24 protein-coding genes and 8 pseudogenes are annotated in these 43,976 nt (G+C 37.7%); 19 read left to right on the top strand and 13 right to left on the bottom strand.

What is annotated here, in order from left to right; translation table 11 throughout:
• The 5 genes and pseudogenes from PR833_RS17625 to PR833_RS17605 form a co-directional block, all read right to left on the bottom strand.
• A partial coding sequence (locus PR833_RS17625) for a TIGR03759 family integrating conjugative element protein (protein ID WP_272526385.1) occupies window positions 1–580 on the bottom strand: 580 nt, incomplete at its 3' end.
• A gap of 13 nt (window positions 581–593) precedes the next feature.
• On the bottom strand, window positions 594–1,334 hold the full coding sequence (locus tag PR833_RS17620) for a hypothetical protein (RefSeq protein ID WP_000149725.1): 741 nt from the start codon (window positions 1,332–1,334) through the stop codon (window positions 594–596).
• Complete coding sequence (pilL2, locus tag PR833_RS17615; RefSeq protein WP_004239720.1) at window positions 1,331–1,993, bottom strand: PFGI-1 class ICE element type IV pilus protein PilL2; 663 nt, start codon at window positions 1,991–1,993, stop codon at window positions 1,331–1,333. Before pilL2 ends, PR833_RS17620 begins: the two co-directional genes overlap by 4 nt.
• Window positions 1,994–2,164: 171 nt before the next feature.
• Window positions 2,165–2,602, bottom strand: a pseudogene (tnpA, locus tag PR833_RS17610) (IS200/IS605 family transposase).
• Window positions 2,603–2,759: 157 nt separating this feature from the next.
• Entirely contained in the window at window positions 2,760–4,748 is a 1,989-nt protein-coding gene (locus PR833_RS17605; RefSeq protein ID WP_000428182.1) for a TonB-dependent receptor, read from the bottom strand.
• 172 nt (window positions 4,749–4,920) lie between these two features.
• On the opposite strand from PR833_RS17605, the gene PR833_RS17600 reads away from it, so the two are divergent.
• The 16 genes and pseudogenes from PR833_RS17600 to PR833_RS17525 all read left to right on the top strand — a co-directional run.
• Complete coding sequence (locus PR833_RS17600; protein ID WP_001351065.1) at window positions 4,921–6,234, top strand: MFS transporter; 1,314 nt, start codon at window positions 4,921–4,923, stop codon at window positions 6,232–6,234.
• A 31-nt stretch (window positions 6,235–6,265) separates the two neighbouring features.
• The gene (locus tag PR833_RS17595; protein ID WP_000371013.1) at window positions 6,266–7,003 is read left to right on the top strand and encodes a class I SAM-dependent methyltransferase; all 738 of its coding nucleotides are present in this window, start codon (window positions 6,266–6,268) and stop codon (window positions 7,001–7,003) included.
• Window positions 7,004–7,023: 20 nt separating this feature from the next.
• Window positions 7,024–13,128 (top strand): non-ribosomal peptide synthetase, encoded by a 6,105-nt coding sequence (locus PR833_RS17590; RefSeq protein ID WP_272526384.1) that lies wholly within the window; start codon window positions 7,024–7,026, stop codon window positions 13,126–13,128.
• A 12-nt stretch (window positions 13,129–13,140) separates the two neighbouring features.
• On the top strand, window positions 13,141–22,356 hold the full coding sequence (locus PR833_RS17585) for a type I polyketide synthase (RefSeq protein ID WP_017827831.1): 9,216 nt from the start codon (window positions 13,141–13,143) through the stop codon (window positions 22,354–22,356).
• Window positions 22,356–23,444, top strand: coding sequence for a Gfo/Idh/MocA family oxidoreductase (locus tag PR833_RS17580; RefSeq protein WP_000801189.1), 1,089 nt, complete (start codon window positions 22,356–22,358; stop codon window positions 23,442–23,444). Before PR833_RS17585 ends, PR833_RS17580 begins: the two co-directional genes overlap by 1 nt.
• Complete coding sequence (locus PR833_RS17575; protein WP_004239723.1) at window positions 23,444–24,217, top strand: thioesterase II family protein; 774 nt, start codon at window positions 23,444–23,446, stop codon at window positions 24,215–24,217. Before PR833_RS17580 ends, PR833_RS17575 begins: the two co-directional genes overlap by 1 nt.
• A gap of 18 nt (window positions 24,218–24,235) precedes the next feature.
• Window positions 24,236–26,002: an ABC transporter ATP-binding protein gene (locus PR833_RS17570; RefSeq protein WP_001044024.1), complete on the top strand. Its 1,767-nt coding sequence runs from the start codon at window positions 24,236–24,238 to the stop codon at window positions 26,000–26,002.
• Window positions 25,995–27,722: an ABC transporter ATP-binding protein gene (locus PR833_RS17565; protein WP_000588838.1), complete on the top strand. Its 1,728-nt coding sequence runs from the start codon at window positions 25,995–25,997 to the stop codon at window positions 27,720–27,722. Before PR833_RS17570 ends, PR833_RS17565 begins: the two co-directional genes overlap by 8 nt.
• 12 nt (window positions 27,723–27,734) lie before the next feature.
• Entirely contained in the window at window positions 27,735–28,484 is a 750-nt protein-coding gene (locus tag PR833_RS17560) for a 4'-phosphopantetheinyl transferase family protein (RefSeq protein ID WP_000071884.1), read from the top strand.
• A 169-nt stretch (window positions 28,485–28,653) separates the two neighbouring features.
• A complete protein-coding gene (locus PR833_RS20355) occupies window positions 28,654–28,797 on the top strand; it encodes a hypothetical protein (RefSeq protein ID WP_000482925.1) in 144 nt (47 codons plus the stop codon).
• A gap of 908 nt (window positions 28,798–29,705) precedes the next feature.
• On the top strand, window positions 29,706–29,894 hold the full coding sequence (locus tag PR833_RS17550) for an AlpA family transcriptional regulator (protein ID WP_000200567.1): 189 nt from the start codon (window positions 29,706–29,708) through the stop codon (window positions 29,892–29,894).
• Between the two features lie 24 nt (window positions 29,895–29,918).
• A pseudogene (locus PR833_RS17545) lies at window positions 29,919–30,032 on the top strand (DUF2857 domain-containing protein); the annotation flags it as partial.
• Between the two features lie 20 nt (window positions 30,033–30,052).
• Window positions 30,053–31,005 (top strand): annotated as a pseudogene (locus tag PR833_RS17540) (IS3 family transposase); the annotation flags it as partial.
• Window positions 31,006–31,215: 210 nt separating this feature from the next.
• On the top strand, window positions 31,216–32,280 hold the full coding sequence (locus PR833_RS17535; protein ID WP_004239726.1) for an IS110 family transposase: 1,065 nt from the start codon (window positions 31,216–31,218) through the stop codon (window positions 32,278–32,280).
• 12 nt (window positions 32,281–32,292) lie between these two features.
• Window positions 32,293–32,508 (top strand): annotated as a pseudogene (locus PR833_RS17530) (integrase core domain-containing protein); the annotation flags it as partial.
• Window positions 32,509–32,520: 12 nt separating this feature from the next.
• Window positions 32,521–32,676, top strand: a pseudogene (locus PR833_RS17525) (ClbS/DfsB family four-helix bundle protein); the annotation flags it as partial.
• A gap of 352 nt (window positions 32,677–33,028) precedes the next feature.
• On the opposite strand, the pseudogene PR833_RS17520 reads toward PR833_RS17525, so the two are convergent.
• The 3 genes and pseudogenes from PR833_RS17520 to PR833_RS17510 form a co-directional block, all read right to left on the bottom strand.
• A pseudogene (locus tag PR833_RS17520) lies at window positions 33,029–33,950 on the bottom strand (ArdC family protein).
• 447 nt (window positions 33,951–34,397) lie between these two features.
• Entirely contained in the window at window positions 34,398–36,767 is a 2,370-nt protein-coding gene (locus tag PR833_RS17515; protein ID WP_004239729.1) for a TonB-dependent receptor plug domain-containing protein, read from the bottom strand.
• A gap of 10 nt (window positions 36,768–36,777) precedes the next feature.
• On the bottom strand, window positions 36,778–38,859 hold the full coding sequence (locus PR833_RS17510; protein ID WP_001351060.1) for a TonB-dependent receptor: 2,082 nt from the start codon (window positions 38,857–38,859) through the stop codon (window positions 36,778–36,780).
• A 378-nt stretch (window positions 38,860–39,237) separates the two neighbouring features.
• Here PR833_RS17510 and PR833_RS17505 point away from each other — a divergent pair.
• A pseudogene (locus tag PR833_RS17505) lies at window positions 39,238–39,513 on the top strand (DDE-type integrase/transposase/recombinase); the annotation flags it as partial.
• Between the two features lie 664 nt (window positions 39,514–40,177).
• Here the strand turns inward: PR833_RS17505 and PR833_RS17500 are convergent.
• The 4 genes and pseudogenes from PR833_RS17500 to PR833_RS17485 all read right to left on the bottom strand — a co-directional run.
• Window positions 40,178–40,381 (bottom strand): annotated as a pseudogene (locus PR833_RS17500) (DUF417 family protein); the annotation flags it as partial.
• Entirely contained in the window at window positions 40,320–40,523 is a 204-nt protein-coding gene (locus PR833_RS17495; protein WP_223302955.1) for a FimD/PapC N-terminal domain-containing protein, read from the bottom strand. The pseudogene PR833_RS17500 and the gene PR833_RS17495, both read right to left, overlap by 62 nt.
• A 98-nt stretch (window positions 40,524–40,621) precedes the next feature.
• Window positions 40,622–41,191 carry a fimbria/pilus periplasmic chaperone gene (locus PR833_RS17490; protein ID WP_272526386.1) on the bottom strand — a complete coding sequence of 190 codons (570 nt, stop codon included), beginning with the start codon at window positions 41,189–41,191 and terminating at the stop codon, window positions 40,622–40,624.
• A gap of 228 nt (window positions 41,192–41,419) precedes the next feature.
• Window positions 41,420–41,830 (bottom strand): fimbrial protein, encoded by a 411-nt coding sequence (locus PR833_RS17485; RefSeq protein ID WP_000669584.1) that lies wholly within the window; start codon window positions 41,828–41,830, stop codon window positions 41,420–41,422.
• 824 nt (window positions 41,831–42,654) lie between these two features.
• Between PR833_RS17485 and speFL the strand changes: the two genes are divergently transcribed.
• Window positions 42,655–42,732, top strand: a complete 78-nt coding sequence (gene speFL, locus PR833_RS20470) for a leader peptide SpeFL (protein WP_223310125.1) — start codon at window positions 42,655–42,657, stop codon at window positions 42,730–42,732.
• Window positions 42,733–43,046: 314 nt separating this feature from the next.
• Window positions 43,047–43,358: an Orn/Lys/Arg decarboxylase N-terminal domain-containing protein gene (locus PR833_RS17480; protein WP_004239731.1), complete on the top strand. Its 312-nt coding sequence runs from the start codon at window positions 43,047–43,049 to the stop codon at window positions 43,356–43,358.
• Window positions 43,359–43,372: 14 nt separating this feature from the next.
• On the opposite strand, the gene PR833_RS17475 is transcribed toward PR833_RS17480, so the two are convergent.
• A complete protein-coding gene (locus PR833_RS17475; RefSeq protein ID WP_004239732.1) occupies window positions 43,373–43,705 on the bottom strand; it encodes an exported protein in 333 nt (110 codons plus the stop codon).
• Window positions 43,706–43,976: the final 271 nt, after the last annotated feature.

Raw genomic sequence — 43,976 nt, 5'->3', positions numbered from 1 at the left:
AAGCCCTCAGGCGGTTATCATCCCCCTTTGTCCCCAGCACATAAATATCAAACGGCTGTTTGCCGGCCAGCAGAGTAGCCAGACGGGCATCACACGCGCTACAATTTTCCGCCTGCACAAACAGTGCCTGCCGGCGCTGCGCTGTTCCCTGTTCCATCCTGCCGAATGTTCCCAGACTGACCGGTAATACCTGACCATAGAGCCGCTTCCAGGCAGCATCTACTTCCCGCTGAAACGCCAGCTCTTTTTCTGCCCTGGCAAATTCCTGCTGTACCCACTTTTCAGCCAGCCGGCGGCGCTCTTCGTCTGACCGGGCCTCAATACCCAATGTCGTCAGGGGATCCAGTCCGGGAGACTGAATACCGCGCCGCCCTTTCATCAGCGCCTCAAAACGGGCATACTCCTCCGCACTCAGTCCCCATTCCTGCGCCTCATACTGCAATGACTGTGTCTGACTCTCAGCCGATTTCCCCGCCTCAATCTGAACCGGTCGGGTTGCCCCGGAAACAGACTGTGCAGCTGTCAGCGGTGCGGACATCAGACACCCACCCAGTAAAACCACGCATCTTATGTTTTTCATCACGGCATTCCTTTTATGGCAGGCGCAACGTCACTGTGCGCCCCTGATAACGTAATGTCACACGATCAGTCTGAATGTCGGTCATTTCCCAGCCCTGATAACGTCCGCCTACCGGCAGTAACTGTACCTGCCCCAGCTGACGAATATCCGCAGGAGCCAGTGCGGCAAGAAGACGACCGCCCCGCTGTTCAATCGCGGTTAACTGAAACGGCACGGTCCGGGATGGACGGACAGAAGCCCCGAGACGGGAAGTTTCCGGCGTGGCGGGTTTTGCCCTGACAACCGGGGGATTGACCGTTTTTTGTTCCGGCTGACGCTGTTCCTGCAACTGATGTAACGCCAGTGCCCACTGTGCCTGGCGGGTTTCCAGTTGTGCCAGCCGTTTTTCCAGCCCGTCAGACAGTACGGCGATCTGTTCATCCGGTTTGCCGGCCACCGCCAGCTGTGCTGTCACCGTTCTGAGGGTGTCGCGCTGTGATGCCACATCCTGTTTTAGCGTCGTCAGCCCCTGACGGAGCACGTCCAGTTGCGCATTCATCCGGTCATCCGTGACAGAGTCAGCCATCTTCATCTCAATCGCCTGTAATCGTTGTCCGAGTTGTGACAGAGCCTCTGAGTGTGAACTGATAACATTACTGTGGATAAACAGCGGGATACCGGCCACCAGAGCACAGGCGACCACGCCCGTCACAATCACCCCCCGGTAAATTTTTTTATGTAATGGGGTTACGGACAATTCTTCAGAATGAGTCATTTCAGCCACCCTCCGCGATGAACCTTATTCACATCGGTATGACCAGTGGAAGTGTTAAGCACCGGTGGCACCGGTAATGGCGTACTGCCCGCAGAAAGTGGGGTGACCACAGAGACGGATGAAGCGCCGCTCATTCCTGCATCCGGCGCAGATGGCGTGTATTCCGGACGAAGTCGGTAACACACTTCCCGTTGCACATCATCCACCCACAACTGCCAGGCCGGACCGACAAGGATCTGTAACGCCACATTCAGGCGGATCGATCCCATCTGATAATGAACAGCGGGTAACGGCAGACGATAAAGGTGGTTCGCCTGTCCATCGGACGTGCACAGACGATATCCGGAATCACGCAGGGCATAATGTAGCGCATCCCCGACTGTCGGGGAGACGGAAGCAGGAATACGCAGATGAACAATTTGTTCCAGCGGGTAACGCTGTGCCTGTGAAGGCGAAATATCAACCAGCCGGTAACGGTCATAACGCACCACTTCCGGGGCTGACGGATAAATATCTGGGAGCAGCGGCTGAGCATAACCGACGTTGAGCGGAATCGCGATGTCTGCCGCCGCTTCCGTAGGCTGGGCTGGCTTGTCTGCACAGCCCCCCAACAACAGTGAGGTCAGGGCAAGACATATCGGGAGAGTTTTCATACGCATTTTCTGTCCTGAGTTAACAAAATAAAGTCACAGGCACACTGTGCGCAGAAAAGCAAGCGCTCTCAATAGGAAATTAGTTTTCCGAAAAAAAAGAAAACGGCGGGTGTAAAATACCGCCTCTAAAAGAGGTGGTTTTAAATTGGGCCCCCTATAAGGGGGCTATATTCTTTATTAATCCCCCAACAATTCCATTTGTTGGTCGAGCTCTTGATCAACTTTATCCTGATGCCTTACATAACGCCTAATGATGACTTCATTAACCCCCACCGTATCAGCAAAATATCCCCTAGCCCAAAAATGATTACCCCAAAGTTTCTTACGTATATGTGGAAATCGATTATATAACCTTATCGTACTACGTCCTTTCAGGACTCCCATTAGTGTTGATATTGATAGTTTAGGTGGGATCATTACAACTAAATAAGCATGGTCTGGCTGAACATTTAGCACCAATACTTCACAGTCTTTCATAATGCAGAGAATATAAATTATTCTATAAAGCTCTTTTCCTACTTTATCTTTCAATATATTATAACGATATTTAGGAGTCCAAACTAGATGATATTTGCAACGTCAATACACATGTGATGAACTTCTGTATAAACCCATGTTATTTCCTCTTTACTTGTGGTGAGTAAGAGGTAGTTTTTTAACATGGGTTTCCTTCAGGCTATAGCCTCACAGGGTCAATCATCACCTGCTTAGGTGGTGGTTTAAGGCTGACAATAAAAACCCGCTTTTTGGCACAGGCGGATTTTACTATACCCTAAAAGTTAATACTTCCCTGAACCCCGATCTCTCTCGGATTACCTAGCTGTGCTTTATTACCAAATGCATACGTTCGATATAAAGCATCACCAATATTTTTCGCATAGATACTAAGTTCATATTGCTTTGTAGGGTGCCATGATATTGATGCATCAACAACAGTATAATGCCCTTGTTCTAAATTATTTTGCTCATTAAAGTAAAATGGTCCATTAAATCTGACTGCAATCCGAGAAGACCACTTTTGCTCCTTGCCATATAAGCCCTCCCATGAAATTAATGAACTATAACTAGGAGTATAAGCAGGTCTTTTATTTTTATGTTCTCCACTGGTAAACTCTGATTGATTGAACATGCCACCCAGTGAAATACTATGATTAGGGGTAAGCTTTGATTTCCAAAGATATTCTATCCCTCGACTTCTTGAATCTCCCATATTAGATAATGCCTGATAACCAATAACACCTACATATCCTTGAACATCTTTACTATCTATTTGATATAAAGTAATTTCGGCCATATGGTTATCATTAACACTGTGCCATTTCCAACCTAATTCCATTTCCGTGGCAATTTCCGATTTATAAGAAGTCAGAGCTAGTTTATCAACCCCTTCTTTGTTAAAACCACCAGGTTTAAAACCGCGGCCAACTCCAAACCATATACGATTCTGCTCATTTGGAAGCCAGGCGATACTTGCTCGTGGAATAAAGGCATTAAAAACTGCATTATTATTATAATTAGACTCACCTTTTCCTTTTTCTAAAATAATCATTCGAGTTTTTGCTTTTTCGTGAGAAAAACGAGCCCCTGCACCTAACTCCCAATTGTCATTTATCCTGTATGCACCATCAAAATATCCAGAGTAATTATAAATATCATTATCAGATTTTTTTCCTCCCATTCCGACTTTCCCTACAGATAAATTATCATGTCTATAACCCATCTTTTGAAATGATACCCCTATAATTCCACTTAGATCCCCCCCCTCATAATTAGCTCTTGCTTCTGAATACAAAATATCCTGAGAATCATCTTGTAACGTTCCGTCCATAAACAATCTATCTATATCCATATTTTGATAAGAAAGTATCGTTTTAAACTTCCATTCATCATTAAAATCATAACCTGTATTCCAGGAAATATTTTTTAATTTACGTTTAAGATTAGGTGTTTCATATAACCATTCAGTATCAATTTTTGAACGTGAAAGAGGTGAAAAAGGAACAAAATATTCCTCATGAGAATGGTAATTTTCTCCACCTACTTTTAAATTAGACTCAAATAATGTATCAGGGGAAATATAATTAGCAGACAACCATCCAGCTTTTATATCTCTGCTATCAACATTTTTTTTATCCCATGCTGGATTGTTCAAAGAACCATTATTTCTATCGAGACTAACATTCCCCTGAAAAGCCCAGCCGTTTTCCATGTAGCCAGTGCTTCCTCCTGTATTGATTCTTTCCCCTTGACCAAAATATTGCCCCCCTAACCATGCTTCAGCGTGACTACTGGGTTTTTTGGTAATAACACTGATAATCCCTCCCAATGTGCCACGCCCATAAATAACTCCTTGTGGGCCTTTAAGTAGCTCAACTTGCTCAACCCCTTGAAGAGATTGAGCATACGATTGAGAAAGCTGGGGAGCACCATCAACAAACAGTCCCAAACTTGGAGAAAAGAAATCGGCCGAAGATTGGCCCCGAAGAGTCATATTGTTATAAATACGCGAACTTCGGTTTGCAGATAACAACTCAGGAAAAACTGCGCTCAAATCATCAGTTTGATTAACTAAAGATTTTTTTAACTGTTCATCAGTTTGAACATTCACATTACCAATTACATCAAAACTACTTTGAATGCGCTTAGTTGCAGTAACAGTTATTGTATTATCATGCTGTTCTGTGGCAGCTACAGAGCTTACTGTTACCATTGTAGCCGCTACAAAAGATATAGATTTAAATAAAGTTCCTTTATTTTCCATATAAACCCCAAAATGTGCAATGGCACTTTACGCCGAAATGTTAATGCGAATTAATATCATTTGCATTGTTATTATTATTTGAGGTTGATCACATTTTGAGCATGAAAATTATATATACTTATGAAAGTGTGCTGAGTAACAGAAAACATGAATATTAAGGTGGGTTAATAGAGTGCAAACCAATGACAAAAAACAAAAGGATCATTGCTGCTATAAATCAATCTGTTATGAGTTATCAGCCAACAGAAGGATCATTATGGCTATAGGTGGGGTTTATATCACCCAAACCCTTATATCAATGATTATCATGCAATCTGTACCAACCTTACTAAGAAGTGAAGGATTTTCTCTCTCTTTAATTGGATTGACTTCACTTTTTATGCTTCCTTGGACACTTAAATTTTTATGGTCTCCATTTATTGAACGCCTGAGATTACCTTTTGGAAAAAAATTTCGCCGTTCACGTAACTTGATTCTTATTGGTCAATCATTGGTTGCTCTTTTAGTTTTTTTACTTATTCTAATAAACCCTAACGATAATATAAGCAAACTGAATAATCTTTGGATTTTTGGAATATTTATCCTATGTGCATTCTTAACATCGACTATTGACATTGCATGTGATGGCATGGCGGTAGAACAGATTAAGGCAAGTAATAGAGGGTGGGGAAATATTGCCCAAGTTGGCGGAGGAGAAATAGGAGCATTATTAGGCACTAGTGGTTTTTTATTAATTTCCAGTTATTTTAGCTTAAATACTGCATTTGCTATATCAGCTCTAACCATCATATTACTTACAATTCCAACACTCTACTTTAAAGAATCAGATAGACTAACCACATCTGAAACTTACCATATACCTAAATTATCATATGCATTTAATCGAAAAGAGGTAAGAATTGGTATTTTATTAGTAGTTTTATTAGAAGGAGGTAACAGAATCACAGATATGATTACCGGACCTCTATTAATAGATATAAATATTACATTAAATAATATTGCACTATTAATAGGAAGCTTCAATTTTTGTGCAAGCCTATTTGGAACACTTTTAGGTGGTATATTAATAAAAGTATTTGGCATATGGAAATCAATTTTCATTACCTATGGTTTACAAGGTTTAATTTTTACTTTCATATCCATGGCTATAGGAATAAAATATATCCCACATGAAATACTTTTTTTACTTATAGGGTTCAAATATATTCTTTTTTCTGCAGGACTAGTTTCTTTTTACACTGGTTTAATGAGCTTATCTTCATTGAAACAAGCTGGTATTGATTTCACTATTTTCCAATGTACAAATGCTTTTACAGCAATCATTGCTACTCTATTAGGCACTTGGACAGCGGAGAACTGGTCTTATCATTTTGTTTTTGCAATATCATCTATTTATACTTTTATCGCAGTACTAATTTCCATTAAATTAATAAAAAAACGCCTTAAACTAAATATTTCATCAAACAATTTTGAGCAATATGTATAATTAGTAGGAAATTGAATAAGGTAATTACAGAATGGATAACTATGAAGATTATTATACTCAGTCTGCTGAAATGTATGATATTTTAAGCGAACCTCATTGGGAAACTCGTAAAGATACATTTATAAAATCCTTGAAGTTTATGGGAGTAAAAACAGGCAACTGGTTAAATATAGGTTCCGGCACTGGCCAAGAATTAAGTATAATTGCGCAAATGTTTCCAGACATACATATTTTTGCAATTGAACCGTCTGCATCTATGCGTATTGGCCTAATGACAAGAATTATGATGTTACCTGAAATACAACACCAAGTAACTGTGATTGCTGATACATTTCAAAATACCATTCTACCAAAATCATTTTCTGCCGCTATTATATGTGGCTGTATAGGATATTTTAATCAGAATGATAGAAAAATATTATGGAATAAGCTTGCAAATGGGCTAGAAAAAAAAGGTGCTATTTTGGTAGATACAATGCCGTTTAATACGCCTTGTAACATTTCTAAGATACTATTAAATAGTAAAAAAATAGGGAACCATATCTATGAAATTTATTTAAGTGGCAAACCTATAGATCAAGAGGCTATTCGTTGGAATATGAATTTTAAAATCATAGAAGACGATAAAGTCATACGAAATTTTAATATAGAAAGAGATTGGTATACTTTTGGAATTGAACAAGTAATTAAGGAGGCATCAAGAGAAGGATTGGTCCATGAAAACATTAGCTCAAGTACTGTACCAATGGCAATCCTCCGCCATAAATAACTCATAATTAAGGTATAGAAATGAAAATATTAAGTGATATTAATAACATAAAAGAATTATGTTCCAAGCAAATAAACATTGACAAAAATAAATTTTCAGATAAGGACAATCTGATAAAATTAGGTCTTGATTCAATTGGATTTATGCAATGTTTATATATTTTCCAAAAAAATGGTTATGCTATAACATTAAAAGATTTGTATTTAAATCCAACAATAAAAGGATGGTATAAAATATTAAAAAAATCAGATATAAATAAAAAAGAAAGAAAAGATAATATATATACACATAAAACAATAAAAAATGCTGGTGAGTTTTCACTTACACCTATACAACATGCCTATTTTGTCGGCCGTTTGAATAAACAAACTCTTGGTGGTGTTGCTTGCCAAATTTATCAAGAATTTGATGGCACCCCTAAATTTACTCCGGAAAGTCTAGAGAAAGCATTAGTATTATTATCAAAACGTCATCCCATGTTGAATATAGTATTTCACCAACAGGGTACACAATTTTGGTCTCCTAACCCAAATAGAAAATATGTTACATATCATGATTTTAGTAAATTACCAAAAGATGAGTATGAGAAAAAACTTTTACAATTACGGGAAAAATTAAGCCATCAGGTACTAAATGTTGAAAGCGGTCAGTTAATTGATTTTCACATGATATCGCTACCTAACAACAGATATCGTTTATGTACTAATATTGATATGTTGATTGCAGATGGTACAAGTTATTCATTACTCTTTACTGAACTTTGTTTATTATTGAGCGGAGAAATACTGCCTCAGTTAGATGAGCACTATGACTTTTACCATTATTTACAAGATAAAAAACAGTATGAAAACAAAGAATCAGCATATCAATATTGGAAAAATAAAATCCCAAACCTACCAGACTCTCCTCTTCTGCCATTATATATGGATCCAGAAAAAATAAATAAAATAAAAATTAAACGCCTTAGCTGGACATTTAGCTCAAAAGAATGGAAAAACTTTAGTAATTTGGCTAAAGAAAATAATATTACACCTTCCATTGCATTAGCAACCTGTTTCTCATCTGTACTTGCAAGATGGACTGGCCAAAATAGCTTATTACTCAACTTTACATTATTTGATAGAAAGCCATTAGCCCCTGCAGTTAATAATATTATAGCTGATTTTACTAATGTCATTCTTTTAGAAATGAAAACAGACAATCGACCATTAATTTCATTATCTAAAGACAATCAAAATACATTTATTGAAGCTTGGCAACATTCTGATTATTCTGGTATTGATATCATTAGAGACCTTCGTAAAAATGGCACCCATCCTTATGGGTGTCCTGTTGTCTTTACTAGCCATATTAATCAACCACTTATTGATAAAAATATAGAATCTGTATTAGGTTCTATAGGATGGGGAATATCACAAACCCCACAAGTTTGGCTTGATCACATGGCAATTAACAAAAGTGGAAATATTGTTTTACAGTGGGATTATAACAATGACTTGTTCCGGAATGATGTTATAACAACAATATTTGATGTTTATATTTCTCGTATACGCCAACTTGCCAACGATCCTAATGCCTGGATTGAAACCCAACCTGATTTAATTCCTAAAAAACAATTAAAAAATAGAATATCAGTTATCAAAAAAGATAATTCACTATTACCACATACACTGCATAAGTCTATTTTCCATAATTATTCAAATTCATCAAAAATTGCTGTCATTGATATCGACTCTCAGGAATGGAGCTACAAAAAATTATTATCTAAAGCAACAATACTCAGTGATCAAATAATACAACAAGGTTATAAACCAGAAGACAGAATTGGTGTATGTATGCCAAAAGGAGTAGGGCAAATCATTAGCGTTCTGGCTATTTTATTAATGGGGGGAACTTATGTTCCGATTGATGTACTACAACCAGAAGAACGTATAAACCGCATTGCTAAAAATGCTCAGCTTTCATTACTCATCGTATCTGATAGCGATCCATCCTATTCAATCTATGCTACATTTTGTAACAGGATTGTTTGGCAAAAAGTTCAACCCTCCGAGAATAAACCACTACACAATATAGATATATCTCCTCATCAAGCAGCTTATGTTATTTATACTTCAGGTTCTACTGGAGAGCCTAAAGGTGTTGTTGTATCCCATGCCAGCGCAATGAATACCTGCCTTGATCTCAATCGGCGATATAACATTTCAGACAAAGATCGGGTACTTGCCATATCAGCACTACATTTTGATCTGTCTGTTTATGATATTTTCGGTGTTTTAAATGCCGGAGGGACTCTTGTATTAGTTAAAGAAGATGAGCGCCGTAATCCTGATGCATGGTTACGACTTATTAACCAACATAAAATAACACTTTGGAACAGCGTACCTGCACTGTTTGATATGTTACTAACCTATGCAGAAGGAATAGGGTCATCCATTCCACAATCGCTGCTATTAATCTATCTCTCTGGAGATTGGATTGGGCTTGATCTCCCGACACGTTACTATAATTTCTGCCCTGATGGACAAATAGTCGCCATGGGAGGTGCCACAGAAGCCGCTATTTGGTCTAACTATTTTAATGTCACAACATTAGACCCATCCTGGAGCTCGATACCTTATGGATATCCTTTATCCAACCAACGTTATCGTATTGTTAATGCTAGAGGAGAAGATTGCCCTGATTGGGTATCAGGAGAACTTTGGATTGGTGGTGCAGGCGTTGCGTTAGGCTACCTAAACGATCCCGAAAAAACAGCACAACAGTTTGTAAAACAAAATGGTGAAAATTGGTATAAAACAGGTGATATGGGAAGATATCTCCCTGGCGGTATACTTGAATTTTTAGGAAGACGTGACCGCCAAGTTAAGATTGGCGGATACCGTATAGAACCAGGGGAAATTGATGCTGCATTCAATAAGCTTCAGGGTGTGCAAAATGCGATTACACTATGCCTTGGTAATGGTAATAAAGAAAAAGCATTACACTCTTTTGTGATACTAAATTCGGGTAATTACCAGGATATTATCAGTTCAAATAGCACCTTTTCTCCCCTCTACTATCTGCGCTCAACCCCAATAAATGTACAACAACAATCCCAAGAAACGGCAATCATAGCTGGATTTTTATATGATTATCTTACTGAACAAAATATTGATTTCGACAACCTCTTGTCAGAAAAAAAATCAGCAGATGACCATAGCATTATCGCTAGCTATCAGTCATTAATGGCTAATTGGCTAAATTTAATAGCACAATATCCACAAACTACACTCAATTCCCCCCCAACTAATAGTACCCAGCGAACGCTAATAGAAAATTTGCAGCGCCACAAAAACAATTTAACAGACATACTCAAAGGTAAAAAATCAGCTCTAACACTATTTGATGATCCCTATTGGTCACCAGAACAAGTCACTATGCGTATTGATGGAATGCACTACTCCTTAGAAAATTTACTACAACAAATAAGAGAACTTCATCATTCACTAAAAAGGCCAATAAAAATCATTCAATTAGGTGCTAGAAGCGGTATTTCAGCAAATTATATTCTGCAACGATTACCCACTAATATGGTTACCCTACTGCTAACTGATGAGTCTCTTTCAATGGTAACGCAAGCTAACCAAAATTTATCAGATTATCAAAATAGTTATGCTGAGCCTCTTACAGAAGTATTTCTTCATAAAAATCGATATAGTGCAGATATCATTTGGATGAACAATTATCTTCATCGATTAGACAGCCCACAAAAAGAGATACAAAAATTCGTTTCACTCTGTGCTCCGAGTGGAATGATTTTTATACAAGAAGTGTTACATGCCCCTGCACAATCACTGATAAGCATCTCTTTATTACAACAAAATGGTAGTGATCCTGCTGATGAATTATTAACAGCAAAAAAATGCAAAGATATCTTTAGCGCTTCTACTGCGACTTATAAAAGTGAAGGAGTTAACGGCGAAATATTGACACAGTTATACCAAGCACCAGAAAAAATTTATTTACCAGATAAAAATAAGCTAGAGCATGATTTGCGCCAATTTTTACCAGACTATATGATCCCAAAACATATTTATTTTCTAACTGAGTTCCCCTTAACCGCAAATGGCAAAATAGATAACCAATCATTAAAATTGTATTGTCAGGAATACCAAGAAGAATACCTAAATCAACAACCTATCAATGGTAAAGAACAGATCATCATAACAATATGGCAAAAGCTCCTTGGCACCAACAAGATACACCGTCACAGTCATTTCTTTCGTGAAGGGGGAGATAGCCTAGTTGCTATTCGATTGATCTCTGATTTAAACCATATTGGCTACCAAGTTGAACTGGAGCATATCTTTGCTTATCCGATCCTTTCTGATTTTGCACAAAATATAAAGCAGAGCGAAGTTTTCGAAAAACAGCCAGCAATTTCACATAACGAGGCGTATAGATACAATCCATTTCCACTCACTGATATTCAGCAAGCTTACTTAGTTGGACGGCAAAATAATTTTACACTTGGGGGTGTTGGTACACATTTTTTTGTCCATTTTATAGCGGAAAATTTAGATGTACCTAAATTAGAACGTACAATTAATCAGTTGATTTCTCGTCATGATATGTTACGTGGTGTCATTATTAATGGACAACAACAAGTACTTAAAAAAGTTCCTTATTATTCCGTTAAAACGCATTATATCCCTACAGAAAAAAGTGACGCTTTTCTAGTATTACGAGCTCAACTTGCTAACATTGTTTATGATCCAGAAATTTGGCCTTTATTTACTATTCAAGTTATCAAGACCAAAGAACAACCAGATCATATTTTTATTAGCCTTGATAACTTATTCCTTGATGGAATGAGTATGCAGATATTTTTCAGTGAGCTAAAAACACTGTATATGGAGCCAAATCACCAATTTATCCCTCTAGATATTACTTTTCGAGATTATATTGATTGTGATGCCTATCCGATTAACACACAAAATGATTGGGAATATTGGTTAACGCGTTTACCACAATTACCACCAGCCCCACAATTGCTACTAATAAAAGATCCAGCACAGATTGTGCAACCTCGCTTCTCGCGTTTACAAACATCATTATCTACTTCTGTTTGGCAAGCACTACAACAAGTTGCTCAGCAAAATAATGTTACGCCAGCAGCACTTTTGATTGCTGCTTATTGCGCCACATTATCCGCATGGAGTAAAAGCCCTGAGTTAACAATTAATTTGACATTATTTAATCGGCATCCTGTACATCCTCAAATAAATGAAGTACTTGGTGATTTTACCTCATTACAATTACTCGATTGGTATACCTGTGATCTTTGGTCAAACAGTATCTCAATGATGCAAAAACGTTTACATAAAGATATGCAACATCGTAGTGTTTCAGCCATTAAAGTAATGCGTGAAATGGCAATTCAACGACAGATGTCTCATATAGAGATACCTGTCGTTTTTACCTGTGCATTGGGCTATAAACATGATGAAGGTTTTCTTTCTCATCATTCATGGCTAAAACCTGTTTGGGGAATATCACAAACACCACAAACATGGCTAGATCATCAAGTATATGAGTCAGACGGTGAATTATATTTAAACTGGGATTTTGTCGAACAATTATTTGACTACACAACCATTTTTTCCATGTTCCAGCAATATGAACATATACTCACTAAACTGGCTACTGAACCACAATCTTGGCAATTGCCACTAAATAAACTTATACCAAGATGCAATAATCTCGTCATCACCCCAGTTTTCAATGCCAAAAATAATCAAAACACACATTATAAACAATCTACTGATACACAAAAAACAGGTCAGACAATACAAAAACTACAACAACTTGTTAAGCAAGTTATTGGAATAACGTTAGCACCTGAAACAAATTTTTTCGAAGCAGGTGCCAGCTCTTTACAATTGGTTCAACTTCATGCAGCACTACAAAAAAATGGCTATAGCCATATTACAATTACTGATCTGTTCGCTAGTCCAAATCTAAGTACATTAGCGCAATTGCTTTGGCAAAACACTTCACCAACATGTGAGCAATATTCCGACCGAGACAAACACAAAAACAAGAGAAAGAAACGGTTACAACTACGAACTCATAGTAGATAAAGGATATTAATCATGCTGAATTTTGAAACTTTCTATGGTAATAGTGAACCTATAGCTGTTATTGGTCTTTCTGGTCGCTTCCCTGATGCACAAAATATTGATCAATTTTGGCATAACATAATTAATAAACACGATAGCTCTCGTCTTTTTTCTGAAGAAGAACTAAAAGCCGCAGGTGTCGCTGAACAAACTTATCATTCACCTGATTTTGTTAATCGTGGCGCGCCGTTAGATGAAGCGGAATATTTTGACGCTACTCTATTTAATTATTCACGCTCAGAAGCTGAACTTATCGATCCCCAGCAAAGAATTTTTTTACAAGGTGCTTGGCATGCTTTAGAGCATGCTGGATATGCCCCTTGCAATATAACCATCAAAACAGGCGTTTTTGCTTCAGCAAGAATGAGCAGCTATCCTGCCCAGCAAGATTTAGCATTGCACAATATTGGCCATGTCCGTGGCATGCAAAAATTATTAGGGAATGATAAAGACTATCTCGCAACACGTATTGCATATAAATTAAATTTAACTGGTCCAGCATTAACTATACAAACCGCTTGTTCTAGCTCCTTAGTTGCCGTACATATGGCTTGTGAAAGTTTACGCTCTGGTGAATGCAGTATGGCTATTGCTGGTGGAATTGGTATCACATTTCCACAAACCGGTGGTTATCTATATCAGAAAGGCATGATCTTCTCACCAGATGGTATTTGTCGTCCTTTTGATGCAGAGGCAAACGGTACTTTTGCTGGTAATGGATTTGGTATTGTAGTGTTACGTCGTCTTGAAGATGCCTTAGTGGATGGAAACACAATTATTGCTGTATTACGTGGTAGTGCCATTAATAATGATGGTCATCAAAAAGCGGGATTCACAGCTCCCTCCGTAGCAGGCCAAGTTTCAGTTATTAGAGAAGCAATACAACTGGCCGATATTAAAAATGAAGATATTGAACTTATTGAAGCACACGCAACAGCTACACCATTAGGTGATCCAATTGAGTTTAGTGCATTATGTCAGGTTTTCGCTGATCGCTCTCTTACTGCTTCTAAATGCGCTATTGGCTCAGTTAAAGGCAATATCGGACATCTGGATACAGCAGCAGGTATCACTGGCCTAATTAAAACGATATTAGCGGTAAATAAAGCACTTATTCCTCCATCTATGCATTTTAATCACCCAAATCCTCAATTACAAATAGAAAAAAGCCCGTTCTACATTCCTAAAAACCCTAAAGCTTGGTCTAGCAGAATACGAACTGCTGGTGTTTCTTCATTTGGTATTGGTGGAACAAACTGTCATATCATTGTGCAATCATTGCCTGACTCATTAGTATCAATCAAACCTGAACAAGAGGTAGACAATAATTTTGAATACTCATTATTGCTTAGTGCCGCCACAAAAGAGAGTCTAAAAAAACTTGCTGGTGATTATGCACCATTAATAAAAATTACCCCAGCAAACATTCTGGCTCATAATGCATTACAGCAAAGACAACTCAACTTACCATGGCGCTTATCTATCCCCTTAACAAGTGAGAGTGATATTTCACTGTTAGCTTTCTCTCAAGGAAGTGCTGATTCTTTAATACAATATGGTCATACATCAACAAATAAGAAAATAGCGTGGCTATTTTCTGGTATGGGATCACAATATCCTGCTATGGGTAAAGTGATGTACCAACATTCAACAACATTTGCCGAAACAATCGATCGTTGTGAGCAAGCATGCCTGCAACACTTAACATTTCCGTTAAAAGAAGTCATGTTTGGCCTACATAGCGATAAACTTGTTAATGCCAGTTATATTCAAGCGGCTATTGTCGCCTATGAAATCGCAATGGCAGCACATTGGCGAGCAATCGGTATTTTACCTGAAATAATTGTAGGTCATTCTTGCGGAGAATATGCCGCAGCCGTTATCGCTGGTTTCTATACAATCGAACAAATGATGCCACTTGCTGTATATAGTGGACAATTAATGGAAAGTCATGTTAATGGTGAAATGATTGCTGTATTTGCAGAATATCAAGATATTCAAATCATTGCTAAACAATGTCATGTTGAATTAGCTGCAATTAATGGCCATAACAACTTATCATTCGCGGGGCAACCCGATGATATGCAAAAGTTTACTCAAATATTGAAAGCAAAGAATATTCGATTTAGAGAAATGAATAACGTGTGTGCTGCTCATACCTCTTATATTGATAATATTCTTGATCAATTGATGGAATTTACTGAGTCATTATCAGCCTCACAAGGAAAAATAGCCTTAGTCTCAGGCTATACAGGGCAATTAATTTCTCAAAAAGAACTTCAACATCCATCATATTGGGCTCAGCAACTACGCAATACAGTTATGTATCAAGATGCAATACAAACGTTAGTCAATCATGGTGTCACCCATGCTATGGAATTAGGACCAACTTCTGTATTAAGTGATCTTGGTGAACGTGAAGGCATTACTGAGATTAGTTGGATACCAACTGCCAGAATGGGAGTTGATGAAATTCAGATGAAACAACAGGCTGCAACAACCCTATTTATTGCAGGCTATGATTTACCATGGCAGTCACTGTTTAAAACTCAAGGAAGTTATATACCATTACCTCTCTATCCCTTTGAAAAACAATATTATTGGTATGAAAAAAAGGATAGTGAAAAATATCAACCACAAAAAAGCGCATTTGATTTACCTATTAGCCAAGGTCGTGAAACGGCATTAAAAGCGCTTACAACACTCGATCTTCCTCGTTTAAACTCATTTAATTCAACACTTACCACTTTACATAATTATTACGTCGATAAAATGATATGCTCGTGTTTAGGCCATGAGTTGAATACCCCCATGTCTGTAATCGATATTATGCGAGCAGGACGCATTTTACCCCGCTATTATCAATTATTAGTACGTTTATTAGAGGCCTGTGTTGAGGATGGATATTATATTTACCAACAGATAAATCAGCACAACTACTATAAAAAAATAAAATCTATTTCTAGTGATAAATTACCATTATTATTCCATCAATTACAATTAGATAGCGAAGGTCTTCAATCTATTCCTGACACCGTCAAGCGAGCAGGAGAGCAACTCTACGATATGATGACAGGCGTGATTGAACCTGTTTCAGTGATCTTTCCTGAAGGTGCATCTCAAGGTGTTGAAGTTCTCTATCAAGATTTTAGTTTTGGTCGTTATTTTAACCAAATTGCTGCCGCGGTACTTAAAGGATTACTTTCTCACTACCAGCCCACTGTGGCTAAGCCTTTGCGAATTATTGAAGTCGGTGGTGGCACGGGAGGAACCACCTCTTGGCTGCTACCTATTTTATCAACCATACAACATGTTGAATACGAATTTACCGATATTTCACCTATCTTCACCCGACGTGCCGCACAAAAATTTAGTCAATATTCATTTGTTAACTATCGAGAGTTCAATTTACAACAATCCCCTGAAATACAAGGTTTTCAATCTGATTATTATGACATTATTATTGCTGCTAATGTTATTCATGCCACTCAACATATTGGAGATACATTAACTGCTCTTCGTACTTTACTGCGTTCCAATGGTCATTTGCTTATGCGCGAAATAACCAAACAAGCTCGCTTATTTGATTTTGTTTTTGGCCCACTGGTGTTACCCCTCCATGATGAAAAGATCCGTAAAGGAAAACTATTTTTATCACCAGAATTATGGCATCAACAGTGTCGCTTAGCAGGATTTCAACATATTCGCTGGTTACCTGATGCATTACCAGAAACCAAAGATATGTGTGAACATATTATTCTCGCCAGTGTTTCGACAGAAAACGATCACTTTGATCAAGAGTTACCTAGTGACACCAAGATACAACAAAGTTCACACTACCAATGGCAATTAACACCTTGTGTGGAACAAGATCTTATCAAGCCAACATTAATATTTAACCATCAACAAACATTGCCTTCTGAAATCACAGCTATTTTATCCGCTATTGGATGTCTTTCTGAACAGGGCGAAAATCAATTAATCGTTGCCAACCTTGCAGATCCTTTAATTATCGCCGAGCAGATCCGCCAAATATTACTGTCATCGTCTGATGGGTTTGTTGTTATCACGCAACAAGCCTGGGCATTAACTGCCATAGAAACGGTTAATCCAGCACAACGTAGTATTCGAAGTTTATTAAAAACTATTCAAAAAGAATATAGCTCAAGGTTAATTGCCATTGTTGATTTAGGTATAAATGCCTCATGGTCTGAATTAGTTCCTGCTTTTATACAAATAGAACAAGGTAATAATGAAATTATTGTTCGTAACCATTGCTGCTACTTACCACAATTAACCCCACTGCCCTCATCTTCTACGATCATAGCGCAGAACATCATGGTATCCCCGCGCTGGCATATTATTACTGGTGGTTTTGGAGGCTTAGGTCGAATTACAGCAAGTTGGTTAGTAAGGCAAGGTGCTAAACGTATCGCTATTTTGGCACCACGAGCTGATAGCAGCGCATTAGATTGGATGAATAACTTACAGAAATCTAACCAGCTAGAAATAAAATGGCTAACATGTGATTGTCGTGATAACGCTCAATGTCATGCAGCACTCACTCAGCTTGAAAATGAAGGTGGCATTGAGGGGCTTATACACAGTGCAGGTATTTTGGATGATGCACTTATGACACAACTCACCCCTAAGCGTATGTCTGACGTATTTTCTGTTAAAGCGATATCTGCCAAGCAATTTTGTGATGCTTTAGAAAAAACAGATGCCAGTTACCTTATTTTATACTCCTCTGCCGCTGCAACTATAGGCTCTGAAGGACAAGCAGCTCATTCCCTCGCTTGTGGATATTTAGATGGATTAGCTGAATATGCACGTCGCAATATCAAGGGATTAACCGTCATTTCTATCGCTTGGGGGGCATGGCAAAGTGTTGGCTTTGTGGCAGAAAAACAACTCCATGATAAATTACAACACAAAGGTATGAGTACGCTTACTACTGAGGAAGGACTGGCACATTTAGATGCTTGTCTGCTAGATAATACCTCTTGTCGCCTTGCAATGCGCTTAGCGACTCCACCTTTAATGACACAAAAAACGCCTTTATTTCATCAGACTAATCATAATGATCATTATGATAACCATGAAATTAATCACACTCGCCAGCTTTGTGAAACCCCAACTCAAACGGATCAAACAGAGCCGGTAAGCCCTAACAGGGTTGATTATCGCGTTGGTGATAACTTAGAACAGTGGCTAACAGCATGTATCAAACAACTGTTGCGTCTTGGTGATGAACATATTGATACTCACATTGAACTATTCCAATTAGGACTAGATTCTCTCTCTTTCCTCGATCTCAGTGCGGAAATTAAGAAACAGTTTGCGGTCAATATTGACGCTGAACAATCTTATGATGATATGACTATTGCTGGTTTAGCCTCAGTTATTCGAACCGCAGCACCTGAGAAATTTACTGTGACAGAAGCACTCCATAATCAAGACAACATTTCCCACACAATGGAGTCAGAACGATATGCCCCATTTCCATTAACACCAATTCAACACGCCTATTGGATCGGACGTAAAAACCTCTTTAACTACGGAGGCGTTGCTTGCCATGCAATTTTTGAATGGGATTGTCAACGCCATATATGGGAGCCGGCCTCACTTGAAAAAGCTTGGAATAAAGTTATTCAGCGTCATGATATGTTGAGAATGATCATAGATGATGATGGACAACAACGTATCTTAAAAGAAGTTCCTTATTTTCATTTTATTCAACATGACCTAACAAATTTAACCCAACAAGAGCAACAAGAGAGCCTAACACAGATAAGGGAAGCCCTTTCTTATCGGGTATTACCGACTGAGTCATGGCCATTATTTGAAGTTGAAATTTCTTGGCTAAATAACGATTGTTACAGATTACATATCAATCTAGATTTACTGCAGTTTGATACCATGAGCTTTAAAATTCTGTTTGATGATCTATTTAACGCCTATTCAGGACAAGAATTAATACCACAAACATTTACCTTCCGCGACTACTGCTTAAAAAATCAAACAAATCGTAACAGTGATGAGTGGAAAATGGCATGGTGTTACTGGCAGGATCTATTATCTGATTTACCTTCTGCCCCATATTTACCGATAAAGAATTCATCCATTACTGAACAACCTCGTTTTACGACTTTCCAACATCATGTTTCTATAGCGCAATGGGACAAATTAAAACAGAGGTGGAAAAAGCATGGTATTACACCATCAGCAGGGCTTTTAACACTTTTTGCTTTAGTTTTAGGTCGCTGGACAAAATACCCAGCCTTTACACTAAACTTAACTTTCTTTAATCGTCAACCATGGCACCCAGATGTTACACAACTTATTGGTGATTTTACCTCTGTACTCCCTATAGATATTTATCTAGATAACGACTGTACATTAAATGAGTCAATGGCAAAAATACAGCGCAGACTTTGGCAACATTTAAGTAAGTCCCAAGTAAATGGTGTAGAGATTTTACGTGAATGGGGACGCTATAAAGGGGATAGTAGCCAATCTCTGTTACCTATTGTATTTACTAGCATGTTAGGTATGACACTAGATGGTGACAATATTGATGAAGCATTAAATCAGCTTTTCGGCCAACCCGTATATAGCTTCGCGCAAACACCTCAAGTTTGGTTAGATCACCAAGTAATGGAAGGAAAAGAGGGGCTAACATTAAATTGGTTCTGCATGGATGACATCTTTGCTGACGGTTTATTAACAATGATGTTCTCTGATTATCAAAGCTTGATCACTCAATTATGCCAAGATGAAGATAATAATCAATCAGTTGATAAGATTATTGCGCAACTTCCTTCATATCAACATTTAGCAATAGATAATCACCTCCAATCACGCTATCAACAACTCGAGCAAACATTGGAAAATCATCCGCAAATCAAACGTGCTCATGCTATGGTAATGGTAAAAGACGATACGAAAGTAGAGCCTCCTCTACAATTACTGTTTGAAGCCTCTTCTGATATTCCACTATCCGTTATTAAACAGCCCAATTGGTTACCTAATTTACTTTCGCCATCAGCTTCACTCAGTGACATTATTGAAAAGAGTTGGCAACGATTTGAGGAACGAGCACGGTATGGCATATGTCACACACTGTATCGAAATGCTCTTTTTACCGAGCTAAACACACCAATCACCCTAGCTGAAATAGTGGCTCGTTTAAAAGCAAAGCCTCAGTATGAGAGGCTACTTAGTCAGTGGCTAGATTTATTATGCCTGCATCACTTATTAACCAAAGAGGGTGATCAGTTTTATGCCACAACACAGTTTATTAACTTATGTTTATCTGCCCCAGTATTTCAACAACCTGTTAATGATTGGGAATATGTACTTTGGGATTACCTTGAACAATCACTAACCCAACATGAATTACTCTTTAGTGGTAAGGTTTCTCCTCTTTCACTACTTTTTAATTCAGATGAAATTACCACAGCACTATACGCCAAACACCCTGCACTAAATTATTTAAATCAATGTGCAAAAGATATTGTTAGTGCAATGGTTGGTGCAACATCTTCACTCAATATTTTAGAAATAGGGGCAGGTACAGGAGCTACCACTCAAGGTATAGTCGCAGTACTTAAGAATACGCATTACTCATACACCTTTACTGATATATCACATTACTTCCTTGATAAAGCGCGAAAAAAATTCACTGCTGTAGGAGAAATGCGCTATCAACTCTTTGATATTAATGCACCAATACAATTTTCTCATCATCCAGATAATGGCTATGATCTGATCATTGCATCTAATGTATTACATGATGCATCACATATCGGCCACGCACTAAAACGGATTAGAAGCCTGTTAAAACCTCAAGGCTATTTATTATTTATCGAAGCAACCGAGTGTCAAAGTGCTATGCAAATGGCGACTGTTGGCTTTATTGAGGGATTAAGTGCATATCAAGATAAGCGTATATTGACGAATAAAGCGATGCTTGATAGTGAAAGTTGGCATGATATTTTAATCAATACTGGTTTTGAAACTATTGGTCAATGGCCCCAAACAGATTCCTCATCTTTGCGACAAACACTCTTTTTAGCCTCTCCCACTCGTGGAGGAAAACCTTATTTAGGTAAATTACGTGATTATTTATCTCATTCTCTTGATCAGAATATCGACTCTTTTGAGTTGTTCCAATGTGAAAATATTGAAGCAACCCTTAATGGCATAGCAACATCATCCGCTCAAGAGCTAAATGAACAGATACAACCTGTTGCAATACCTGATGTACCAACCAATATGATTAATGAAATCATTGCATTATGGTCTGAGTTATTAGGTCGTGAGGTCAATAGTACAAATGATTTCTTCCGTTCTGGAGGAGATAGTTTGATTGCAACCAAAATGATCAGCCAATTACATCAACGGGGATATCCAGCAACATTACAACAGATTTTTACCTATCCATGCTTAGCCGATTTTTGTGCTCATTTAGAGCAGGAAAAGCAATCTCAACGAGAGTACTCCTCTTTGATACCTCTAAGCGCTGTATCTGCTCCAAAACCTTACCACTACTTTATGGTACATGCTTCTGATGGTGATCCCGGTGTTTACCTACCTCTTGCTGAGTCGTTAAATAATACAGTGTGGGGATTAACAGTTACAGATGCTTCAAAACTAACTGATTTGGATACATTGTTATCATTACATTTATCTAGCATAAAAACAGCACAACAGACTGGCCCTTATATTCTTATTGGTTGGTCATATGGTGCTTTTATTGCCAGTTACCTTGCAGAACAACTCTCGCAACAAAATCATTCCGTATTATTAGTATTAATAGATCCCGTCTATCGACATGATTTTATTAAATTTTGTCATGATGACTCAGATAGTTCATCAGATGAAAATAAGCAGCTTGCATGCACTAAAAGACTTATGTCATTCCTACCTGAAAGTGACCTACCATTATCTGATGATATCGCCTGTTTATGGCTGGAAGCCACCAACCACCCAACAGAATGGACATCACCTGAAAAAGAGTGGTACCAACGATTACCGCCACATACCCAACATCACTATTTTTCAGGGGAGCACTGGTCAATACTGCAAGATCGCGCTACCAGCACACATCTGGCCGAAATCATTGATCAGTGGGTGCAACAAAAACTTTCTAATAACGGATATCCATCCGAAGGAGGTAATTAATGAAACCGGCAAAAAAAGTGGTGATTGTAGGCAGTAAATTTGGAGAGGTTTATCTCAATGCATTTATACAACCTCAAGACAAATGGCATCTTATTGGCCTTTTTTCCAAAGGTAGCACTCGTTCTCGAGAATTATCTAAAGCATTCGGTATTCCACTTTTTACTCGATTTGATCAACTACCTGAAAAAATAGATCTAGCTTGTATTGTTGTGCGATCAGCCATTGTTGGTGGCGAAGGTAGCCAACTTGCGCAAGCATTTTTACAACGGGGGATCTCGGTTGTACAGGAACATCCTGTACATCCTGATGAAATTACCAGACTACAATCATTAGCAGAAAAAATGCATTGCCACTATATCGTTAACAGCCTCTATCCACATAATAAAGCAGGACGTTTATGGATAGAAAACACACAGAAGATATATCAGCAAATACAACAACGACCAGTGTGGGGACAAATTATCACAAGCAGGCAATTAATTTATTCCGCCTTAGATATATATTGCCAAGCAATGAAATTACACCCTAATGATATTACAGTCACATTAGAAAAAGATAATACCCCGCTACAATTTCTACGACTATCCAACCCTACTGGTGATTTGCTTTTATGCCTACAAAAACATTTGTCATCTAACGATCCTGATCAGCATAGCCTCGTGATGCATCATATGATATTAGGCTGGCCAGCTGGTTATTTAACTCTCGCTGGAAGTTATGGGCCAGTAGAATGGAATAATGCGCTTTATATTCATCATCACCAAGATAGTAAAAAAGCCATGTATCAATCTCCTGCCACGATGGAGCTTGATGAACCACTGTTTCATTCATTTCATACTCCACCAAATAGTTGGCAGGATGTGATGGAATGTGAAGCACCAGAAGCTATTAATTACTTACTGGCAGAGATAGATAAATGCTGGCAATTACCTAATGATAAAAAACCAATGATTTTACAACCCCATTACCAATTAGCTTTATCTCAATTATGGATAAAAACATTGCAAACAGCAGGTAAAGCCATTGATGGCACAATTGCGCCATTTAAGCGAATGAACTTCACCAAAAGTAGTGGACGGAGAAAATAATGATAAAACAATCTCCCAAATATATTACTCCTTTAAATGAGCAAAATGTAAATAAAGACAATGCTAACCTATTGGTTTGCCCATTTGCTGGTGCCAGTAATAGTGCATTTAACTCGTGGAGATCTACCGATATTTCAGGGTTAAATTGTCAATTAGTTAATTACTCTGGCCATGGTTGCAGATTTAAAGAACCAGCCTTTAATGATATTGGGTTATTAGCCAATGAATTAATAACAATAATAAAGAAATTTTATCCACCACGGCATAATTCATTATTACTTTGCGGTCACAGTATGGGGGCCCAAGTTGCCTTTGAAACTGCTATTCAATTAGAAAAAAATGGCTGGGAATTATCTGGACTAATATTATCAGGCTGCCAAGCTCCTCATATTCAAGCAAGGAGATTACTGAGTGATTTAAATGATGATGACTTTATTCAACAATTAATTGCCATTGGTGGATGTGATGCTGAATTAATCAAGCAGCCACAGTTGTTAAAACAGTTTATGCCATTATTACGTGCTGATTTCCTTGCTACCGAGCGTTATTTTTTTCAAAAAAGCACTAAACGGCTTTTTCATACCCCTGTTTTATTAATGTATGGTAGTCATGATAGTGAAGCTGATAAAAACGAAGTTGAAGCATGGCAAGATTGGATAGATAAGCATTGCACTATTAATTGCATCGCTGGAGATCACTTTTATCCAATTACACGCCCAAATACTTTTTGTCGTTTTATTATTGATTTTTATCACCAATTTATCAATGATTAAATTGATTAGGTAATATATATGAATAAAACAATAGATACTTTGCCACTTAACTTTCGTATTTTAATAAAATTAGCCCCACTCCCTCTGATTAGTGGCATTATTATGGCAATAATCTCAACAATGCTAAGTTTAGCACCATTATGGATCATCTATAAAATCAGCCAGATTTGTTTTTCAACATCACCTAATATTCAACAAATAAATAATCTAGTTTATATCACTGTGATTATTTTAATTTTACGTTGGGGATTAATGGCAATAAGTCATATTGCCGCACATCGGGGTGCTTTTTATATTCAGCATCAATTACAACTCGCAATAGCTAAAAAAATCAGTAAAGTACCATTATCATTTTTTGCTCAATATGGCAGTGGAAATCTGCGACGTATTATCAATGATGATATAAAAAGCTTAGAAGGTTTTTTCGCACATATGCTACCTGATCTCGTCTCAGCCATAGTGACTCCCTTTATCGCTATTATATTACTTTTTTATGTAAATTGGCCTCTTGCCTTATTATCTCTAACCCCATTACCCATTGCTTTTATGGCTCAACTTCTCATGTTGCGTCGAGCCAATAAACAAACCAATGAGTGGATGAATATTCAGAAAAAAATTGCTAATGAAATAGGAGAATATATTAAAGGAATACGAGAAATAAAAGCGTTTAACTTAACCTCCCATACTTTTGGTAAATTATCTCAATCTATCAATTCCTCTGTTAAATGGATAAAAAATAATGTCAAAGCTAGTACAGGCTCTTGGATGGTATTTAGTGGGATATTAACAGCGAATCTCGTTATTATAGCACCAGTAGGTGGGTGGATGTATTTAAATCAAAATATTGATTTATCTACTTATATTTTATTTTTAATGACATCCCCCCTCGTACTTGCGCCGTTATTACGACTAACATTTGTGCTAGGAGAACAAGCTCAACGAAAACAAACCTTAAAACATATCAGTATGATCCTTGAACTTTCAGAGCATAAACAACATGATAAACATTTTACTCTCCCTAAAAATAGCGATATTACTTTTAAAGATGTCTGTTTGGATCATGGTGATAAACCGATATTAGAGAAAATTAGTTTTAATGCCCAAGCGGGTACAACAACTGCAATTGTAGGCCACAGTGGTGCAGGAAAATCCTCATTATTAAAACTAATTCCCCGTTTTTATGATTGTACTTCTGGCCAAATAAAAATAGGTCAATATGATATCAACTACTGGCCAGAAATTGATTTACTTTCTCAAATAAGTGTTGTTTTTCAAGATGTATATCTATTTCATGGAACTATTTTAGAAAATTTACTCATAGCAAATCCTAATGCCTTATTTGAGGATATTATCAAAGCAACTAAAGCAGCCAATATTCATCATGTTATTGAAAAACTCCCAGCAGGATATAATACATTAATTGGTGAACAAGGAAATAAACTTTCAGGTGGAGAGAAACAGCGATTATCAATTGCAAGAGCACTATTAAAAAACTCTCCAATCCTACTTCTCGATGAAATTACTGCCAATGTTGATGCTGAAAATGAAATTTTGATCTATCGCGCATTAAAGAGTCTATGCCAGAATCGGACTGTTATTATGATCACTCATAACCTACATACTATTATTAACGCAGATAAAATTATTGTGCTTGATAATGGAAAGATTATTGATACAGGTACACACACCCATTTATTAAACCAATGCCCAACCTATCAAAAATTATGGAATGATTATAGTCACACTATTCATTGGCAATTAATCCAGGAGAATAATAATGATTAAAGAATTAATTAAATCAGGTTATTTGCTTTCTAATAAAAAAGATAAAGATTTAATGGTGGGTCTATGCCTTGCCGTAGTTGAAGGTCTTTTTGCTACTATTCCGTATATTCTACTCTATTTTTTATTAATTGATCTTTTTGCCAATAAAATCACACTAGCTCAGTTATTTTATTACTTTTTATCAATACTCTTATCTATTGTTCTGCGTATTGTCATTGGTACTTATAGTATGCCAATGATTTTTATTGGTGCTTATAAAATGATGGGACAAGCCCGTCTAAGAATAGCCGATCATTTACGAAAAATCCCGATTGGCTGGTTTTCTTCTCAACGCAGTGGTGATCTTGCATCACGGCTTACTGCTGATTTAGAGATCATTGAAAATATCTGGTCACATTTCTTAGGAATGTTTATCAGTACTTTAGCGATGCCTGTTTTTCTCTCACTATTCTTAGTATGGGTAGATTGGCAACTCACTTTAATTATATTATTTTCTATTCCAATCGCTCTGTTCGCATTATCCATAAGCCATAAAATAATGTTAAAAGCTGCACAACAGGCAGCTGATGCTAATGCCAATGTACAATCCGAATTACTCGATTATATCCAAGGAATTATGGTTATTCGTAGTTTTGGGCGACTTGGTCCTGCATGGAAAAAACTAAAAGCAGCCTTAGAAACACAAAATAAAACCCAAATAGTTCTAGATTCCAAGCCTGCCCCTTGGATTGCACTTTATGGTTTTATTCTTGAATCAGGTTTTATTTTATTAATGATAATAGGAACAAGCCGTTTAATTAGTGGCTCACTTTCTCCTTCTCAATTCGTTTTTTTCCTTGTATTAGCACTCCCCATTTATCGACAATTCTTTGATTTAGGATTATCCAGTATGTTGTTAAATTATGCACAAAAATCATTACAACGCATAGAAGAAGTAATGAAAGTGGTTCCACTTTCTGAGCCTAAATATACTCAATTACCAATAAGAACAGATATCTATTTTAACAATGTAAGCTTTATTTATCCTTATAATAGTCAATTAACATTAGATAATATATCTTGCTGTTTTCCTGAAAAAAGCTTTACTGCTATTGTTGGCCCTAGTGGCTCAGGGAAAAGCACTTTACTACAGCTTATTTCTCGTCTATGGGATGTTAACCAAGGTGAAATATTGCTAGATGATATTAATATTAACCAAATAAATTCCGATAAACTCTGTTCATATGTATCTTCTGTTTATCAAGATGTCGTTTTATTTTCAGGAACAATTAAAGATAATATTTTAATGGGAAAAACAGATGCTCACGATGATGAAATAATAACTGCAGCTAAATTAGCTAATGCACATGAGTTTATTATACAAAAACCACAAAATTATGATACTCCTATTGGTTACGGTGGTATGTTACTCTCAGGTGGAGAACGTCAACGTCTTTCTCTTGCTAGAACTTTATTAAAAAATGCACCAATTTTACTGATCGACGAAGCAACATCGAGTATCGATTGTTCATCAGAAGTATTAATTCAACAAGCTTTATCATTGTTATCAAAAGATAAGACAATCATTATGATTGCCCATCGATTAAATAGCATTAAAAATGCCGATAACATTATCGTAATGGAAAATGGAAAAATAGCAGAACAAGGAAAACATGCTGAGTTACTTGCAAAAAATGGCTTATATGCACATTTATGGTTACAACAGAAAGCGTTATGCTAATAGCCAAATGCAATGAGTAATAGCAACTTGTTTATAGATAATGAGGTGCATATCTGGATTGGTAATCTACAAACGATACCATGTTTAAGTAAAGCTAAATCCAGAATGCACATCTTAAATAACGATGAAATTTCATCGTTATTCGACTACCCTTTTATAAAACAACGAAATATTTTTTTGCTATCAAGAGTCATGTTACGCGATATTTTATCATTTTATTTAAAAATTTCACCAGAAGATGTAAGATTTTCAAAAAATGAGTACGGGAAACCATTTATTTTAAACGAATCAAAGGAAAGCATTTACTTCAATTTATCACATTCAAATAATTGTGTTGCTCTCGCTATTTCAAATACATCATCCGTTGGTATTGATATTGAATATTTCAACCGTGATATAGAAATAAATAGCATTATAGATTATTATTTCTCAAAAAAAGAAAAAAAATACCTATCTTATTTTGACGAGACTCAAAAAAAACATAATTTCTATAAGATGTGGACATTAAAAGAAGCCTATATTAAATCAAGAGGCATTGGATTATCAGAAGAAATCATTAAGAATTTAGATTTTTATATAAAGAGAGATCAATTTGATAAATTATATTTTATAGAACAGCATTACTCTGCTCATCTTTCATATATTACCAAATCAATATTAGATAGCTATAAAATATCCATAATCACATATCACCATCCATTTAACTATAAATTCTTAACATGGGGTGATATAAAAAGCAACCTGCCACATCATTTATTATAGTTATACGACCACAATGAAATTATATATTAACAGTTAGTTTTAAGTATTATTTGACTGACTATAGGTCATATAAAAGATATGACAATTCAATTCATATATTCACACCAAAACACGAATAAATTATAAAAAACCATCAATATATTAGCACTCATATAAATAAGGAAAAATTATGTTTAACAATAAAACAAAAAATACTATTATTAAAAATAAATCCGATTGGTTAACCATACCTGAAGCTGTATACCTAGCCAACCAGAAAAAAACAGAGAAACAATTAACCGACAGCGACGTTTATCGCCATGCGCTATCTTGAAACATTTATTTATCTATATACTTTCAATCTACAATTATATTAAGGAAAGTCACAAAAATTAAGAATAAAATTAAATTGAAAAAAATAGGAAACTCTCTCACAGATCGTTTATGCTATCTTGATACACATTGTTTCATTAAACATATAAATTATACCACACTCACTCAAGATAAATATATTCATTCTAAAAAAATGGGTCATTGATACCACTCTGATCGGGTATGAATTCGTAACAATTCAACACTTACTGGCGCACTCAATCAATATATCACCACCAATCACAGGCAATCAATGTATTAATTATGGCATTTCAGTTTTATTATCAAGAACTCTATTTCAAGCGTTTGAGAAAATAACATGAAAAGAACGAATTAGCCAACAACTAATGTAATTACCTGAAGAACTAAAATCTGAGATTTATAACAACATTAATCGAATGAAACTCATAAATCCAGTGACAAAGAATATTTCCCTATTTATAAATTACCACAAGATTCCTGTTTTGTAATTCGCCTGACTGAACTACAAAAGCTGATGAATGCCTATGTAAATATTAAACACACTCCAACATCGACACGCATATCCAGCCCTTTATCTCGTCTTTTCTGGCTTTCATGTAAACATAATGAAGTCATCAGTCCATTACTAGGAAAACCTTACAAGCTTTTATCCATTTTCGAACAATGGGCATCTACCGAAGGTATTACTGACAAATTCAGCGGCGATACACTGAAAACAGCACTTGAACGCGGTTCTCCCACTTCAGTGCCTTATTGATTTAACTCACCATTATACTGAAATACGTATTAAGAACTCAAAAACTCTTAATACGGGCTTACGTGCTTTCTTCTTCACCTTCGCTTATGCTTTTTTATCTTCTCCAACCCCACTCTACACTGGAGAAAATCATGACATCACATCAGTTATTACGCCTGAAACAGGTCGAAGAAAAAACCGGTCTGAAACGCTCGCAAATCTATCTGTATATGAAAGGGGGCTCTTTTCCTCGTTCAATAATAAAGGTTGGCCCTGCCAGCGTAGCCTGGCTCGAATCTGAAATTGATGAATGGATCAACCTCAAATTAGCCAACCGCTGAAGTGTTTAAGGAAGGTCCGAAATCATGATTCCGTCTCTGAATTACGCCGTATTAACAGATGCCCTGCGTGCGCTGAAAGAAGACAATATTCACCATCGTGAATCTCTGGGACTCACCTTCGACGAAATGAATACCCTCAGGACAACACTGGTGCTTTAATGAAAAAACGAAATTTCAGTGCAGAATTCAGACGTGAATCCGCTCAGTTAGTGGTGGATCAACACTATACGGTTGCAGATGCCGCAAATGCCATGGATGTCGGACTTTCCACTATGACCCGGTGGGTAAAGCAGCTACGAGATGAACGTGCCGGCAAAACACCTAAAGCCTCCCCTATCACGCCGGAGCAAATTGAGATACGTGAGCTGAAGAAAAAACTTCAACGTATTGAAATGGAAAATGAAATATTAAAAAAGGCTACTGCGCTCTTGATGTCAGATTCCCTGAACAACTCTCGATAATCGGGAAACTCAGAGCGCATTATCCTGTGGCCACGCTTTGCCACGTGTTTGGGGTTCACCGCAGCAGCTATAAATACCGGAAAAACCGTCCTGACAAGCCGGATAGCAGGCTAGCTGTATTACGCAGTCAGGTTCAGGAACTACACGGCCTCAGTCATGGCTCCGAGGATGCAAGAAGTATCGCCACAATGGCCACACACAGGGGCTTCCGGATGGAACGATGGCTTGCCGGCCATCTTATGAGGAAGCTGGGGCTGGTGAGTTGTCAGCAGCCTGTTCACCGATATAGACGTGGGGGACACGAACATATTGCTATCCCGAATCACCTCGGACGTCAGTTTGCAGTGACAGTGCCTGACCAGGTATGGTGCGGCGATGTGACGTATATCTGGACAGGTAAACGCCGGACTTACCTTGCTGTGGTACTCGATCTATTTGCACGGAAACCCGTGGGGTGGGCAATGTCGTTCTCTCCGGACAGCAGGCTGACCACCAAAGCACTGAAAATGGCATGGGAAAGACGCGGTAAGCCATCCGGGGTTATGTTCCACAGTGATTAGGGTAGTCACTATACAAGCAGGTAGTTCAGGCAGTTACTGTGGCGATACCGGATCAGGCAAAGTATGAGCAGGCGCGGAAACTGCTGGGATACTCATTCTAATATACTTTCAAATACCGGATCGGACTGACCCGTGCTGGGATTGGCTCAAATGCCTTTGTGTTGACCTGTCGTCCGATTCTGGTATTTCCCGGGCATAACCGGGCCCAGAGTTTGTGACCTGATAGGAGCTTTGTGCTGCATCCCGAGTGTCCTGTCCTGCGATGGGGATGATTGTGCTACCAATATCTGGAGGCAAACCATGCAAAACGACCGCCAATCTTCTGAAACCGTGATTCTGGGTGTCGATACCCATCTTGATATTCATGTCGGCGCTGTTATCAGTCAGGCAGGTAAACTGCTTGGAACTCACATTATTCAAACAAATCAAGCGGGCTATCTGGAACTACTTGATTGGGCACGTTCTTTCGGTAGCCTCGAACGAGCAGGCATCGAAGGAACAGGAACATATGGTGCCGCATTAACACGCTATCTCATCAAGAATAGCATTTATGTTGTTGAAGTTAACCGGCCAGATCGCTCAAAACGCCGCCTTGAAGGGAAGTCAGATCCACTAGATGCAGAAAATGCAGCCCGGACAGTGCTTTCAGGGAGCAGCAAGGCCATACCAAAAATGCAGTCAGGTGCATGTGAGGCTCTCCGGATTATTAGTGTTGCCCGACGTAGTGCAGTAAAAGCCTGTACGCAGGCGATTAATCAGCTTCGTGCACTGCTGGTTAGTGCCCCGCAAGATGTTCGCGACAAACTCTGGAAATCGAAACCACACGAATGCGTAACTGCCTGCATTAACAGCGAAGTGTCAGAGCACTCACCGTTACGTATAGCCTTGTGCAGTACGCTTCGAAGCCTTGCGAAACGATGGATGGCCCTGACTGAAGAGTTGAATGAACTAGACGAATCACTAGATAAACTGACCCGCAAGTATGCCAGTAACCTTCGTAGCCAGTTTGGCGTTGGGCCACAGACGGCTGCAACACTGCTGGCAGTTGCGGGTGATAACCCCGAACGTTTAAAAAATGAAGCGGCCCTGGCATCGCTCTGTGGCGTAAATCCACTGCCAGCATCATCAGGGAAAACAGTAAGGCACAGATTAAACCGTGGTGGCTCACGTGAAGCAAACAATGCCCTGTGGACAATAGCCCTTGTACGTATGCGTAGCGATCCGCGCACGAGAATCTATGTCGACAGACGAACTGGTGAAGGGCTATCGACTAAAGAGATCCTGAGATGCCTAAAACGCTACATCGTCCGTGAGCTCTATCCATTGATTTTATCGGACCTCGCATATGCCAATCGCCGCTCTTGACATAGGAGCGTCAACAGTCCGATGGAGCGCTTTTTCAGGAGTCTGAAAAATGAGTGGATGCCGGTGACAGGCTACACCAGCTTCAGTGAAGCTGCTCAAGCGATAACGGGTTATATCGTCGGGTATTACAGCGAACTCAGGCCGCACGAATATAACGGTGGATTACCACCAAATGAATCGGAAAACCGATACCGAAAAAACTCTAAAACCGTGGCCAGTTTTAGTTGACCACTACAAAAGCTTATTGATGAACGAACTGATGATGTTTTGTATGGTGAACCATGATACAAAAAATGGACGATGGGCCGAATGATCTCATTTAATACATCTTCGCCTTATACCAACGCGAATGGAAGATTAAAAAAGTGGGCAAAAAATAATAACAATTTAAAGTAAGCATCAGCGTCAAATTAATGGCCGAAAAATCGCTCTATGCCCACATCCTTAATCTGACCACGCCGTGGCAGGTTAAATCCCTTGCTCTCAATAAAAATGCAGATTCTGTAACCGGAACAAAGAATTCTTCAAGGTGGCGATAATATTCCATTATGGAAAGCTAAATATGGCTTTCTGAGCCTTATTACCATGACTAAGGAATACCCTATTATCAACAGTATAAAAATGTAGTTTGCAGGATGAGCGGGCTCTTTACCGTCCGCATTCGCAGGGAAATTGAAATCTATGTCACTCTGCCAGATCCAAAAATAAGGTTAAGGCCGCATTCCTTTGCGGCGTCTTATTCCTCTGTTCAGACCTTATCCATCATATAACGATGCGCTTTCGATGCTGCCTGGCGGCTTTAAAAATATAGCGCTTATCGTTTTTCAGTGCTTTCAGCCAAGAAGCAATATAACTTTCGTGCTGAACCTATCCGACAATCCCCAGATCCGCCATCAGGAACACGCTTCCCAGCTCGGCGATCAACTCTTCAAATGCATAATTTTCACTGCTAAATCTTCCTTTCATTTCGCGGTTCAGGCGACTTTTGCCATCGCTCCAGTGAACAATCTCATGCAGATCCGTGGCATAAAAGCTAGCGGCATCGGAAAAAAACGACGTTCAGGTAACAAAACCTCATCTGTTGATGGCATGAAAAAGGCGTTTTGTCCTTTCTCAATGATGTTAGCACCGCTGTTACAGAACAGATTTTCAGCCTGTGGCAACGCGTCAAACGTCGCTTGTGGGGCAACGGTATCTGCCGTCAGTGAGAGGCCATCAATTTGTTCGACATTAAACACGACAAAGGTTTTCAGCATCGGGATATGGTCAATTTCTCCGGTGTCGTTTTCCTTCTCCAGGATGGTATAAAAAATGGCGGTCATGCCGTGCTAGTCCTTACGAACTTGCGCACCTTCTGTCCTAGCCTGTTTGTATGTCATCCAGCAGGAATCACTGAATCCTCATTCTGATTCACTGCACCCGCTGTAGGCTGTGCCAGTAGCGTAGTTGGAAGGCATGCCGGACATACCCGGTACGCGCTGCCACGGACACACTCAGGGTTTAACGCCTACTTCCAGTGTGGTAATGATGAGGTCGGTAACGATCTGATAAATATCGGTTCTGGTTTTGGAAAATTTCGTTTTTGAGGAGCCTGACGGGTCCAGCGGGGATACGCTGGTCGCCGTTGCGGTGTTAGAGGCACTTGTCTGAGTATGCAAGGAAGTGATCATAGTTTTTTCTCCATCAGTAATGTGATTTTCATCTTCGTATCGCCTGACAGTTCGCTTTCTCGGCATCGTTCTGGCCCACAAGGGTGCAGCATGCGTGCACTTCACCCTTACGGGACCGGTTGTGCCGTGAAATGATTAACCGGAAGCTGATACGGGAACAAAAAGCACACAGGAGGAAAAATCGGTCCCTGCATAGCCGAACTTAGCGCCCTTTACTCCGTATTGGTGAAAAGTAGATTTGTGGTAATGAATTGGGGATTGGTACTGATAGAAACATCTTGTTGGCACCGAGATCTCAAAAAATGTCTAGAATTAAAACAGGTGTGCTTACCTTAATGTGATAGAGCCCTAAAACATGCATCTTCAAGTTAATTGTGCATGATTATAAAAAAAAGAGGCACCCATAGAGTACCTCACTTACTTTATATCTTATTAAATCAGAATATATTAAAAATCAATTTTGACATTTATCCCATAATTTCGACCCGGTAATGGGACTAAATATTTCAATTGAGAAGATGCAGGTCTTGCTTCAGTATCGGTGAGATTATTAATAATAAAATCAACCGAAACATCTACCTTATCAAGGTGGTATTTTTTGCCAATCCCCGCATCAACTAACGTATAGGAAGGAAAGGCCATATCTCCACCATACATTAACCCACCGCTTTCTTTTTGTTTTTTATAGTAAGTTGCACTACTAAATGCAGTTAATTCATCATGTTGGTAATAAATACTGATACCATGCTTTTCATTAGGTAAATTTGGCAAATAGTGACCTGCAATAAACAGTTTTCTTTTGCTTTTATTTTCGACAAAATCACCAAATAGTGTAAATGTTAGATTGTGATCATGAGGCATTTCATATAAATATTTAAATTCATATTCTAATCCTTTTGTTTCAAGATCGGTGTCATCCCATTCCATAACAGGACCAGCACCACGACTGATACCCGTTAATCGTCTAAATTTAAAACCACTGTAGTCTGTTTTATACAAATTAAGTTTATTAGAGAAATTGCCAATCTCAATAACAGATGATAATTCAATACTTTTGCTTTTTTCGGTATTAAATTCACTGTTTCCTTGTTCTTCAATTAAATAAGCATAATGAGGGCCATGTGTATAAAGTTCATTAATTTCTGGTGCTCGATAAGAAATATTTTGTTGTAGTTTTAATGTCCATTCATCAATTGGTGTAAAAGATAGAGCGAGTGTATTTGCACTTGTATCAAAATGACGGTTTTGTAAATTAGAACCTTGCCCTCTACCACGATTATAATTCGCTGGAATATTGAGATTATGTTGAGTGTAACCTTTACGATATCCAGCAGTGAGCTCAAAAGGAGATAAATTTAGCGATTCAACCCAATATATTCCGTACTCTTTGGTTAATACACTGGGTAAATAAGCATCATAACCAGACGTTTTCAGATCACGATAATTACCGTTGATCCCAAACGCACCATTAAGTCGATTAAATAGCGGAGTATGTGCAGTTTCTAAAGCTAACTGATGGCTTTTTGTATTAAATACCGATGAAGCAATTTGGCCGACTAACTCTTCATCTTTAGATTCAGAATAAGAATAATAAAAAGCACTGTCTCTTAAAAATGGTGCTAAATGATCATGTTTTCCTTGTATATCTATTCTTCGATTACTATTTGAAACCGAAACAGGTTTATACCTTTCTCGAGTTGTTTTAGTTGTGAGATAAGCATAGCCTGGCACTCCATACGATGTTTGAAAATCAGTGACAGAAAAACCTAAGTAACCGTCATCTCCGATATAAGAGAGTGATGCGTTACCACTTTGGCTTTTTAAAAAGCTATTGGGAATTTCGTTATTATTATTTTCAACATAATGCTTTGGAGGTGTGACATGTTCAATAGATGTGGGGCTACCAGGTTTATATCGTAAGTTAGGTTCATTATCTACATAACCAATACCTGAAAAATAGTCCTTATCTTTAAAGGTATATTTATCATCCTCGCTTAACTCATATTCAACCTGATATTTTTTCCAAAACTCACTAATGTAAGGATACGCTTCAGGGTTACGGCTAGTAAACACTTTCATATCCACTTGGCATTGATCACGTAATGCAGAGTGGTCTTTTAGCTGTTGATAGCTATAGCAAGCACCAACTTTAGAGCGTGTTGGAATTTTATATTTTGAGACTCGTTTAGTAGCACCGGAAAGATTAAAAATCCAGTTTTCTTTATTACTGAATTTAATATTTACTGATCCACCGTTACCATTATTAGTGCTACCATTAAATGTCACGGCACCTGAAATTGCTTTTTCAGGAAACTGTGTCATTATTCGATCATCCCACAAATGAATTGCACCACCACTGCTGCTACCACCATAAAGTAGTGCTTCGGAGCTTTTACTAATTGATATTTCGTTAATTCTATTCATATCAACAGGAATAGGCATATTCCCACTAATAAATGAAACATCATTAATCGGAAGATTATTAACTAAAATCCCGACTCTATTGCCAGAGAGACTTCGAATAACAGGCCTTGCCGCATTTGGGCCAAAACCTTCCGCTTGTACACCAGCAACTTTTGAAACGGTATTACCAATCGTATTTGTTTTTATTTGTTCAAGTTGTTTTCCTTTTATCTCTTCTCGATTATTGAGTAATAAAGAGGAGAATGTCTCTTTGTTTTTTATTGATGTTGCTTTAACAGTAATAACATCGTTTGATGTTTCTTTTTCTTGGCTTTTATCTTGATTATTCTCTTTTCCATATAAAGGAGACGACAAAAGTATAAGTAAAATAATAGAGAGTTTACTTTTTTTCATGATATTCATATTAGAATGTAAGAGTAGCGCCTAAGATAATATTACGACCAGGTAAATACATTTCATCTTTAATATAAGAGGTGCTGTCTTTCCCTTTTACATCAAAGATATTATTAATCTTGGCGTATAAGGTATAATCTGTGTTATCTAAATAACCAATATATTCACTACCTAAACTAACTGTGTTATAAGCCTCTGTGGATGTTTCATAGTCTGCTGTTTTATTCTGTTTTCCAAAATGATCAATGCGAATTTGTCCAATTACGTTTTCTGTAAAACTATGTTTAATATAAGTACTTAAACGATAAGCCGGTATTCTTGGTATATTTCCCTTATTGTGTAGTAAATTTGCTCTAACATAATCACCAGAAATACCAATTAAGCTATCTTGGTTATAGTAATAATCAATATTTCCTTCTATACCTTTAAACTGTGCATCATTTTGAACATATTGTAATGAACGATAGCCATTATTTAATTCAGTCCCCGTAAATTGACCGTAAATATAATTATTAATACGGTTATAATAGGCACTCATATTGAATTGAATATCACCTGTTACTTTAGTTATTCCAATATCAATATTATTTGCAGCCTCTGCGGTTAAATTAGGATCGCCTTTTTCAATAGTTCGACTTGCAGCATGAACACCATTCGCGTAAAGCTCTTCTGCAACAGGTAATCTTTTCGTGTGTGAAAGTGATAAATTTAAAAAATAGTCTTGTGTAAAATTCCATGCTAATCCAGCAGAAATAGAAGATGCACTCTGCTTATTATTTTTTTGAGTTTCTCTATTTAACAGTGATTGCCACTCTTGGCGAAATCCTAATTCATAGCGAAAATCACCTAATTGGTATTCTTCTAATAAAAAGAGTGAGTGATTTTTTGTTTTTGTTGACGGTACATAAGCTTCTTCTCCTTGAGCACTAAAATCACGCTGGTTAAATTGCCCGCCAATAACACCATGCCAACCCCAAATAGGTTGATGTGTAAATGTCAGTCTTAATTCATCGCCTTTGTTTTTAAATGAGGTACTGACTTCATTTCCTTCTTTTTCATCATGATGATAATCGGTTCTGACCGCACTGAAACGTATTGATTCAATACCAGTAAATGGATTGTTTTTTTCACCACGAAGATCCCATCGTTTGCTATCCATAACAATATAAGGAATACCATGTTGATGTTGTTCATCAGGGTATTCATGATTGTGATTATGATGATGATGGCCGATTAAAGGAGGGCGAATTGGGGCGTGATGATGGTGATCATCTTCATGATCATGAAAATGCGTATGACCAGGCAGCCCATATCGACGATGTTGTTCACCATAACCAATCCCTATATAACCGTCATCAAAAAGCCAGGATACACCAATATTTGCCGATTGGTTATCTTGATAAGATCCTGCTAAACGGCTAGTTTCTCCTTGATGTAAAGGTTCTGGTTGTTTGTAATCACTTTGATAACGTTTAGTACCCTCAAGGCGAAGCGCCAAATTATTTTCTCCTAACGTTAATCCTACTGATCCTGTATTTCCTTTAGAAACAGAATCGTATTGATAATGCAATTCACCCTCATAGCCTTTTTCAGGCACTGACATAGGAATCTTGCTATCAATAACATTAATTGCACCGCCTATTGTGCCTCCTCCATAAAGTAATGTTGAAGGGCCTTTTAATACTTCAATGCGTTGACTTAAAAAGGGTTCACTGGTGATTGTATGATCTGCACCAATAGAGGATACGTCCATAAGATCACTACCACTGTGTAATACCTTGACTCGATTGCCTGACATTCCTCGAATAACTGGATGAACTGAGCCTCCACCAAAAAAGCTGGCATGAAAACCTGGTAAGGATGTTAAGGTTTCAGCAATCGAGGCACTACGATTAGCGCGTAGATCTTCTTGTGTCAGAACAGAAACGGGGATCGCCATTTTCTCTTGCGGAGTATGCAAAGGTGTTGAATAGACCTCTAATACCTCATTGTTCCGATTTTCAGTTGATTTTATTGCAGGGCTTGCATTTGCAAATAAGGAATAACTCATTGAAATAAAAAATGTTGTATAATTAAAAATAGATTTTTTCATACTATCCGCCATTTTTTGTTATGTTATAACATATCACATTGTATGTATATATAATTATCATTAGCAAGTGATTATTTAAAAAATAATAAAAATTTGGGCTGTCCTAGATAAGGTTTAAGTTTTAACTATCTGTTTTAGAATACTTAATTGCTTCTTTGCAGCTTGGCGTATTAAACGGGTTATTGTTAAATCTGGTGTATGGCACCATCAGACAATGCTCCGATCTGATGCTTCATCCTCTGCATACTGGGGTTGACGGTGTAAGTATCCCGCATAATTAATTTGCCAACGAAGGAGATCGCTATGCGTAAAGCCTGTTTTACTGAGCATCAGATCATCGCCGTAATTAAGTCGGTTGAAACCGGGCGGACTGTTAAAGTTGATGACTTTAACCGTGAGACATTGTCGATTAAAATCATTCTGAATCTGCCAGATCTGCGAATGATCCGTGTACTCGACAGGATCGCGGCAAACTGCGGCTACCCGATCATGCTGCACATGAATAATGGTCCAGAATTTATCTCACTGATACTGGCTGAATGGGCAGAAAAACATGCAGTAAAACGGGATCTTATCCAGCCAGGTAAGCCGACGCAGGACACTTTCATTGAATACTTTAACCGGACATACCGTACATACGCGATTTTTATATATTCATGATCAGACGTGAGATAAATAACGAATTGGAGTGGGTTTAAACAGGTTATAACGAATAGGTTACTGTAATTAATTTTCAGTATATGTAAGAGAATTTCGAGTCCGTTTACCATGCTGTGTAAACGCCTTTTTCAAAAGTGACCATCCTGGCGGTCGCGGTCACCGAACTCGACAATAAAGCGACTCTATTACTATACGCCAGTTCCTCAGCGGCATTGTCCATTTTTGCGAGGCAATCCGTCAGACAGTGCGGGGTTAGGATTGAAGCCACAGAGCACCGTTATCACTGGATACAATGGTACGTTGGCTCAATCTCAGGCTACGTGGGTATTGTACTATGGACGCTTTTGTCAATCAGTAATGGATTATATAGCCAGACATATCGATCTGTACCTTGCTAAATGGGTTACCCGTAAATACAAGAGGGGACACGGTAGTCTGGTTCAAGCGTATGAATGATTAGACAGGATCCGGAATGTTAAACTCAGTTTGTTTGCACACTGGACTATTTGTACGCGATGTTACCAGTCAACTACAAGAGCCAGATGACGGGATACTGCCACGTCCGGCTCCGTGGGAGTGGAGGGGGAAAGTTCCCCTCCACGACGCGATAACCTCATATAATACTAGAAAATAAAAATCAGATAAATGATAGTGTTCACTACTTTTTAGTGATACACCTTGCAGAATGTACCATTGCAACAAATCCTGCTGCTATCATCATAGTATCTTTCAGAACTAACCTTCCCGCACCGGAAAGATAAGGAAACTCAGTATAAGCATCTGCTCCATGTACCCAGGTTTCAGGTGTAAACACCAAAAATGTTAATGTGACAAATGGCGTAAGAAACACTAAGGCAGAGCCCTTTCCATTTATTATTAAGATAAACATCAGCATAGTACTTTCCTGCTGGAGTTGGATTTCCTTGATTGAAACGATGAATATCTAACGTCGTCTTCCCTTGAGTATGCTGTAAAAAACTGGGATCAAATTCAGCATATTCCATAGCCACTGTGTCCATGGAAAAAACTCCCAGTGAAATAAATATGGCAGGCAGGAATGAATGATGTTCAGTTTAAGTGCAATATTTCATAAATATTATCCTTATTTCAGAGCTGACTCACTTAATTCATGCCCACCATAATCGTTAACAACTGTCCACTTCACTTTTCCATATCCCGACATATTTCCATGTATAGGAAGGCGTATTGAAGAATAAGGAGCAACCATATCTACTGGATTAATTGATTGTGAGTAGTCGCTCTGAATCAAAGTAATATGATTATAAGTAATAAAATAAGGACTTTGATTATCTGCACAAAGAAAGGCCTTTGCTCCTTGTTTTTCAATATGCCATATAACAGAATTATAGGCCTCACTGAGAGAACGTGTGAGTTTTTCTGGACGATAGAATAGCTTTATGCGACTATGGATCGGGAGTTGAAGATAATTTGAGTTTACATTTAAATTATTTTTATTTTCAAATTTAGGTTTAGCTGAAATATCCAGTATATTTAGCCAAAAAATTGATTCACGATCATTAGGCAGTGCTTCACCCGTATACATAATTCGTAATGTTTGCCCTGTGTGAGGTTCTATACGAAATATAAGCGGAGTAATAATAAAGGGAACATTGACTGAGTCTGGAGCAACACTGGCATCACCAGTATCAATCCAGGACTGAATTAAAGATGGAGTAGATTCATCATTATTAATTTTAATATTAATACCTTCCTAGTTTTCAGGATAAATAACTCAGGTACCCAACATTAGCATAACTTGACACAGAAAATAAGCCGGCCATCATGAAAAAGAAAAGTTTTTTCATGGAAACTCCGAACAAAGCAGTGCAGATGAGCTGCCTTGTAAATAATGATAATAAAAACGCACGATTATTATTTATTACTCATAGGCAATAGTGTAATTAACACTAGAAATGACATCCCCTACAATTGCTTTTCCTGTAGCATAATATTGGGCCATATAGCGTAGTGTCGCTTCATCGTCACTATTAATAGCTTCTGAATGGACATCCTGTCCGACAAAGTCTTTCCCTAATTGAATAGCAGTAGTACCATCGTTATTTAATAACTGAATTTGAACATTTTGTGCTCCGTCAGAGCTTGCATTTTTTAGTTTGTTCGTATTAAAGTCAGTATTAGCTCCGGGTTCAAAAAAAGCTTTCACATTACTAGATCCATTTTGTCCAGTAGTGCATCCAGTAAGACTAATTGTACCGTCATATGCCATTGCTGAGTTAAAAATAGCAACAGACAGTACCGTACTTAAAGCAATATTATTTTTAAATTTCATTATTTGGTTACTAACATAAAAATCAATCTATAAACTTCATTGAGGGTATTTATATCCTTAATTTATATATTAAAACTATAAAAAACAGGTGCTACTCTATTAAAATTATTAAATATAAACGCCATTATTTAATAAAAAATTAATAACATTCACCAACATGAAAAATACGGAAGCTTTATTTGAAATTACAAACTTATTATTTATTAAAATGTAACCTCATGTAATTAAAATATAATTAATGGATATAATTTTCTTTCTAAAAATAAATTATGTTAATATGTTATTATTGATCGATAATGTATTTTTTTGATAGATTAAAACCATCAATATAAACATAACAATCGTTTTTAACGATCATTTTTAACAATTTATACTGATTGTAAAACTCATTTATATTGATATAGAAGGGAATAGGTAATACAGAATATATTTCAAAGTATATTTTATTAATCTTAATGACTATATAAGCAAATTTAAAAAACTTTAAAATAATTATTTAGAAAATAAATATATATTAATGCAACCATTAATGATAATAATTTATAATCTTTAATTATAGGAAAGGCACCATAAATACATTGTATTAATATTTATAACATAGACTTGGCGACTATATTAATCACCTATTCTTTTGTTAAAAAGAAAACAACAAATAACAAAAAATAAATATATGAATTAAAGAAAAATCATTCTTTAAATGATATACCTTGATCTGCATCACAGTATAATTCGGATATTTAATTACATATAACTTATAGTTGTTATATATACCTTAACAATTAATGAATGCAAAAATAGAAAATAATAACCGATTTTGACCACATATAAAACTTATTACACATATAATGATGCTTTCACATTTCTCATGTTTTAGTTTTAATCTTTTCAGCGCTCAAAGATAATCTCTCTATTGGCTTCTATCACGTGGTTTGCATATTTTCATCAAATGGATAGTCAATCTCTTTATCATTATATATCACATTTAATGTGGTTATAACGAGCTCTTATTGAACATTCATATCCTTGGTTTTTATGCACAGTAATGTGCAGCTAAACAGCTTTTATTCCTAGTCATTTTGCTAAAAAAAAGATTACTAAAATTATAAAAGCCACCAACCTATAACATTATTTTATATCCGTGATGACATAAATATAAATAAATGAAATATTTTCACTTAATATTTCAGCAAGATTTTTTACCAAAAAGGAATTAAAAATGAAAAATTATAAAGTCGCAGTCAGCTATGATATGTCTGACTCTATTTCAACTCATCGTAAATATGTTAATATTCTACATACTGACTTCTCTTATATTGCCGCAATTATTATTTCACTTGATAATATTCAAGATGGAAGGCTCGATTTTATTGAACAAAATAGCTTTGGACAGCCTGTATTCGCTATTATTAATAAAGATAAAGTTATTCCGACTAATATTATTAATCGATTAACAGGTGTAATTGATTTAAATAAAAAGAATACAGACCGGATTCAGCCGGCTGTTCCCAGACTGACCGATAATATCTGACCATAAAGCCGTTTCTAGGCTGCATCCACTTCCCGCTGAAACGCCAGCTCTTTTTCTGCCCAGGCAAATTCCTGCTGTACCCACTTTTCAGCCAGCCGACAGCGCTCCTCATCTGACCGGGCCTCAATGCCCAGTGTCGTCAGAGGATCCAGGCCGAGAGACTGAATACCGCGCCACCCTTTCATCAGCGCTTCAAAACGGGCATACTCCTCCGCACTCAGTCCCCATTCCTGCGCCTCATACTGCAATGACTGAGTCTGACTCTTAGCCGATTTCCCCGCCTCAATCTGCCAATCTGCCCCCCGGAAACAGACTGTGTGGCTGTCAGCGGCGCTGTCATCAGACACCCGCTCAGTAAAACCACAAATCTTATGTTTTTCATCACGGCATCTCTTTTATGGTAGGCGCAACGTCACCGTACGCCCCTGATAACGTCCGCCCACCGGCAGTAACTGTACCAGCCCCAGCTGATGGATAAAGGTCCGGAAGTACCGGCTGGGCATGACCGGTGTTGACCAGAATCGCGGTATCTATCAGCCACCGGTTCAGCAGGCCGGGAGGGTTTATCTGCACAGCCCCCCAACAGCAGTGAGGTCAGGGCAAGACATATCGGGAGAA

This window comes from Providencia sp. PROV189 (genome assembly GCF_028480065.1).
Lineage (GTDB): Bacteria > Pseudomonadota > Gammaproteobacteria > Enterobacterales > Enterobacteriaceae > Providencia > Providencia stuartii.
The sequence above is the reverse complement of the archived record's forward strand: the minus strand, read 5'-3'. Positions and strand labels throughout refer to the sequence as shown.

Coding starts and splice junctions, on each gene's coding strand:
- PR833_RS17620 (WP_000149725.1), bottom strand. CDS start 1,334: ATGACTCATTCTGAAGAATTGTCCGTAACCCCATTACATAAAAAAATT.
- pilL2 (WP_004239720.1), bottom strand. CDS start 1,993: ATGCGTATGAAAACTCTCCCGATATGTCTTGCCCTGACCTCACTGTTG.
- PR833_RS17605 (WP_000428182.1), bottom strand. CDS start 4,748: ATGGAAAATAAAGGAACTTTATTTAAATCTATATCTTTTGTAGCGGCT.
- PR833_RS17595 (WP_000371013.1), top strand. CDS start 6,266: ATGGATAACTATGAAGATTATTATACTCAGTCTGCTGAAATGTATGAT.
- PR833_RS17590 (WP_272526384.1), top strand. CDS start 7,024: ATGAAAATATTAAGTGATATTAATAACATAAAAGAATTATGTTCCAAG.
- PR833_RS17585 (WP_017827831.1), top strand. CDS start 13,141: ATGCTGAATTTTGAAACTTTCTATGGTAATAGTGAACCTATAGCTGTT.
- PR833_RS17580 (WP_000801189.1), top strand. CDS start 22,356: ATGAAACCGGCAAAAAAAGTGGTGATTGTAGGCAGTAAATTTGGAGAG.
- PR833_RS17575 (WP_004239723.1), top strand. CDS start 23,444: ATGATAAAACAATCTCCCAAATATATTACTCCTTTAAATGAGCAAAAT.
- PR833_RS17570 (WP_001044024.1), top strand. CDS start 24,236: ATGAATAAAACAATAGATACTTTGCCACTTAACTTTCGTATTTTAATA.
- PR833_RS17565 (WP_000588838.1), top strand. CDS start 25,995: ATGATTAAAGAATTAATTAAATCAGGTTATTTGCTTTCTAATAAAAAA.
- PR833_RS17560 (WP_000071884.1), top strand. CDS start 27,735: ATGAGTAATAGCAACTTGTTTATAGATAATGAGGTGCATATCTGGATT.
- PR833_RS20355 (WP_000482925.1), top strand. CDS start 28,654: ATGTTTAACAATAAAACAAAAAATACTATTATTAAAAATAAATCCGAT.
- PR833_RS17550 (WP_000200567.1), top strand. CDS start 29,706: ATGACATCACATCAGTTATTACGCCTGAAACAGGTCGAAGAAAAAACC.
- PR833_RS17535 (WP_004239726.1), top strand. CDS start 31,216: ATGCAAAACGACCGCCAATCTTCTGAAACCGTGATTCTGGGTGTCGAT.
- PR833_RS17515 (WP_004239729.1), bottom strand. CDS start 36,767: ATGAAAAAAAGTAAACTCTCTATTATTTTACTTATACTTTTGTCGTCT.
- PR833_RS17510 (WP_001351060.1), bottom strand. CDS start 38,859: ATGAAAAAATCTATTTTTAATTATACAACATTTTTTATTTCAATGAGT.
- PR833_RS17495 (WP_223302955.1), bottom strand. CDS start 40,523: ATGGAATATGCTGAATTTGATCCCAGTTTTTTACAGCATACTCAAGGG.
- PR833_RS17485 (WP_000669584.1), bottom strand. CDS start 41,830: ATGAAATTTAAAAATAATATTGCTTTAAGTACGGTACTGTCTGTTGCT.
- PR833_RS17480 (WP_004239731.1), top strand. CDS start 43,047: ATGAAAAATTATAAAGTCGCAGTCAGCTATGATATGTCTGACTCTATT.